47 protein-coding genes and 4 pseudogenes (1 of these 51 cut by a window edge) are annotated in these 56,854 nt (G+C 71.9%); 25 read left to right on the top strand and 26 right to left on the bottom strand.

Going from position 1 to position 56,854, the window contains the following annotated elements; translation table 11 throughout:
* A protein-coding gene (locus ACWD5Q_RS21980) for a Cof-type HAD-IIB family hydrolase (RefSeq protein ID WP_451428719.1) crosses the window boundary here: on the top strand, positions 1 to 756 show its 3' portion. 120 nt of this gene lie to the left of the window's left edge; the window shows 756 of its 876 coding nt (coding positions 121–876); its start codon lies beyond the left edge, outside the window; it ends in the stop codon at positions 754 to 756.
* A 99-nt stretch (positions 757 to 855) separates the two neighbouring features.
* Here ACWD5Q_RS21980 and ACWD5Q_RS21975 read toward each other — a convergent pair whose 3' ends face one another.
* Together ACWD5Q_RS21975 and ACWD5Q_RS21970 are read right to left on the bottom strand one after the other, a co-directional pair.
* Positions 856 to 2,070, bottom strand: a complete 1,215-nt coding sequence (locus ACWD5Q_RS21975) for a PP2C family protein-serine/threonine phosphatase (protein ID WP_451428718.1) — start codon at positions 2,068 to 2,070, stop codon at positions 856 to 858.
* Positions 2,071 to 2,153: 83 nt separating this feature from the next.
* The gene (locus ACWD5Q_RS21970) at positions 2,154 to 3,158 is read right to left on the bottom strand and encodes a zinc-binding alcohol dehydrogenase family protein (protein ID WP_451428717.1); all 1,005 of its coding nucleotides are present in this window, start codon (positions 3,156 to 3,158) and stop codon (positions 2,154 to 2,156) included.
* Between the two features lie 136 nt (positions 3,159 to 3,294).
* Here ACWD5Q_RS21970 and ACWD5Q_RS21965 point away from each other — a divergent pair.
* Positions 3,295 to 4,089 (top strand): annotated as a pseudogene (locus ACWD5Q_RS21965) (VOC family protein).
* 102 nt (positions 4,090 to 4,191) lie between these two features.
* Positions 4,192 to 4,881, top strand: a complete 690-nt coding sequence (locus ACWD5Q_RS21960) for a ribonuclease H family protein (protein WP_451428716.1) — start codon at positions 4,192 to 4,194, stop codon at positions 4,879 to 4,881.
* A 191-nt stretch (positions 4,882 to 5,072) separates the two neighbouring features.
* Here ACWD5Q_RS21960 and ACWD5Q_RS21955 read toward each other — a convergent pair whose 3' ends face one another.
* On the bottom strand, positions 5,073 to 5,699 hold the full coding sequence (locus tag ACWD5Q_RS21955) for an alpha-ketoglutarate-dependent dioxygenase AlkB (RefSeq protein WP_451428715.1): 627 nt from the start codon (positions 5,697 to 5,699) through the stop codon (positions 5,073 to 5,075).
* Between the two features lie 177 nt (positions 5,700 to 5,876).
* Here ACWD5Q_RS21955 and ACWD5Q_RS21950 point away from each other — a divergent pair, with 177 nt between their 5' ends.
* From ACWD5Q_RS21950 to ACWD5Q_RS21940, 3 genes are all read left to right on the top strand, one after another.
* The gene (locus ACWD5Q_RS21950) at positions 5,877 to 6,209 is read left to right on the top strand and encodes an ATP-binding protein (RefSeq protein WP_451428714.1); all 333 of its coding nucleotides are present in this window, start codon (positions 5,877 to 5,879) and stop codon (positions 6,207 to 6,209) included.
* Positions 6,209 to 7,543, top strand: a complete 1,335-nt coding sequence (locus ACWD5Q_RS21945) for a PP2C family protein-serine/threonine phosphatase (RefSeq protein ID WP_451428713.1) — start codon at positions 6,209 to 6,211, stop codon at positions 7,541 to 7,543. The genes ACWD5Q_RS21950 and ACWD5Q_RS21945 overlap by 1 nt, the downstream gene beginning before the upstream one ends.
* 186 nt (positions 7,544 to 7,729) lie before the next feature.
* On the top strand, positions 7,730 to 8,758 hold the full coding sequence (locus ACWD5Q_RS21940) for an MASE1 domain-containing protein (protein ID WP_451428712.1): 1,029 nt from the start codon (positions 7,730 to 7,732) through the stop codon (positions 8,756 to 8,758).
* 193 nt (positions 8,759 to 8,951) lie between these two features.
* Here ACWD5Q_RS21940 and ACWD5Q_RS21935 read toward each other — a convergent pair.
* Positions 8,952 to 9,622 (bottom strand): annotated as a pseudogene (locus tag ACWD5Q_RS21935) (AIM24 family protein).
* Positions 9,623 to 9,782: 160 nt separating this feature from the next.
* Between ACWD5Q_RS21935 and ACWD5Q_RS21930 the strand changes: the two are divergent.
* Positions 9,783 to 11,270 carry an FGGY-family carbohydrate kinase gene (locus tag ACWD5Q_RS21930; protein ID WP_451428711.1) on the top strand — a complete coding sequence of 496 codons (1,488 nt, stop codon included), beginning with the start codon at positions 9,783 to 9,785 and terminating at the stop codon, positions 11,268 to 11,270.
* Between the two features lie 70 nt (positions 11,271 to 11,340).
* Here the strand turns inward: ACWD5Q_RS21930 and ACWD5Q_RS21925 are convergent, their stop codons facing one another.
* A complete protein-coding gene (locus tag ACWD5Q_RS21925) occupies positions 11,341 to 12,540 on the bottom strand; it encodes an ABC transporter substrate-binding protein (RefSeq protein ID WP_451428710.1) in 1,200 nt (399 codons plus the stop codon).
* Positions 12,541 to 12,935: 395 nt separating this feature from the next.
* On the opposite strand from ACWD5Q_RS21925, the gene ACWD5Q_RS21920 reads away from it, so the two are divergent.
* From ACWD5Q_RS21920 to ACWD5Q_RS21910, 3 genes are all read left to right on the top strand, one after another.
* Positions 12,936 to 13,796 carry a cache domain-containing protein gene (locus ACWD5Q_RS21920; protein ID WP_451428709.1) on the top strand — a complete coding sequence of 287 codons (861 nt, stop codon included), beginning with the start codon at positions 12,936 to 12,938 and terminating at the stop codon, positions 13,794 to 13,796.
* 491 nt (positions 13,797 to 14,287) lie between these two features.
* Entirely contained in the window at positions 14,288 to 15,598 is a 1,311-nt protein-coding gene (locus tag ACWD5Q_RS21915; protein ID WP_451428736.1) for an MFS transporter, read from the top strand.
* 123 nt (positions 15,599 to 15,721) lie between these two features.
* Complete coding sequence (locus ACWD5Q_RS21910; protein ID WP_451428708.1) at positions 15,722 to 16,093, top strand: DUF6479 family protein; 372 nt, start codon at positions 15,722 to 15,724, stop codon at positions 16,091 to 16,093.
* Between the two features lie 63 nt (positions 16,094 to 16,156).
* On the opposite strand, the gene ACWD5Q_RS21905 is transcribed toward ACWD5Q_RS21910, so the two are convergent.
* Both ACWD5Q_RS21905 and ACWD5Q_RS21900 read right to left on the bottom strand, forming a co-directional pair.
* Positions 16,157 to 17,122 (bottom strand): ATP-dependent DNA ligase, encoded by a 966-nt coding sequence (locus tag ACWD5Q_RS21905; RefSeq protein ID WP_451428707.1) that lies wholly within the window; start codon positions 17,120 to 17,122, stop codon positions 16,157 to 16,159.
* Between the two features lie 72 nt (positions 17,123 to 17,194).
* A complete protein-coding gene (locus ACWD5Q_RS21900) occupies positions 17,195 to 18,088 on the bottom strand; it encodes a Gfo/Idh/MocA family protein (RefSeq protein ID WP_451428706.1) in 894 nt (297 codons plus the stop codon).
* Positions 18,089 to 18,251: 163 nt separating this feature from the next.
* Between ACWD5Q_RS21900 and ACWD5Q_RS21895 the strand changes: the two genes are divergently transcribed.
* Complete coding sequence (locus tag ACWD5Q_RS21895) at positions 18,252 to 19,676, top strand: M1 family metallopeptidase (protein ID WP_451428705.1); 1,425 nt, start codon at positions 18,252 to 18,254, stop codon at positions 19,674 to 19,676.
* A gap of 282 nt (positions 19,677 to 19,958) precedes the next feature.
* On the opposite strand, the gene ACWD5Q_RS21890 is transcribed toward ACWD5Q_RS21895, so the two are convergent.
* Positions 19,959 to 20,459, bottom strand: a complete 501-nt coding sequence (locus tag ACWD5Q_RS21890; protein WP_451428704.1) for a hypothetical protein — start codon at positions 20,457 to 20,459, stop codon at positions 19,959 to 19,961.
* Positions 20,460 to 20,701: 242 nt separating this feature from the next.
* Here ACWD5Q_RS21890 and ACWD5Q_RS21885 point away from each other — a divergent pair, with 242 nt between their 5' ends.
* Positions 20,702 to 21,232, top strand: a complete 531-nt coding sequence (locus ACWD5Q_RS21885; protein WP_451428703.1) for a hypothetical protein — start codon at positions 20,702 to 20,704, stop codon at positions 21,230 to 21,232.
* A gap of 224 nt (positions 21,233 to 21,456) precedes the next feature.
* Here the strand turns inward: ACWD5Q_RS21885 and ACWD5Q_RS21880 are convergent, their stop codons facing one another.
* Positions 21,457 to 22,713, bottom strand: a complete 1,257-nt coding sequence (locus ACWD5Q_RS21880) for a hypothetical protein (RefSeq protein WP_451428702.1) — start codon at positions 22,711 to 22,713, stop codon at positions 21,457 to 21,459.
* 283 nt (positions 22,714 to 22,996) lie between these two features.
* Here ACWD5Q_RS21880 and ACWD5Q_RS21875 point away from each other — a divergent pair, with 283 nt between their 5' ends.
* The 3 genes from ACWD5Q_RS21875 (at position 22,997) to ACWD5Q_RS21865 (ending at position 25,279) form a co-directional block, all read left to right on the top strand.
* A complete protein-coding gene (locus ACWD5Q_RS21875) occupies positions 22,997 to 24,346 on the top strand; it encodes a transaminase (protein ID WP_451428701.1) in 1,350 nt (449 codons plus the stop codon).
* 43 nt (positions 24,347 to 24,389) lie between these two features.
* Entirely contained in the window at positions 24,390 to 24,830 is a 441-nt protein-coding gene (locus ACWD5Q_RS21870) for an Lrp/AsnC family transcriptional regulator (RefSeq protein ID WP_451428700.1), read from the top strand.
* 89 nt (positions 24,831 to 24,919) lie between these two features.
* Positions 24,920 to 25,279 (top strand): DUF5133 domain-containing protein, encoded by a 360-nt coding sequence (locus ACWD5Q_RS21865; protein WP_451428699.1) that lies wholly within the window; start codon positions 24,920 to 24,922, stop codon positions 25,277 to 25,279.
* Positions 25,280 to 25,397: 118 nt separating this feature from the next.
* Here ACWD5Q_RS21865 and ACWD5Q_RS21860 read toward each other — a convergent pair whose 3' ends face one another.
* The 5 genes from ACWD5Q_RS21860 to ACWD5Q_RS21840 form a co-directional block, all read right to left on the bottom strand.
* Entirely contained in the window at positions 25,398 to 25,604 is a 207-nt protein-coding gene (locus ACWD5Q_RS21860; RefSeq protein WP_451428698.1) for a hypothetical protein, read from the bottom strand.
* A 233-nt stretch (positions 25,605 to 25,837) separates the two neighbouring features.
* Positions 25,838 to 27,292 (bottom strand): multicopper oxidase family protein, encoded by a 1,455-nt coding sequence (locus ACWD5Q_RS21855; protein ID WP_451428697.1) that lies wholly within the window; start codon positions 27,290 to 27,292, stop codon positions 25,838 to 25,840.
* A 509-nt stretch (positions 27,293 to 27,801) separates the two neighbouring features.
* Entirely contained in the window at positions 27,802 to 27,996 is a 195-nt protein-coding gene (locus ACWD5Q_RS21850) for a DUF2795 domain-containing protein (protein ID WP_451428696.1), read from the bottom strand.
* Between the two features lie 181 nt (positions 27,997 to 28,177).
* Positions 28,178 to 29,200, bottom strand: a complete 1,023-nt coding sequence (locus ACWD5Q_RS21845) for a cytochrome d ubiquinol oxidase subunit II (RefSeq protein WP_451428695.1) — start codon at positions 29,198 to 29,200, stop codon at positions 28,178 to 28,180.
* A gap of 75 nt (positions 29,201 to 29,275) precedes the next feature.
* Positions 29,276 to 30,682: a cytochrome ubiquinol oxidase subunit I gene (locus ACWD5Q_RS21840; protein WP_451428694.1), complete on the bottom strand. Its 1,407-nt coding sequence runs from the start codon at positions 30,680 to 30,682 to the stop codon at positions 29,276 to 29,278.
* Positions 30,683 to 31,207: 525 nt separating this feature from the next.
* On the opposite strand from ACWD5Q_RS21840, the gene ACWD5Q_RS21835 reads away from it, so the two are divergent.
* A complete protein-coding gene (locus ACWD5Q_RS21835) occupies positions 31,208 to 31,369 on the top strand; it encodes a hypothetical protein (protein WP_451428693.1) in 162 nt (53 codons plus the stop codon).
* Positions 31,370 to 31,522: 153 nt separating this feature from the next.
* On the opposite strand, the gene ACWD5Q_RS21830 is transcribed toward ACWD5Q_RS21835, so the two are convergent.
* From ACWD5Q_RS21830 to ppk2, 3 genes are all read right to left on the bottom strand, one after another.
* Positions 31,523 to 32,488 carry a glycosyltransferase gene (locus ACWD5Q_RS21830; protein WP_451428692.1) on the bottom strand — a complete coding sequence of 322 codons (966 nt, stop codon included), beginning with the start codon at positions 32,486 to 32,488 and terminating at the stop codon, positions 31,523 to 31,525.
* Between the two features lie 311 nt (positions 32,489 to 32,799).
* Entirely contained in the window at positions 32,800 to 33,696 is an 897-nt protein-coding gene (locus ACWD5Q_RS21825; RefSeq protein WP_451428691.1) for a DMT family transporter, read from the bottom strand.
* A gap of 165 nt (positions 33,697 to 33,861) precedes the next feature.
* On the bottom strand, positions 33,862 to 34,665 hold the full coding sequence (gene ppk2, locus ACWD5Q_RS21820; protein ID WP_451428690.1) for a polyphosphate kinase 2: 804 nt from the start codon (positions 34,663 to 34,665) through the stop codon (positions 33,862 to 33,864).
* Between the two features lie 244 nt (positions 34,666 to 34,909).
* On the opposite strand from ppk2, the gene ACWD5Q_RS21815 reads away from it, so the two are divergent.
* Positions 34,910 to 35,653, top strand: a complete 744-nt coding sequence (locus ACWD5Q_RS21815; protein WP_451428689.1) for an SOS response-associated peptidase — start codon at positions 34,910 to 34,912, stop codon at positions 35,651 to 35,653.
* Between the two features lie 9 nt (positions 35,654 to 35,662).
* On the opposite strand, the pseudogene ACWD5Q_RS21810 reads toward ACWD5Q_RS21815, so the two are convergent.
* Positions 35,663 to 35,833, bottom strand: a pseudogene (locus tag ACWD5Q_RS21810) (universal stress protein); the annotation flags it as partial.
* A gap of 117 nt (positions 35,834 to 35,950) precedes the next feature.
* Between ACWD5Q_RS21810 and ACWD5Q_RS21805 the strand changes: the two are divergent.
* Complete coding sequence (locus ACWD5Q_RS21805) at positions 35,951 to 38,734, top strand: SpoIIE family protein phosphatase (RefSeq protein ID WP_451428688.1); 2,784 nt, start codon at positions 35,951 to 35,953, stop codon at positions 38,732 to 38,734.
* Between the two features lie 14 nt (positions 38,735 to 38,748).
* Here ACWD5Q_RS21805 and ACWD5Q_RS21800 read toward each other — a convergent pair whose 3' ends face one another.
* Positions 38,749 to 41,172 (bottom strand): SpoIIE family protein phosphatase, encoded by a 2,424-nt coding sequence (locus ACWD5Q_RS21800; protein WP_451428687.1) that lies wholly within the window; start codon positions 41,170 to 41,172, stop codon positions 38,749 to 38,751.
* Positions 41,173 to 41,452: 280 nt separating this feature from the next.
* On the opposite strand from ACWD5Q_RS21800, the gene ACWD5Q_RS21795 reads away from it, so the two are divergent.
* Positions 41,453 to 41,833, top strand: coding sequence for a hypothetical protein (locus ACWD5Q_RS21795; RefSeq protein ID WP_451428686.1), 381 nt, complete (start codon positions 41,453 to 41,455; stop codon positions 41,831 to 41,833).
* A 215-nt stretch (positions 41,834 to 42,048) separates the two neighbouring features.
* Positions 42,049 to 42,135 (top strand): annotated as a pseudogene (locus tag ACWD5Q_RS21790) (metallophosphoesterase); the annotation flags it as partial.
* A 257-nt stretch (positions 42,136 to 42,392) separates the two neighbouring features.
* Here ACWD5Q_RS21790 and ACWD5Q_RS21785 read toward each other — a convergent pair.
* Both ACWD5Q_RS21785 and ACWD5Q_RS21780 read right to left on the bottom strand, forming a co-directional pair.
* Positions 42,393 to 43,169: an HAD family hydrolase gene (locus tag ACWD5Q_RS21785; RefSeq protein WP_451428685.1), complete on the bottom strand. Its 777-nt coding sequence runs from the start codon at positions 43,167 to 43,169 to the stop codon at positions 42,393 to 42,395.
* 268 nt (positions 43,170 to 43,437) lie between these two features.
* Positions 43,438 to 44,304, bottom strand: coding sequence for a ScbA/BarX family gamma-butyrolactone biosynthesis protein (locus ACWD5Q_RS21780; protein WP_451428684.1), 867 nt, complete (start codon positions 44,302 to 44,304; stop codon positions 43,438 to 43,440).
* 210 nt (positions 44,305 to 44,514) lie between these two features.
* On the opposite strand from ACWD5Q_RS21780, the gene ACWD5Q_RS21775 reads away from it, so the two are divergent.
* Complete coding sequence (locus ACWD5Q_RS21775) at positions 44,515 to 45,216, top strand: ScbR family autoregulator-binding transcription factor (protein WP_451428683.1); 702 nt, start codon at positions 44,515 to 44,517, stop codon at positions 45,214 to 45,216.
* A gap of 107 nt (positions 45,217 to 45,323) precedes the next feature.
* Positions 45,324 to 47,780, top strand: coding sequence for a SpoIIE family protein phosphatase (locus tag ACWD5Q_RS21770; RefSeq protein ID WP_451428735.1), 2,457 nt, complete (start codon positions 45,324 to 45,326; stop codon positions 47,778 to 47,780).
* A gap of 145 nt (positions 47,781 to 47,925) precedes the next feature.
* Here the strand turns inward: ACWD5Q_RS21770 and ACWD5Q_RS21765 are convergent, their stop codons facing one another.
* From ACWD5Q_RS21765 to ACWD5Q_RS21750, 4 genes are all read right to left on the bottom strand, one after another.
* Entirely contained in the window at positions 47,926 to 49,995 is a 2,070-nt protein-coding gene (locus tag ACWD5Q_RS21765) for a SpoIIE family protein phosphatase (protein WP_451428682.1), read from the bottom strand.
* A gap of 202 nt (positions 49,996 to 50,197) precedes the next feature.
* Entirely contained in the window at positions 50,198 to 50,350 is a 153-nt protein-coding gene (locus tag ACWD5Q_RS21760) for a hypothetical protein (RefSeq protein WP_451428681.1), read from the bottom strand.
* Between the two features lie 542 nt (positions 50,351 to 50,892).
* Complete coding sequence (locus ACWD5Q_RS21755; RefSeq protein WP_451428680.1) at positions 50,893 to 51,612, bottom strand: hypothetical protein; 720 nt, start codon at positions 51,610 to 51,612, stop codon at positions 50,893 to 50,895.
* Between the two features lie 275 nt (positions 51,613 to 51,887).
* Entirely contained in the window at positions 51,888 to 53,294 is a 1,407-nt protein-coding gene (locus ACWD5Q_RS21750) for a PP2C family protein-serine/threonine phosphatase (protein WP_451428679.1), read from the bottom strand.
* A gap of 83 nt (positions 53,295 to 53,377) precedes the next feature.
* On the opposite strand from ACWD5Q_RS21750, the gene ACWD5Q_RS21745 reads away from it, so the two are divergent.
* The gene (locus ACWD5Q_RS21745) at positions 53,378 to 54,190 is read left to right on the top strand and encodes an SAM-dependent methyltransferase (protein ID WP_451428678.1); all 813 of its coding nucleotides are present in this window, start codon (positions 53,378 to 53,380) and stop codon (positions 54,188 to 54,190) included.
* A 199-nt stretch (positions 54,191 to 54,389) separates the two neighbouring features.
* A complete protein-coding gene (locus tag ACWD5Q_RS21740) occupies positions 54,390 to 55,379 on the top strand; it encodes an aldo/keto reductase (RefSeq protein ID WP_451428677.1) in 990 nt (329 codons plus the stop codon).
* Between the two features lie 78 nt (positions 55,380 to 55,457).
* Here ACWD5Q_RS21740 and ACWD5Q_RS21735 read toward each other — a convergent pair whose 3' ends face one another.
* On the bottom strand, positions 55,458 to 55,631 hold the full coding sequence (locus tag ACWD5Q_RS21735) for a CsbD family protein (protein ID WP_451428676.1): 174 nt from the start codon (positions 55,629 to 55,631) through the stop codon (positions 55,458 to 55,460).
* Positions 55,632 to 55,806: 175 nt separating this feature from the next.
* Between ACWD5Q_RS21735 and ACWD5Q_RS21730 the strand changes: the two genes are divergently transcribed.
* Positions 55,807 to 56,709, top strand: a complete 903-nt coding sequence (locus ACWD5Q_RS21730; RefSeq protein ID WP_451428675.1) for an SCO6745 family protein — start codon at positions 55,807 to 55,809, stop codon at positions 56,707 to 56,709.
* The last annotated feature ends 145 nt before the right edge of the window (positions 56,710 to 56,854 follow it).

Below are 56,854 nucleotides of genomic sequence, written 5' to 3'. Positions count from 1 at the left end.
GGGCGGATACCCGAGGGCCTGTGGCCGCTCCTCGCCGAACTGCGCCGGCGCGGCGTGCTCTTCAGCCCTGCCAGCGGCCGCCAGTACGCGACACTCGCGGAGCAGTTCGCCGACGCGCGCGACGGAATGGTCTTCATCGCGGAGAACGGCACCTATGTGGTGCGCGACGGGGTCGAACTCGGCTCCGATCCGCTGGACGCGGCGGTGGCCCACCGCGTCGTCTCCACCACGCGCCGCCTCGCGGCCGACGGCGTGGACGTCGGGGCGGTGCTGTGCGGGAAGAGGTCGGCCTACGTGGAGCGGACCGACGACGCCTTCCTGGCCGAGGCCAAGCGGTACTACGCCCTGCTGGAGACGGTGGAGGACCTCACCGCCGTCGAGGACGAGTTCCTCAAGGTGGCCCTCTTCGACTTCGGATCCGTGGAGCGGACCACCGCCCCCGTCCTGGAGCCCTTCACCTCGACGCACCAGGTGGTCGTCTCGGGCCTGCACTGGGTCGACATCATGAACGCCACCGCCAACAAGGGCGCCGCCCTACGCCGGCTCCAGCACGAACTGGGCATCACGCCCGCGCAGACGATGGTGTTCGGCGACTACCTCAACGACCTCGAAATGCTCGACGTGGCCGAGTGGTCCTTCGCCATGGCCAACGCCCACCCGGACGTGATCCGACGGGCCCGTCACCTGGCGCCCCCCAACACGGAGAACGGCGTCCTGCGCACGATCACCCGCCTGTTGCACCTGCCCACCTCCTGAGAGCTCCGAACAAAAGGGGCGCCCGGCTCGCGGCGTCTGGCACGCACGCTCGCAAGGCACCAGCCGCCGCGAGCTGATCGGACTCCGCGGCAGCGGCCCTCACACGTCCGGACGGCGCAGGATACGGGCCGCCAGGACGGCCACGTCGTCCTCCGCGTGCCGGGCGTCCATGCGGTCCAGGACGTCCGAGAGCAGTTCCTCCACGCCGGCTCCGGGCCGCACCCGCAGCCCGGCCAGCCGGGCCAGCGACACATCGATGTCCTCCTTGCGGCGCTCCACCAGACCGTCCGTGAACAGCAACAACGTGTCCTGGAGCGTGAGCGCGCGCACGGTCGGCTCATAGCCGCCGATCCCCGTCCCCAGCGGCGGCCCGGTCGGCACGTCCAGCAACTCGCCGGTGCCGTCGCCCGCGAACAGGGCCGGCGGAAGATGCCCCGCGCTGGTCAGCGATGCCGTGCCGCGCGCCGGGTCCATCTGGACCAGCAGGCAGGTGGCCGGCCGACGGGTCCCCTCCTCGCTGACGGCGGAGTCCAGCCGGCGCAGCACCCGGTGCGGCGGCAGATCCGTGGAGGCCATGTAACGCAGCATCGAGCGGTAGGCGTTCATGTCGACCGCCGCGTCCAGTCCGTGCCCCATCACATCCCCCATCACCAGCAGGGTCCGCCCGAAGTGCAGCCGCACCGTCTCGAACCAGTCCCCGCCCACCAGGGTCCCGCCGCCCGCGGGCAGATAGCGCGTGGCCAGGTCCAGATTGGGATGCGGCCGCCCTGGCTCGGCCAGCAGCGCCCGCTGGAGGCGGAACACGGTTCCGCGCACCGCCGAGTGCTGCCGCGCGTGCCCGAGGTGCACAGCCGCCAGCCGGGCCGCGAAGCGCGCGACGGCGATGTCCCGGTCCGAGAACGGCGGGCCCTGCCGCACCGCCAGCAGCACCCCGTACGACCGGTCGCGCCCCAGCAGTGGCACGGTCAGCACCTGCCGTGGCACATCCGCCGAACCGCACGGCGACGCGGTGACCGGATGTCCCTCGTCCAGCGCACGCGCCGACAGCGGGCGGGCGTCGTGCGTGTTCCACCCCGCGAGCAGATCGGTGCGCCCTGCCGTGGCGATCCGCTCCAGGTCGGGCGGGGGCTCGGCGGCGGGCGGTGCGGGCACGGCGTCCTCGGGCAGCAGATCCACGGCGGCGGCGTCGCCCACCCGGTCGCACACATAGGCGGCCAGCTCCTCGCACGTGGTCCGCTCGTCGAGCGTCGTACCGATCGACTCGACAGCGTCCTCCATGCCGTGCGGCGGGTCTGCAGCGTCCTCAACGCCCACAGCGCCACCTCCGCGAAACACTCCTCCCGAGTCCATCCACGTACGGGGTGGCCGGGCCCGCATCCGCGCCACCCTCGACCCCCTCAGAGGTCGTTCACCAGGACGGCCGCCCCGTCGAAACGCCCTGCCTTCAGGTCACCGAGGGCCCGCTGCGCCTGCGACAGCGGGTACGGATGCGTCGTCGCGCGGACGCCGTACCGCGCGGCGAGGTCCAGGAACTCCCGGCCGTTGTCCCGTGTGTTCGAGGTGACGCTGCGCACCTCCTTCTCGTAGAACAGCTCACTCTCGTAGCGCAGCACCGGGATGTCGCTCAGATGGATGCCCGCGATCGCCAGCACGCCACCCCGGTCCAGCGCCCGCAGCGCCACCGGGACCAGCTCCCCGGCGGGCGCGAACAGGATCGCCCCGTCCAGCGGCTCCGGCGGCTGGTCGTAGGCACCGCCCGCCGACGCGCACCCGAGGTCGAGCGCGAGCCGCCGCGACGCCTCGTCCCTGGTCAGGACGTGCACGGTCGCCCCCTGTGCCAGCGCGACCTGGGCGCACAGATGGGCGCTGCCGCCGAACCCGTACAGCCCCAGCCGCCCGCCCGGCGGCAGCGATGTCCGCAGCAGCGCCCGATAGCCGATGATGCCCGCGCACAGCAGCGGCGCCAGCGCCACGTCGTCCACGTCCGCCGGCAGCCGGTAGGCGAAGGCGGCGGGCACCGTCGTGTACTCGGCGTATCCGCCGTCGGCGTCCCAGCCGGTGTACTCGGAGCCGGGACACAGGTTCTCAGCTCCCCGCACGCAGTACCGGCAGGTGCCGTCCGTACGGCGCAGCCAGGCGACCCCGACCCGGTCGCCGACGGCCCATGGGCCCGCCGCCGCTCCCACCGCGGCCACCACGCCCGCCACCTCGTGCCCGGGCGTCACCCCCGGCCGGTGTACCGGCAGGTCGCCCTCGGCGACGTGCAGATCCGTACGGCACACGCCGCACGCCCGCACCTGCACCAGCAACTCGCCGGTCCCCGGCACCGGGACCGGCCGCTCCACGAACCGCAGCGGCTCCCCTTCGATCGGGCCCGGCCGGTCCACAACCCAAGCGCGCATCGTCCGATCCCCGTCCCTCGACGACTGCCTCCGTTCCAGTGTCGGGCAGGTGCGCACGCCGGCGCGCGGCACGCCCCGCACCTGACTACCGTGGGGTACGGAACCGGAGCCGTCGAACCGGGAAGGGGCGGACGCGATGGCGGTACCACCCGAGGGAACGCCCTGCTGGGCGGATGCGATGTTCAGCGACATCGAGGGCGCCAAGCACTTCTACGGCGACGTCCTCGGCTGGACGTTCGGCGAGTCGGCCGCCGAGTACGGCCACTACACGTAGGCGTACGCCGACGGTAAGGCGGTCGCCGCGGTCGTACCGCCCATGCCGGGGCAGGAAGGCCAGTCCGCGTGGTGCCTGTACCTCGCGGCGGCGGACGCCGCGGCGACGGCACGGAAGGTCCGGGAGGAGGGCGGCGACGTACTGATGGAGCCGATGCGGGTCGGCGACTTCGGCACCATGGCCCTGGCCCGCGACCCGAGCGGCGCCGTCTTCGGCCTCTGGCAGGCGGGCACCCACGAGGGCTTCGAGGCCACGGGTGTGCCCGGCGCGTACTGCTGGGCCGAGGTCTTCACCCGCGAACCGGAGAAGACCGACGCGTTCTTCCCCGCGGTCTTCCCCTACCGGGCCAAGCAGATCCAGGACGAGGCGATCGACTTCCGCGTCTTCGAACTGGACGGCGCTCCCGTGCTCGGCCGCATGAGGATGACCGACGACTTCCCGCCGGAGGTCCCGCCCTACGTCAACGTGTACTTCACCGTCGGCGACTGCGATGCCGCGGTCCAGCGGGCGGTGGGGCACGGCGGGATCCTGCGGTTCGGCCCGATGGACAGCCCCTTCGGCCGGTTCGCGGCGCTGAGCGATCCCCAGGGCGCCAACTTCTCCGTCATCGACGTCACCGCCGCCCAGGGCGAGATGCCGCCCATGACCGCGGTGTAGGCGGCGGGCGAGCCCCGGGAGGCGACTGCGGTGACTCGGCCGGGGTGCGGGTGACGGGCTCTCGGCCCGACCCGGGCCCCGGTGCGGTCACCGGACCGTGGCATGATCGGAGGCATGCCTGAACGAGTTGTGGCCGCGTGTGACGGGGCTTCGAAGGGAAACCCCGGACCTGCCGGATGGGCCTGGGTCGTCGCCGCCGACGACGAGATCCCCGGCCGCTGGGAAGCCGGCCCGCTGGGCAGGGCGACCAACAACGTCGCCGAACTGACCGCGCTGGAACGCCTGTTGACCGCCGTCGACCGGGCCGTCCCGCTGGAGATCCGGATGGACTCCCAGTACGCGATGAAGGCCGTCACGACCTGGCTGCCCGGCTGGAAGCGCAACGGCTGGAAGACCTCCGCCGGCAAGCCCGTCGCCAACCAGGACCTGGTCGTGCGGATCGACGCGCTGCTCGACGGCCGTGAGGTCGAGTTCCGCTACGTCCCCGCGCACCAGGTGGGCGGGGACCGCCTCAACGACTTCGCGGACCGCGCCGCGAGCCAGGCGGCCACCGTCCAGCAGCCGGCGGGCAGCGAGCACGGCTCCCCGGAGCCGCCGCCCTCGCCCGCTCCGGCGGCAGCCGCCCCGGCCCGGCGCGGCGCGCCCGCGAGGAAGCGCAGCTCCGGCCGCACGCTCAACGCCAAGTTCTCCGGCCGCTGCGTCTGTGGTCGCCCGTACGCGGCCGGCGACCCCATCGCCAAGAACGCCCAGGGCTGGGGCCACCCGGAGTGCCGCACGACCGGCGACGGTTAGGGTCGCATCGGCGGGTCGGCCCTTGGACGGCGTCGCCCTCGCCGTCGTCGCCGTCCTGAGCCGCGGCCGTACCCTGGCCGCCCTCGGACCGAGCCCTGTCCGGTGCGGTGGCCTCTGCGCGCCGTGGACGTCGAGGTGATCGTCGAGCGGTACGCCCCTGTCGTCCAGGCACAACTGAACCCTGAGCGAGCTCAGTTCACTCCTCGCGGCCGGAACTGGATGCTGATCCGGGGACCGGTCGCCCGGGTGCTCTTCGGTACCGCGTGCTCCCATGTCCGCTGGCAGCTTCCGCCCATGACGACCAGATCGCCGTGCCCGAGCGGATGTCTCAGGGCCTCCCTGCCGCCGTGCGGCCTGAGGGCCAGGTCGCGGGGAGCGCCCACGGAGAGGATGGCGACCATGGTGTCCTCGCGTGCGCCGCGGCCGATCCGGTCCCCGTGCCAGGCCACGCTGTCGCGGCCGTCCCGGTAGTAGCAGAGCCCGGCCGTGACGAAGGGTTCCCTCAGCTCGTCCGCGTAGTGCGTGGACAGGGCGTCGCGCGCCTCCTCCAGCACGGGGACCGGCAAGGGCTCGCCCGGGTGGTAGAAGGCGAGGAGGCGTGGCACGTCCACCGTGTGGTCGTACATCCGCCGTCGCTCGGCCCGCCAGGGCACCTCGGCGGCCAGCCGTTCGAACAATGCGTCGGCCCCGCTGAGCCACCCCGGGAGCAGGTCGATCCAGGCACCGGCGCCGAGCGGGGTCCGCCGCAGCCCGTCGAGCGGGGCGAGCCGGAGGTCGTCGGTCTGGTCGAACAGCGAGCCCTGGAGATGCGTGGCCATGGGGGCAGCGTACCCCTCGATTCGAAAATGTGTTCTGTTTGCGGCCAGAGTGTCCAATATGTCGCTTTAGCTTAGTTTGTTCTAGTATGGCATGTCGCGTTCAGAGTAATGGGTGGTGTGGGCTGTCTTGCCATGTCGTGCTGTCTTGTTTGATCATGGTCGTGTCAGGAGGCCGGGGTGTACCGCTCGCGTGAGTGGCTGTATGAGCGGAGCCGTCGTGACCGCCGGGCGGACCCGGCGGTGTCGGCGCAGGCGTCGGCCCAGCGATACCGGGTGAGCCGGAACACCGTGGCCGAGGCGTTGGCGTCTCCGGTGCCGTGGAAGCGAAAGGCCACCGCGGTGGCCTCCGACGCCCCCTTCAGCGAGTGGGACAACACGTTCACCGACCCTGGGCTCTGCGCGGCGATCGCCGACCGGCTCACCTTCGACGGGACCCTGATCCAGACCGGCACCGACTCCTACCGACTGAAGGCCACCGAGAGCGACTACCGGTCCACCAGGGGATCGTGATGGCGGGCGGCAAGGAGGAGGGGGGAGGACCGAAGCGGCCGCACCCTCCCGACCTGCTGGAGCGTCTGGACGCAGCGCTGGACCGGATCGAGGGGCAGCTGCGCGCCCTTTCCATCGCCAAAGACCGGATTCAGGGCCTCCTGGACGCGGTGGTGGCCATCACCCGGGAGCTGGAGCTGCCCGCGGTGCTGTACCGCATCGTGACCACCGCCATGAACCTGACCGACGCCCGCTACGGGGCACTGGGAGTACTCGACGAGTCCGGCGAATACCTGGCGCAGTTCATCGTCGCCGGCCTGACCGAGGAGGAACGCGCCGACCTGGCCGAGGTGGGGTTCCCTCGCGGTCTGGGGCTGCTCGGGCACCTGATCCGTCACCCCGAAACCCTGCGGGTCGACGACATCTCCTCCCACCCCGCCTCGGCCGGCTTCCCGCCCGGCCACCCGCGCCTGCGCACCCTGCTCGGCGTCCCCATCAAAGTCCGCGGCGAAATCTATGGCGACCTCTACCTGTCCGAGCGACGCGACGGTGAGCTCTTCGACGGCCACGACGAGAACATCGTCATCGCCCTGGCCGGTGCCGCCGGCATCGCGATCGACAACGTCCGCCTGTTCGAGCAGGTCCGTGCCGGATCCGAGCAATTCCAGCGGCTTTCGCTGCCGACCCTGCCCGACCTGCGGCCGTTTGACGCCGCAGCCATCTACCGGCCCGCCGCCGAGCCCAGCCCGCTGGGCGGCGACTGGTACGACGCCATCTTGCTGCCCGACGGCGCGGTGGCGGTCGTCATCGGCGACGTGGTCGGCCACGACCTGCAAGCCGCGGCCGCCATGGCCTCCACCCGCAATATGCTGCGCGCTTTGCTGTTCGACCTGTGCACGCCGCCCAGCGCGGTCCTCGCCCACCTCGACCACGCCCTTGAGGCCATCACCGACAACCCCGTCACCACCACCAGCCTGGCCCGCATCGAACCCGCGGGAGCAGCCTGGAGGCTGCACTGGAGCTCCGCGGGCCACGTCCCCCCTCTGCTGATCACCCCGGACCAGCGAGCGGAATACCTGTTCGCGGAGCCCGGACTACCGCTGAACGTCGACAGTGGGCAGTACCGTCCCGACCACACCCACCCCCTTCCCCGGGGTGCCACCGTGGTCTTCTTCACCGACGGGCTCATCGAACACCCCGACCACCCCATCGACGAGAGCCTGAACGAGCTTGCCGCACTCGCCATCGCCCACGCGGCCCTGCCCCTGCAAGACCTCGTGCAGGCCCTGGCCGACCACCATCCCAGCGACGGGCACGACGACATGGCCATCCTCGCCCTGCGCACCCCGCGCTGAAGCGGCGGACAGCCGCAGCGGCCCGGCTGGGACGGGACCATCGGCACGCAACGCCATCCACAACAGTCACACGGCGGAATCGCGACAGAACACTGTGTGAAGGGCCATACAGATCAGCGGCGGCGTGGTGGACCTGACGCCATCGACGGACGATGGACTACGGGGCAAGGCCGAGGGAGAAATCCGATGACTGGCGGATGCCGTGACCGGCTCCGGCGCGGCGGCGCGGCGGCGCTCAAGATCTGCGCGGTCGCCGCGCTGTATTACGCCTCAGGCAAGCTGGGACTGCTCCAGCAACTCGTGCGCGGCCAGGTCACACCGCTGTGGCCCCCGACCGGCATCGCCCTGGCCGGCCTGCTCCTCCTCGGACCGCGCGTCTGGCCCGGGATCGCACTCGGCGCATTCCTGATCAACATCCGACTCGGGCCGTCGATCCCCGCCGTGCTCGCGATCACGACGGGCAACACACTCGCACCCCTGTGCTCCTACGCGCTGCTGCGCCATGCCGGATTCCACACCCGGATGAACCGCTTCCGGGACGCGCTCGCGCTGGTCTTCCTCGGCGCGTTCACCGGCATGCTCGTCAGCGCGACAGTGGGCAGCAGCACCCTGCTCCTCGTTCGCGCGCTGCCCGCCGGCGGGTTCTGGCCGACGTGGTGGGTCTGGTGGACCGGCGACGCGATGGGCGTCTTGCTGATCGCGCCAGTGGTGCTCGTCCTCCGCTCGGCGCGCTGGCCGAAGGACGTGCCGGCATCACGATGGGCGGAGGGAGCGCTGCTTGTGGCCACCACCATCGGCGTCGGTTTCCTCGAGACCCTTCCGGCACCGCTGCTCGTCCCCGCCTTCCCGCTGCTGACCTGGGCAGCCTTCCGCTTCCAGCGCGCCGGTGCCGCACCCTGCGCGCTGACCGTATGCACCTTTGCGATCGTCGCCGCCACCCGCGGATCGGGCTCGTTCGCCGGGCACACCCTGCTCACCAACATGATCGTCCTTCAGGTGTTCAACGGCGCCGCCGCACTGACCGCGCTGCTGCTCGCCGCAGCCATCACCGAGCGAGACCAGACCCGGGAGAAGATCGAGCAGACCTGCAGGCGGCTCTCCGAGATGGAGACGAGGATCGCATCGGACACCGCCGACCCACCGATGCTCCGCGACGACGGCCAGGACGACCAGGAGGACCAGGAGGACAACGGCGGACGGGCCCGACCGTCGTGATCGATCGACGGCACCATCGCAGGACCGACGCCCGCACCGCGACGCTGAAGGCCGCCGCCGACCTGTACGGCGCGAGCGGCGCCGAGTACAGGACGGTCGACGTGGCAGGGGCGGCCGTCCATGTGAGGGCCGCCCACGCCGTGTCCGCCGGTCGGGCCGGACACGGCCGCGCCGCCCGGCGGGGCCCCCGCGGTCAGTGCTCCTTCTGCGGGATCACCTCGCTGGGCCGTACGACCACGTAGCCCTCGCCGTCCAGCTTCACCTGGACGGCTTCCCCCGAACCCCCGCGCAGCATCGACCCGATGGACTGCGACCGGTGCAGCGAGGTGTGCAGCCGCGCCGTCCAGCCCACCACCGCGTCGGTGTCCACGTAGACGGGCTGCTGGGACGAGACGGGTATGACGAGCGGGTTGCCCTCGCAGACCAGCCCCAGTCGGCCGTGCCCGGTGAACACGCTGTTGAACAGCCCGCCGCCGGCGATGCCCGAACCCTTCACGGTCTGGATCCGGTACGACAGCGTCGCGTCGAAGCACAGCACATTGCGCCCGTTGACAGTGAACTCTTCGCCCTGCTCGACGTCCACGATGAAGCAGTTCTGCGCCTCGTGCGCGAACCACGCCTCGCCCTGGCCGCGTACGACCATCAGCGGCAGCCCCTCACCGGTGACGGCCCGCTTGAGCATCCCGCCCACGCCCTGGCCCTTGCGTTCGAACTGCAGATTGCCGCGTAGGCGACCATCGCGCCCTGCCGCGCGAGCATCTCGCCGCCCACCACGTACCGGATGGACTTGGCGTTCTGTACGGACATGCCCGGCCCGTCGGCCGGCTGCACCATGAGGTCGCTGGAAAAGAGATCACCCTTCATGAGCGCATGGTGTCCCGGAAGATCACGCTCCGCCAAGCTCGGCGATGTCCTGAAACGGCAACAGCCCTGGGGACGCGCCGGCTTCTGCGTTTCGGTCCGTGCCCGCCCCGCGGGAGGGGAACGATGTCCCGGAGGTCACGAGGCGAAGGACGGAAAGCACATGGCGGTGCTCGGAGTCGACATCGGTACGTCCAGCGGCAAAGGAGTGCTGGTCGGCGCGGACGGGAGGGTGCTCGGCACGGCGGTGCGACCGCACACGGTCAGCCGGCCGAGGCCGGGCCATGTCGAGATGGACACGGCTCTCTGGTGGGACGAGTTCGCCTCCCTCGCCCGCGAGCTGGCGCCGGCCGGTACCGCCGTCGAGGCGGTGGGTGTCAGCGGCATGGGCCCGTGTGTCGCCCTGGCCGACGAGAACGACACGCCGCTGCACCCGGCCATCCTGTACGGCGTCGACACCCGCGCCACCGCCCAGATCGCCCGTCTCGACGCCGAGCTAGGCTCCGACGCCGTCCTGCAGCGCTGCGGGTCCCTGCTGTCCACCCAGGCCGTGGGTCCCAAGATCGCCTGGCTCGCGGAGCACCGCCCCGCCGTCACCGCCCGCGCCCGGCGGCTGTACATGCCCAGCTCCTTGCTGGTGAACCGGCTCACCGGCGCCTATGTTCTCGACCACCACTCGGCGAGCCAGTCCGTGCCGCTGTACGACTCCATCGCCCAGGAGTGGTACCGCCCCTGGGCGCGCCGGATCGCGCCGGACCTCGAACTGCCGCCGCTGCGCTGGCCCGGTGAGATCGCCGGGCGGGTCACCGCCGACGCGGCAGCCGTCACCGGACTCCCTGTCGGCATCCCGGTCGTCACCGGCACCGTCGACGCCTGGTCGGAGGCGTTGAGTGTCGGTGCCCAGCACACCGGCGACCTGATGCTCATGTATGGCAGCACCATGTTCCTGATCAACACCGTGGCGGAGCGACTCCTGGTGCCGCAACTGTGGAGCACGGTCGGCGCGTTGCCCGGAACGCGTAGCCTCGCCGGCGGCATGGCCACCTCCGGGGCGATCACCGACTGGCTGCGGGAACTGTTCGGTGTGTCCGGGCACGGCGCGCTCCTCGCCGAGGCCGAGGCGTCCGGCGTCGGCGCGAGGGGCCTGCTGATGCTGCCTTACTTCGCGGGGGAGCGGACCCCGGTGGCCGACCCGGACGCCCGGGGCGTGATCGCCGGACTGACCGTGGAGCACACCCGCGGCGATCTGTACCGCGCCGCGCTGGAGGCCACCGCCTTCGGGGTGCGGCACAACGTGGAGGCGATGCGCGCGGCCGGTGCCGACATCCGCAGGGTTGTCGCGGTGGGCGGGGGCACCCGGGGCGGTCTGTGGACCCGTATCGTCTCCGATGTCACGGGACTGGAACAGGAGATCAGGACCGTGACGCTCGGTGCGAGCTACGGGGCGGCGTTCCTGGCCGCGAACGCGGTCGGCGACGCCGACATCGACCTCTGGAACCCGGTGCGCCAGCGGGTCCTGCCCGAGGCCCGCCGGCAGTCGCGCTACGACGGTCTCTACGACCTCTACCTGCGGCTGTACCCGGCGACCCGCGACATCGGCCACGCCCTCGCCCGCCATCAGCGCGCCATCGCCGACGCCCCACAGCGGTGAGGCCCGCCGTGAACGACCCGCGCGGGGATGGGGCCGCCGCGCGGCACGGCGCCCCCACCCGGGAAGCGGCTCAGCCCTTGAGCTCGGTCCAGGCCTGCACCCACCGGGAGTACGGCACGCACTTGACGTTCGTCCGGCCGTCGAGGCACTGCTCGATCGGCGTCGTCCAGAACGCGATGTCCCGCCAGTAGCTCTCGTCGGTGGCGTGGAAGGTGTCGCAGAACGCCGGATCGCTGGTCTGGTCGCAGGACTTGATGTTGGCGGGCGCCTCGCCGTAGTACTCGGCCACCTGCGCGTTGATCTTGGGAGATATGATCCAGTTCATCCACTTGTACGCGCAGTCAGGATGCTTCGCCTTGGCGGAGAGCATCCAGGTGTCGGACCATCCGGTGGCACCCTCCTGCGGAAGGACCGCCTTGACGTTGACGCCCTCGCTCTGCGTGAGGTTGGCGATGACCTGCCAGGTGGTGCCGATGACCGAGTCGCCGCTCTTGAAGGCGGAGACCTCCTTCAGATAGTCGCTCCAGTACTCGCCGACATTGGGCCGCTGCTTCTTCAGCAGGCCGACGGCCTCGTCGAACTGGTTCTGGTCGAGCGCGTACGGATTCTGGATGTGCAGCCCCGGCCGCGTCTCGCGCAGATACAGCGCCGCGTCCGCGATGTAGATCGGTGAGTCGTACGCCGTGAGGTGCCCCTTGTACCGGGAGGCGTCGTCGAACACCGCGGACCAGGACGAGGGGGCGGGGGAGACCTCGCGCGTGTTGTACATCAGCAGATTGGCGCCCCGGCCGTGCGGAATGCCGTAGGCCGTGCCGTCGAAGGAGTTCCAGCTCTGGTTCTTCAGGCCGAAGAAGACGTCCTTGTAGTTGGGCACCAAATCCGTGTTCACCGGCGCCGCCTCGCCCGAGGCGATGAGTCTGAGGGAGGCGTCACCCGACGCGGAGACGGCGTCGTAGGCCCCCGACTTCATCAGTTTGACCATCTCGTCCGAACTGGCCGCCACCTTGGCGTGGACCTGGCATCCGGTCTGCCTCTCGAAGGGAGTCACCCAGTCGGCCTTCGGGTCCGTGGAACCGTCCTCCACATATCCCGCCCATGTGACAAGGTTCAACTGGCCTTCCGTGGGCCCGAGTTTCGACAGCGCCTTGAGGTCCGGCGGGTTGAAGCCCGTCGACGAGGGCGCGGTCGACTCGGCGAACAGTCCGCAGCCGCCGACGAGCAGCAGCGAGCAGGCGGCGGCCGTCGCTTTGAGGGATCTCTTCAGACGCACGGAAATCTCCACGGTGTGGGGGAGCGGGGGAATTAGGGGAAGTTGTGTGACGGTGGGGGGCAGGGGATGCGCGGGGGTGCAACATGCGACCCGAACGAAGGGTGCGGCCATGCGGCCGCACACCACATCCGGACTGGGGGCGGCGGACATGGCGACGGGGCGGCTCCGAGCGCCGCGGGTCGCGACGGTGCGCTCGGACGACACTCCTGGCCTGGCGGGCGGACCGCGCGACCCGCCCAGGAGTCCGCCCGCAGGACTGGGTGACACCTGCGGGCGGAACGGCGTGGTCAACACCTTACGGAGCGTCGCCATTTTGATCAACTTCCCTGCGTGCAGGAGTAATTGACGGTGCGTCAAGATGCAATGAGGTGAACCGGGCGTATACCGTCGCGGTCATGTCCGACCTCCCGCAGCAGCCCGGCGCCGCGCCCTGCCTCGTCCCCCAGGCCGTCCCGACGGGCCCGAGTCCCACCGCGAGAGACGGCGGCCGCCGCACCGGCACGGCCACGGCGACGCTCGACGCGGTCACGGAAGCCGGCGTGGCGGCCCAGGTGCGCCGCACCCTGGAAACCGTCTTCGACACCGTCGCCCGGGTCCGGGCCGACACCACGTCCCTGCTGACCCGTGTCGCCGCCCAGGGCCGCTCCCCGCTGACCGCTGACCTCGCGGCGCTCCGCCCCGGCCTCCACGGTGACCTCGCCTGGCGGGAACTGGTCTCCGGCGTCGGCTTCGTGGCGGCCCCGGGACTGCTGGGCGACGTACCGGCCTGGCTGGAGTGGTGGCAGACCGGCCCCGACGGGTCGGTACGGCCGCTGCTGCTGGACCTCGACCCGCGGCAGTCCGCGTACTCCGACTACACGCACTGGGACTGGTTCGCGCTGCCCCGCGACACCGGCCGCCGCGCCGTCGCCGGACCGTATGTCGACTACCTCTGCTCCGACGAATACAGCCTCACCTTGTCCGCGCCGGTCCATGTGGCGGGCCGGTTCGCCGGGGTCGCCGCGGCCGACGTCTACCTGAGGCACTTCGAGGCGGCCGTGATGCCGCTGCTCAAGGAATTGCCGCAAGCGGCGCACCTGGTCAACGCCCGTGGCCGGGTGGCGGCTTCGGCCGACCCGGATCATCTGGTCGGCTCGCTCACCAAGGGGCCCGACTTCGGCTCAGTGCTCACCGGGGCGCGCCCCGGCCGCCACGAGGAACTGCGGCTCGTCCCGTGCGACGACATCCCGCTCGTTCTCGTCGTCGCGGACCGCTGAACCCGGCCCGCGTATCACCGCCCGACCCGGCCGGGCGCCGTCGCACGCGCGCGCATTCCGCCGCCCCGGTGCATTCCGGAATGCACCGACGCCGCGGTGGAATTCCCGTGCCGACCGCCGCACGCGAAGGAACCAGACCCGTCGACGGCCCGTCAGAAATACGCCGTGGTCCACTCAGCCGCGGGATGCGGTGCCGAGCGCGTCCCCGGCCGCCGTGACGACCGCATCAGCCACCGCCGCCCGCCAGTCTGTGCGGGTTCGCATCCCTCGGCTTCGGCGCCCGGCTGTTCGGCCGCCTCCTGTCCCGCCCCTCCGCCCGGCGCGTGCTGGACCCCCTGGTCGCGATGACGATGATCACGACGGGTGGCCTGCTGATCGCCGGAGCCCGAGCCGGAGCCCGGCCGCCGGGACGCCCCCGGCGGCCGGGCGCGTGGGCCGATCGGTGATAGTGATCCGGGAATCATCAGATGTACGAGGCAGCTAGGAAGTCCGTGGACACGAGCGAGAGCACGACCGACAACGGCACGTCGGCGGGGGACGACGAGCAGGACGAGACGGAGGCGAAAAGGCGGGGGTGGCGCCGCTGGGCGATGGACACCCGGCCGCTGCGCCGTCCCGCCTACCGCCGCCTGTGGACCTCGACGATCGTCACGAGTGTCGGCAGCCAGCTCACCGCCGTCGCGGTGCCCAAGCAGATCTACGACATCACGGGCTCCTCCGCGTGGGTGGGCTACGCGAGTCTGGCGGGTCTCCTGCCGCTCGTGCTGTTCGCCCTGTGGGGCGGCGCGATCGCCGACAGCATGGACCGCCGACGGCTCCTCCTACTCACCAACTTCGGTCTCGCGGTCACCTCCGTGCTCTTCTGGGTCCAGGCCGCCATCGGTCTGGACTCGGTGTTCGTGCTCATGGCGCTGCTCGCCCTCCAGCAGGCCTTCTTCGGCCTCAACGCCCCGGCCCGCAACGCCTCCATCGCCCGACTGGTCCCGGCGGAGGAGCTCCCCGCAGCGAACGCGCTCGGCTCCACCGTCATGCAGACGGGCCTGGTCGTGGGCCCACTCTTGGCGGGTGTGCTGATCCCCGTGATCGGACTGTCCATGCTGTACCTGATCGACGCCGTGGCGCTGTGCGTGACGGTGTGGGCCGTCGTACGGCTCCCCGCGCTGCCGCCCCTGACGGCGGCGGCGAAGAACAGCTCCGGCTGGCAGGCGATAGCCGACGGCTTCCGCTACATGTCGCTGCACAAGGTGCTGTTGCTGTCCTTCCTCGCCGACATCATCGCCATGGTGCTGGGCATGCCCCGGGCGCTGTTCCCGCAGCTCGCCTCCGACACCTTCGCGTCCTACGGGGAGGGGCTCGCGCTCGGGCTGCTGTTCGCGGCCATTCCGATCGGCTCGGTGCTGGGCGGCCTGATGTCCGGCACGTTCTCCCGTGCCCGCCGCCACGGCCTCATGGTCATCGTGTCGGTGATCGCCTGGGGTGTGGCCGTCACCGGACTCGGACTGACCACCAACCTCTGGGTGGCCGTGGTCTTCCTGGCCGCCGCCGGAGTGGCCGACATGGTCTCGATGGTCTTCCGCGGGGCCATCCTGCTGTCGGCCGCCACCGACGAGATGAGGGGCCGGATGCAGGGCGTGTTCACGGTCGTCGTCGCCGGCGGCCCACGTCTCGCGGACGTCCTGCACGGCACGCTCGGCTCGGCCCTGGGCGTGCGCGCGGCCATCGCGGGCGGCGGTCTCCTGGTCGTCCTGGCCACCCTCGTCCTCGCCTTCGCGACCCCGGCCCTGCGCGATTACCGGATCTGACCGGGCACCCCAGCGGGGAAATACGGCTGCGCACGCCCGATAATTCCCGGGCGTGCGCAGCCGTATTTCCGGGGGAATTCCCGGGGAAAGGCGATTCCCATACGGCGGGAGTATGGTCGGATCATGAATACGATGAACTTTGTGCTCCTGGCTGTGTCGCGGGAACAGGTCAACGTGTTCCTCGCCTTCATCGGCGGCATGGTCGTCTCCGGGGCACTGATCTGGGCCGTGCGGATCGGCATGACCGTACGAGACCGGGAACCGGAACCCCCCACCCCCGAGGAACAGCCCCACCTGCCCGACACCGGCCCGGTCTTCGAGGAGCGGGAGGTCCGGGAACCGGAAGAAGTACCGCGCGCCGCGCAGGAGAGCGAACGGCTCATGCCGTACGAGCTCCATCACGCGGCGAGCAAACGCTGCGACGATCAGCACCGCAAACGCTGGCTGCCCGGTTCCAGCGGTGCGTTCGGCAGCGGCGGCCCGGGCCACGTCTGAGCCACCCACGTCCGCCCCGGCACAGAGCGGCACGTCCGTCCGGCCGCCGGACCCCGGCACCCGTCACGGCAGCTCGGCCGCCGACTCCTCCGGCGTCAGATCCGGACGCATCCGCAGCCACGACGGCTGCCTGAGCAGACCGGACCGGGTGCGTGTGCTGTAGCGGACCTCGCCCACCAGTCTCGGCTGGACCCAGCGGGCCCCCGGCACCCGGGGATCCCGGTCGAAGGGGCACACCCGTGACGAAAGGGCCTTGAGCAACCGGGCCAGCTCCACCCGTTCCGCCTCGCTCCAGCCCGTCCCCACGCGGCCCACATAGCGCAGCCGCCCCGCCTCCCGCTGCCCCACCAGCACCGCTCCGGGCAGTCCCGACAGCCGGCCCTGGCCGGGCAGCCAGCCGCCGACGATCACGTCCACGGCGCGTACGTTGCGGATCTTGATCCAGGACCGGGACCGCACCCCCGGCTCGTACACCGAGTCCAGCCGCTTGCACACCAGCCCCTCCAGACCGCTCTCCCGGGTCGCCTCGAGGGCCTGGGCGCCATGGCCCACGATCGCGCCCGGCGTCGACCAGTACGGCCCCGCCAGCCCGAGCGTCTCCAGCTCCCGCCGTCGCCGTGCGTAGGGGAGCCGGGTGAGGTCGTGCCGCAGGAACATCACGTCGAACAGCACCAGGTGCACCGGCACCTGCGCCGCGCGGCGCGCCGCCAGCGCCGGTGAGTGGGCCAGTCCCATCCGGGACTGCAGCCGCTGGAAGTCCCCTCGCCCCCACTCGTCCGGCGCCACCACCTCCCCGTCCAGCACCGCGGGCGTCGCGCCCAGCGCGCTCCCCAGCGGGCGCAGCTCGGGATACGCCCCCGTGATGACCTCCCCCGACCGGGCGCGCAGTTCCAGGCTGCCGTCGCCGGGCAGATAGACCACCGCCCGCTGGCCGTCCTGCTTGGTCTCGTACGCCCACTGCGCGTCCTGCCGGGCGGGCGGCAGGACGCCTGGAGTGGCGAGCATGGGGGCGATCAGCGGAAGTCTCACGGGTCAGATGTGGACGCCGCCGGGCGCCGCCACGCGTCCCGGCCCGGCGTTTTCCCCTGAACGGCGCCCGGGCTATGCCGGTGCGGCCTGAGCGATCAGTTCCTGCAGCCGCAGCCCCCGCCGGGCGTCCAGCCCGTCGGACACCCCGGTGCGCACGGCCGTGGCGAACTCGCGGCGCAGCACCGGCCACGCCTCCTCGTAGTCGAGCCCGGTGGAGTCGTACACCAGGGGAGGCCGCGGTCCGAACAGCTCGACACGGGTGCCGCCCCCCGGGACGTGCACCGACCCGGACAGCGAGCACTGGCTGACCGCCCCCGTGGTGTGCTCGCACGTCAGCTCGATCCAGCGGCGGGGATCCCCGGTGCCGCGTACCCGGACGACGGGACCGACCGCCGCGTCCAGCAGATCGAGCAGATGCGGCCCCACATCGAGCAGCGCGCCGTGCTCCAGGCGCCACGGGGTCGCGAAGTCGCCGCCCAGAAAGGCGCCGCTCAGTCCGCTGGAGCGTGCGCCGCGGACCTCCGTCGCCCGCGCGGCGGCCAGGAACCGACGGGCCGCGGGGTGGTAGCGGTGGGTCAGGACGAGCTGGGAGACCACCCCCGCCTCCGCGACCGCGTCCGCGAGCCGCCGCGCCGAGGGCAGATCCTGTCCGAGCGGCTTCTCCAGCAGCAGGGCCCGGCCCGCCCGCGCGGCCCGCCGGGCCAGTTCGGCCTGCACCGCCGGAGGGACCGAGAAGGCCACCGCCTCGCAGGCGTCCAGGAGCTCCTCGAACCGGGCGGTGGCTCGCGCGCCGTACGGGGCCGCCATCTCGCGGGCCGCCTCCTCGCGGCGCGCCCACACCGCCGTCAAGCGGGTCTCCGGCCCGGCCGCGAGCACCCGTGCGTGCACGGCGCGCGCCCAGGGCCCCGCCCCGACGAGCCCGACCCGCACGGGCTCCCCGGTCCACGGCGGCAACAGGTCTGTCATGGCACGAACTCCATCATGTCTCCGAGGGGTTGAACAGATCCGCTCCCAGGACCGGACCAACCGGGCCCGAGAGCAGGGAACTTGACCGAACACAGATGATTCCGGAGCCAGGCCGCGCCCTAAGCTGACGGCCGTTGATCAGCGCCCCTCCCCAGGAGTCACCGTGACGCCACCCCGTCGGCACCCCCGCAGACGCAGCACCGTCCTTCCCCGGCAGGCCGTCGCGGGAACGGTCCCCGTCGCCCTCGCCGCCCTGATCGCCGCAGCGGGCCCCGCCGCGGCCGGCACCGTGGGCTCGGCCGGAGCGGGCGACCCGTACTTCCCGCGCGAGGGAAACGGAGGCTACGACGTGAGCCATTACGACCTGACCCTCGGCTACGCCCCGGGCACCGGCCACCTCGACGGCCGGGCCGTTCTGCGCGCCCGCACCACCCAGCGCCTCACCCGCTTCGACCTGGACCTCAAGGGTCTGAAGGTCACCGCGGTCACCGTCGACCACGTCAAGGCGTCCTTCCACCGCGACGGACAGGAACTCGTCGTCTCCCCGAGTCACGCGCTGCCCAAGGGCCAGGACTTCCGGGTCGCCGTCACCTACCAGGGCACGCCCAAGCCGGTCACCGACCCCGACGGTTCACTCGACGGCTGGATCCCGACCGACGACGGCGCGTTCGTGGCGGGCGAGCCGCAGGGCGCCATGACCTGGTTCCCCGTGAACGGCCATCCGAGGGACAAGGCGTCGTACGACATCACCATCACGGTCCCGCAGGGCCGTACCGCCGTCTCCAACGGTGTCCTCGTCGGCCGGGAGACCGCCCACGGGCACACCACGTTCCACTGGCGCCAGTCCGAGCCGATGGCCGCGTACCTGGCGACGGCGACCGTGGGGAAGTTCACCGTCGAGCAGTACACCACCCCAGGCGGCATCCAGGTCGTCAACGCGGTCGACCCGCGCGAGGCGCCCGCCGCCGCCCCCGTGCTCAAGAAGCTGCCCTCCGTGCTCGCCTGGGAGAGCAGGCTCTTCGGCCCCTATCCCTTCCGTGCGGCCGGAGCCATCGTCGACAAGGCCACGAACGTCGGCTACGCGCTGGAGACACAGACCCGGCCCGTCTACGACCGCGCACCCGACCTGAGCACCCTCGTGCACGAGAGCGCCCACCAGTGGTTCGGCGACTCGGTCAGCCTGACCCGCTGGCAGGACATATGGCTCAACGAGGGCTTCGCCACCTACGCCGAGTGGCTCTACAGCGAGCAGCACGGAGGCACGACGGCACAGCAGACCTTCGACGCGCTCTACGCCCGCCCGGCGAGCGACGAGCTGTGGGCCTTCCCGCCCGCCGATCCGGGCAGCGGGGCCCACATCTTCGACACGCCGGTCTACGCCCGGGGCGCCATGGCCCTGCACCGGCTGCGCACGACCGTCGGCGACCAGGTCTTCCTGCGCATCCTGCGCACCTGGACGGCCGAACACCGCGGCGGCCACGGGGCCACGGCCCAGTTCGTCCGTCTCTCGGAGCGCTTGTCGGGCAAGGATCTCGGCGCGCTGTTCCACACCTGGATCGGCACGGCGGGCAAACCGTCCGCGCCCTGACCCAGGGCCGCCGGAAGATCGTGATCGAGTGTCCGACTCGTCGAACGCGCCGCTGCCGCGGATCAGCCGCTCCAGGGCGCCTCGTGCCGTGGCGATCGACGAGTGGGACACGACGAGCAGCCCGCGCACCCGGTCCGGCGGCACCGTGAGCCCGCCGTGCGCATGTCGTCATGTCCTCTGCCACGTCGGCGCGGGTATGACCTCGTTCAACGGCGACGGGTCACGACCGGCTTCGCGTGCGAGCACCGGAAGGGGACAGGGGCAACGCGGTCGCCGGGCCGTTCAGGGCCGGGCGTACTCCAGCCGTACGGTGGAGGCGAGGAGGGCGAGGGCCTCCTCGGTCCGTGCGCGGTCGGCGTCGTCGAGCGCGGCGAGCGCGTCGGCCGCGGCCTCCCGCACCAGCCGGGGCACCTCGTCCAGCGCGGCCATCCGATAGGCGACCGTGCGCCGTGCGGCCCGCTCCTCGGGGGTGACCCCCGTCGGCCCCGTGCGCGGGAAGACCGCGGCCTCGTACACGGCGATGTGCAGGAGCACGCCGTGGGCTATCCCTTCGGCGTAGCCGCGTGTCCCGGCCTGCCGCCGGGCCACCGCGAAGTACGCCAGCGCCCGTCGGCGGAAGAAGAACGCGGCGAGTGCGGTCGCCGCGCCGGCGCCCGCCGCGGCGACGAGGGCGATCCGCGCCCCGCCGAGGAGCGCCCCGACGAGGGCGCCGCTCGCGGTGGTCAGACAGACCAGCCCGGTGAGAAGCAGACGCAGTGCGCGGGCGGGCGTGATCGGGGCCATGGCGTGCAGTGTGCCAGCCGCCCGGGCGGCCCCCCCCGCGACAGCCCCGGTTCCGGCCCGCTGAGGGCGTGATGTGCGACACGTGCGCGATCGCCCGAATCGACTCCTTCGGGGGATTCTTGCTGCCCATCGCTTGATCGGTGATCAAGGGGGGTAATTCCGCCGGCCGCACGGCGATCCGTGCATTTGACACCTTGTTGTGTGCGCGGATAGGAAGCAAGCCGGAAGCGGAGAGGTGGACTGTGCGCGAGCCCCATGTGATCGGCGACTGGCAGGAATGCTCGGAGGAGCATGCCGGTCTGCGTATTCGCGTGCATCGCCTGGAAAAGGCGGAGCCGCCGCGAGGGCGGGACGACGCCGCCGAGGGGCTGACGTATTTCAGCTTCCGGGTGACCGTCGAAAACCGCGGCGAGGACGTCGTCGGCATCCAGCTCGAAGACGGTCAGGTCGACGTCCGCGCCGGCTCCGAAGGGGAGAGCGCGTTCATCGACTGGCGCAACTCGCACTTCATCGAGGGCTTCGATCTGTATCCGCTGCGCCGCGCGACCGCGGTGCTGTATGCCGCCGTCCCGGAGTCCTGCCTGCAGCTCGTCGACATCCAGGTACAGGTGAAAGCCGGCGACGAATGGGCCGACCGGTATCTGTGGTGCGGCGATCTGAGCGCGCCGGACGGCATGCCCGGAACGGGTGCCCGTCCCGACGGTGTCTCGGAGACTCTGGCCGGACAGATCTGCACGTTCCTGCGCGAGCAGGCGGAACGCGGACAGGGCTGACCCCGGCGCGCCGGGGCTGTCCGCCACGGTGCCACACGGCGCCGGGCGACCGGTGAATGCCGTGACCGCGTACGTGTCCCGCGTGGAAGGCAGTCTCCTCGCTGACGCACCGCCACGGGGGCATCGGCCGTACCACGGCCGGTCGTTCGCGGATGACCGCCGGACGCCCGAGAGGTGAGGTGCGGCGCGGTCGTACGGGGCTGCCTGAGGGCCACCGGACCGGGCTACTCCCGTGCCCGGCCGTCGGACGGCTGTGCGGGGGACGGGCCCGCGGCCCCCTCGTCCTGCTCCCGGCCGCCGGGCGTGGAGGCGTCCCCCTCCCGGCCCGCGGCTGTCTCCTCCTCGGCCGGGTCCGCGGCGCGGGGCCCCTCGGCGCCCGGGGGGCGGAGCTGCTTGGCGCCGTCCCGGACGCGCTCCAGCGACTTCGTCAGGGTGCGCAGGGAGAAGCCTTCCCGCTTGCGCGCCTCATGCCGTGGCGCGGGCAGCGCGCCGGCCGAGTCCTGGTAGGCCGCCAGCGCCTCATGGGCCAGCTCGGCCGCCTCCCGGTACAGGTCGCGCGACTTCGTCATGGCGTCCAAGGCCTCGGCATAGGCGGCGAGTTGACTACGCGCGGCGGCCAGTTCCTCTTCCAGGGTCGTCAGGTGCCACTGTGTCCGCAGATCGGACAGGGCCTCCTCGGCGCCCTCGGGAAGCGGCCGGGGCTCCAGGGCGTAGCGGCACACCGTCTCGATGAGCTCCACCGGTTCGGACCCGTCCAGGAACACGGTGCGCACGGCGAAGCCGTCGTCACCGACACCGGGGGCGGTCGGCGCCGAGGGCAGCACCACGGCGCCCCCGCGGGGTACCCGCGCCCCCAGGTCGTACAGCCCCCAGTTGACCACCTGGAACTGCTCGGGCGCGGCCCGGTGCTCCACGATCCGGTGCCGCAAGCTGGGCGGCAGCAGCGGCGCGAGCGGACGCAGCCCGCGCTCGTCGGGTGTCATCGCCTCGTGGACGATCACATGGATGCTCCAGGAGTGGCGCGCGCAGTCCTTCAGCAGGCGCCGCAGCACCCGGTCCTCCGAGGGCAGCCGATTGATCTCCCGGAAGCGCAGGTCCCCGACCACGTCGTGGTCCCAGGGCGCGTCGGCGTCCTCGGGCCAGAACACGGTGGCGGGCGAGGGCCAGTCGAGGTCCCAGGCCCGGTCCGCCTCCGCGACCAGCAGCCACTCCTGCGTGCTGTCCCTCTCCTGAGGTGCCTCGATGTTCAGGCGGGCCCGCACGACGACGTCGCCGGCCACGAGCCAGCGGGCCTCGAAGGCACGATGGGGCACGCCGTCACGGGAGCCCTCGAATCCGAGGTGGTCCTGGATGGCCGTGCTGCTCTGCAGATCCCGCAGCCGGTGCCGGACGGAGTCCTCGGCGCTCGGGCCGAGGTGGCGCCCGCGCGCCAGCCAGACGGTGTCGGGAGCCGTGGCAGGGGCGGTGGAGGACTTTGCCATGGGGTCACTCTGTGAGGAATCGGGACGGGCGCGGTTTCCGGTGTGGTCGCGCCTGTCGCGGGGCCGGGGACGGGGGTGGAGCCGGGGTCATGATCGCTTGTTCCCACCGTATGCCCCCGTGGCGCACGGCGCCGCACTGCGTCGCCACATCGCTTCTCCCGGTGCCCGGGGAACATGCGAATCGATTGTTGGCACAGCGGATTCTGCGGTGATGCATTGATGAAACGCTTGTTTCAGTCGTACAGTCCTGGCCGTCATACGTTGCCGGACATAGGGGTACGCCATGGACCGCGCCCGTCTGCGTCAGCTCCTCGCCCGCGAGAGCGCCGAGGCCGAGCGGCACAACCCGCGTTCGCGGGCTGCCTACGAACGCGCCGACCATCTCTTCGGCCGGGTCCCGATGACCTGGATGAACAAGACCGCGGGCGCCTTCCCCCGCTATCTCGCCGCCGCACGCGGCGCCCGGGTCACGGACATCGACGGCCACGACTACATCGACTTCTGCCTCGGTGACACCGGGGCGATGGCCGGTCACTCCCCGGACGCGGTCACGGCGGCCGTGCACCGGCGGTTCGCCGAACTGGGCGGTGCCACGGCGATGCTGCCCACGGAGGACGCCGAGTGGGTCGGCGCGGAACTCACCCGGCGTTTCGGGCTCACCCGGTGGAGCTTCTCGCTGACCGCGACCGACGCCAACCGGTGGGCGATCCGGCTCGCGCGGGCCGTCACGGACCGCCCGAAGATCCTCGTGAACAGCTACAGCTATCACGGCAGCGTCGACGAGTCGCTGATCGTGGTGGGACCGGACGGGCGCGGCATGGCCCGGCCCGGCAACGTCGGCGCGCCCTGCGACGTCACCCTGACCAGCCGGGTCGCCGAGTTCAACGACCTCGACCAGCTCGAACGCGAACTCGCGCACGGTGACGTGGCCGCGGTCCTCATGGAGCCCGCCCTCACCAACATCGGCATCGTGCTGCCCGAGCCCGGCTACCTCGCGGGCGTGCGGGAGCTGACCCGGCGGACCGGCACCCTGCTGATCAACGACGAGACGCACACCTTCTCCGCGGGCCCCGGCGGCTGTACCGCCGCCTGGGGCCTGGCGCCCGATCTGCTCACCATCGGCAAGGCGATCGGCGGCGGCATCCCGGCGGGTGCCTACGGGCTGTCCGCCGAACTGGCGGAACGGCTGCTGGGCCGGGAGGACCTGGACCTCGTCGACATGGGCGGGGTCGGCGGCACCCTCGCGGGCAACGCGCTCTCGACGGCCGCCACCCGGGCGACCCTCGAACACGTCCTCACGGACGAGGCGTTCGCCGGGATGGCGAAACTGTCCCAGCGGTTCGAGGACGGCGTGCGGTCGTGCATCGAACGGCGGGAGCTGCCGTGGTCGGTCAGCCGGCTCGGCGCCCGTACCGAGTACCGCTTCGCGAACCCCGCGCCGCGCACCGGTACCGAGTCGTCGGCCGCCTCCGACGCCGAGCTGGAGGACTACCTGCATCTCTTTCTGGCCAACCGGGGCGTGTTGCTCACCCCGTTCCACAACATGGCGCTCATGTGCCCCGCGACCACCGAGGAGGACGTCGACACCCACACCGAGCTGTTCGACGCCGCCCTGGCCGAGCTGGTCGGCTGACCGGCGTCGGTAGGCTGGGCGGCGACCGCCTGGAAGGAAGAGCGTGGACGAGATCGACCGGGCCATTCTGCGTGAGCTGCAAACCGACGGCCGTATCGCGTACGCCGACCTCGGCCCCCGGGTCGGTCTCTCCCCCTCGGCGGCGCGCCAGCGCCTGCAACGGCTCCTGGACACCAAGGTCGTGCAGGTCGTCGGGGTCACCGACCCGATGCGGATGGGCGGCCAGGCGATGGCGCTGCTCGGCGTCGCGGTGGACGGCGATCCGCGCGCCGTCGCCGACGAGCTGGCCGCCCACCCGGAGGTGGTCTACTCGGTTCTGACGTCGGGCGGCTTCGACCTGTTCGTGGAGGTCGTCTGCGCCGGGCCACGTGAACTGCTCGACTTCGTGGGCGACGTGGTCCGGGTGACGGAGGGCGTCGAACGCGTTCAGGCCTTCCCGTACTTCGGCATCCACACCCATCGCTTCCTCTGGAACGTGGGATAGCGGTCCCCTCCCGGCCCTCGCCCGGCCCCCTCCCCTCCCGGCCCTCTCTCGGTCACCTCCTGGTCCCCTCCCGGCCCGCACTCGATCGCGTGCGTCGAGAACGTGCCAAAAAGTGCCCACGTGAGGGGAGTTGTGCATGGTTTGCACGTGACGGGGCATCCGAATCGAAACCATTGAGTAGAGAGGGCCTCGCTGTGCTTGTTCCGGATCCGAAGACGGTCAGAGGACTACTGACCCGGTATGCCTCCCTGCGGATCGCGCTTGCCGAGAGAAACACACCCGAGAGGGCGCGAGAACTGGAGGACGTCAGCTACACGCTGTGCGTCATGACGGGGACCCGCACGGTGTCCGAGGCCGTTCAGGCCGCGGACGCGCTGCTCGTCGCGGGCACCGGGAGGGACACCGCGCGCCGGACGGACGGTGAGAGCGGTCTGCCGATGGCAGTCTGACCCGCCTCGTCGGGTGTGCCGCGCCCGGGCCCGGGCCTCGCCTCGGGGCCGTGGCCGGTCCGCGGTCACCGCACCGGAACGCCCACGGCTCCGGTACGGTGACCGCGGACCGGGATCACTAGGGCAGTAGCTTGTCGAACGCGGCCTGCCCCTCGGACGCGAGTTTCCGCTCCGCCCACGCGAGCGTGCTCGGGGTGATGTCCCTGCCCGAGGCGAGGACCAGATCCTCCGCCGAGGTCTCCGCCGGAACGGAGTGCAGCAGCTCGTCCGGCGTGGCCCGGTCATCGGAGAGGCGACGTGACGCATCAGGCTGTGACGTCGGCATGGTGTCTCCTATGCGAGTCGATCCGCAGTGGTGGCACCCGCGGTCGTCCCGAGGGCAGGACACCACCTCTTCCCTCACTTTTCATCGAGATGACGCGGCGCGCATCCCGAGAGGCACACGTCAAGCGGTGACGTATCTCCACACCCGGCCGACCGATACGGAGAGTTGTGAGATTTATACGTGAAGTGACGGAAGCGCTGCTGTCCTGACGTACCGGCGCTCGCCCGCGGCGGTCATCGGACGCCGGGCGCGGGGCTTTTGGCGCGAGGCCGGACGATGTCGAGCACGGACATCATGCCCTCATCCTCATGGTTGAGGATGTGGCAGTGCAGAACGGTCCTGCCGGTGAAGTCGGTGAAGTGGACGCGCAGGACGGCGACCTCGCGCGCGGGCACGTTCACCGTGTCGTACCAGCCGCGGGAGGGCGGCTGGGCCTTCCCGTTGATGCTCATCAGCTGGAAGTCGTTGGTGTGGAGATGGAAGCTGTGGGCCTCGTCCGAGTCGTTGCGGACCGTCCACTCCTCGACCGTGCCCAGGGTGGAGGTGAAGTCGGTCCGGCGGGGATCGAACGCCCGGCCGTTGATGAAGAACTTCGTGCCCGCCTTGTTCTCGGTGTAGACGATGGTCTTGCGGGCCGCGATCTTGGAGCGGGTCAGGTCCTCGTGCGGGGCGAAGCCGGTCGGGATGGCGGCCCGCGTCATGGGTGTGCCGCTGGTGACGACGGTCGCGAGGTCGGCCTGGGGGAACTTGTTCCCGGCCGGCCCGCTGTCGTAGGGGAGGGTCTCCAGCCGGGCCGTGCCGGAGCTGCCGCCCTGGACGAGGACGTCGAAGCGGGCGCCCGCCGGGATGAGCAGGGTGTCCTGGGCGTAGATCTTGCGCACGGGAATGCCGTCCTGGGCGATCACATGGAAGCGGGTGCCCGGGAGACGGAGCCGGTAGTAGATGTTGGCGCCGATGTTGGCCAGTCGCCAGAGCTGTGTCTCGCCCGGCCGCATGGTGATGACCGGATTCTGCTGGCCGTTGACGGTGCGTTGGGTGGGCGCGCCGATGCTCAGCGGGCGCGTCCTGATCGAGTCGCCCTGGACCTGGAAGTCCTTGAGCGCGATGGTGTGTTCGGTGATGCCGCGCAGCGACGCCGGCAGGTACCGCTGGAAGCTGTCGACGATGAGGATGCCCGACTCGCCACCGGCGACCTGCGGGGCGGAGAACATGTCGGCATGCGAGTGGTACCAGTAGGTGCCGATCGGCTGGTTGCGCGGGAGCTGGTAGCTGTAGTGGTAGCTCTGCTTGTACTTGATGGCGATGAAGATGTCGTCCGAGGGGGAGCGCGGCGAGACGTGAAGGCCGTGCGTGTGCAGATTGGTGTCCTCGTCGATGTTGTTGGTCATGGTGAGGTCGATGCGGTCGCCGGGCCGTACGCGTAGCGTGGGCGGCATGTACGCGCCGTTGTAGGTGGTGGCGTACAGCCGGCGATCGCCGACCTGGGCCTTGCGCCGTTCCACGACGAGGTTGACCTTCAGGAGGCCGTCGTGGCTGACCAGCTCCGGAGGGTCCTGCAGTCGTGGGCCCAGGCCCGCGGCCGCGGGGCCGTCCTGCGCCGCAGGCTCGTGCGGTCCGTCGGTCTGTCCCGTCACGGACGCGCCCACGCAGCCGGCCAGCCAGGCCGAGGCGAGAGCCAGGCCGGCCATCGACCGGATCAGCGGAGAACGAGTAATGGGCCCGAACACATCTCTCCCCGGAAAGAGCCGTGCGGCCGGGCGGGTGACGCCCGGCCCGAGGTGGTGACGGAGCGTTGACGGTCCGTCAGCGGGAGCGTAGGCAGGACAGTGTCCTCGTCCGCACCGACGACGCGCGGACGGTGGCGGCATCCACTCAAACAGCACTACGCGGTGGCCCGGGCGGTGCCGCCGCAGGGCACGGGTCACCGCACCCCGGGGTGCCGATCGCATCCCGGGACCGCGGTCGTACGCCGCCGGGACCCCCCCGTGCCGCATCGCCGGGCCCCGTGGCACAGCGGTCCCGGACCGCTGCCGTACACCCTCGTCCCGGTGGACCGGGCTGCGGCGCCCCCGTCCGGGCGGGGCCGCTGACGCGCCCCGGCGCGGTGGGTCTTGGGCGGGCCGGGGGCATGACCGACGGCGCGGCGGCCGGGGAAACGGTCCCCGGCCGCCGCGTCACACGTCGGTGCCGCTTCGGGTCACTCGTTCTCGAAGACGGCCTTGCTCACCTCGGCCGGATTCTGGAACTTCTTCTTGCCGAGGTGGGAGATGCGCTCGGTGATCTCCTTGGGCGCATGGTTGTTCTGGGCGATCTTCGTGAGCTGCCGGGTGTCGGCCGGGTACTCAGCGCCCGACAGTGCTTTCTGCAGGTCGGTGGGGCTGACAGCCGCCATGGCTCCTCCAGGGCGATGAAATGGTTTCTGTGTTCCGGTTCGTCGGCGCCGACAACAGCGCCAGAGCGGCGAGTACCCGTGCCCTGTCGGGACAATGCGGAAGGAATCCGGACTTTCCGATCGCGGCCGGTGAGCGCGTCACGGATCCGGTCACGAGTCCGCCCTCGTGTCGTACGCCGTCTCAGGAGCCTCGCCGGTCTTGCGCACGCCCGGCCGCGGGACGGCGCTGGAACAGGGCGTACAGCCACAGCAGCGACGGTACGAGCAGCACCGCGCCGACCGCCAGGGCGGCGAGAGACGTGCCGAGCACGGAGGACGTGGAGGCGCTGGCACCGATGGTGACCGACGGGGGCAGCATGACCGGGTACTGGGCGAGTCCCCAGCTCCACAGGATGGCGGCGACGGCGGAGGCCGCCGTGACCCGCACCAAGGTCGTCTCGGCGCGCAGCAGCAGCACCAGACTCGACGCACCCAGCACGGCGGACACCAGGACCAGGGGGAGCGCCCGGTGCGTGAGACCGTGGAACAGCTGCGGGGCGTCCTCGTGCAGGATCGCGACGCCTGCCAGTGCCACGACCCCGGTCAGCACTCCCGTGGCCAGCGCCCGGTGCCGGAAGTAGGCCGTCAGGTCCGCGTCGCCGGCCCGGGCGGCGTCCCCGCTCAGATAGACCGCCGCCAGATAGGCGCAGACGAGGACGGCCAGTACGCCGCCGAGCGCCGACGTCGGATTGAGCCAGCTGGTGATCACATCTCCCTTCGCCACGCCCGGCGGGACCCGGCCGGAGGCCACGGCCCCGGCGACCGAGCCGAGGAAGTAGGGCGTGACGACGGAGGAGAGCGCGAAACAGCCGCCGAACAGCCGCTGCTGCCACACCTCCGTGCTGGCCTTGCGGAAGGCGAACGCGGCGCCGCGCGCGATGATCCCGAGGGCGGTGAGGGTCAGCGGGATGTACAGCGTGGACATCACGGCGGCGAACACCGGGGAGAACCCCGTCCACAGCAGGACCACGACGAAGATCAGCCACACGTGGTTGGCCTCCCAGACCGGGCCGATGCTGTGCTCGATGAGCCGCCGGGGCCCTCGGCCGCGCTCGCTGGTGCCGGCGAGGAGATCCCACAGTCCCGCGCCGAAGTCGGCGCCGCCGAAGAGGGCGTAGCAGGTCAGACCGACCCACATGACGGCCAGTGCCGTGTCGGCGAGCATCAGCGTCCCCCTGTCTCGGCGGTGCGGGCGGGTCCGGTGCCGCCGAGAGACCCGGCGGGTGAGCGGTCAGACACCTCAGACAACGCGGTACTCCTCCACGTCGCTCTCCTGGGGCGCGACGGGGACGGGCCGGTCGCGGGTCAGAAGGCGCAGGACGTACACCGTGGCGATGGTCAGCAGCACATACACGGCGACCACCAGCCACAACCCGGTTCTCAGCCCCGGAGCGACGTTCACGGCTTCATGGACGCGCATCAGGCCCACCACCACCCACGGCTGACGTCCCTCCTCGGTCACCGTCCAGCCGCACTCGAGGGCCACGACCGCCGCCGGACCGGCGAGGGCCCCCAGCGCGAGGAAGAGCCGCAACGGGCGGCCCGTCCCCTCCAGCCAGGGCCCGGGACGGCGGCGGTGGCGCAGCGCGAGCACGAGCAGCCAGACACCGATCGCGATCAGGAACATGCCGCAGCCGACCATCAGGTCGAAGGCGAGGTGAACCCCCGTGACCGGGGGCCGGTCGCCGGGCGGTACCTGTTCGAGCCCCTTGATCACGGTGTGCGGGCTGAAGCCCACCAGCAGGGACAGCCCGTTGGGAATCTCCAGCCCGTACCGCAGGCCGCCCTGGCCGGCGATGCCGCCCAGGGTCAGCGGAACATGGCTTCCGGTGTGGTAGACCCCTTCCATCGCGGCGAGTTTCACCGGCTGGTAGTGGGCGACGAAGCGGGCGGCCCAGTCCCCGACGACGAGCTGGAACGGGGCGACGATCGCGCCCAGGGCCAGCGGAACGGTGAAGCCGAGGCGGTGGTAGCCGTCCCGGCGCCCGCGCAGCAGCGCCACCGCGTACACGCTGGCGGTGAGGAAGGACGCCACCATCAGGGCCGCGAGGATCATGTGCGTGGTCTGCGGCGGTGTCGCCGGATTGAGCATGGCCGCCCACGGGTCGACGTGGACGACCTTGCCGTCGCGCAGGGTGAAGCCGCGGGGCTGGTTCATCCAGGCGTTGGCGCACACGACGAAGAAGGCCGAGGCCACTCCGGCGACGACGATGGGCACGCCCGTGAGCAGATGGAGGCGGGGCGGCAGCCGGTCCCACGCGTACAGATAGATACCGAGGAAGATCGCCTCGATGAAGAAGGCGATGCCCTCCAAGGCGAACGGCAGCCCGATGACCTGGCCGTAGGTCCCCATCAGCCCCGGCCACAGCAGACCCAGTTCAAAGCTGAGGATCGTGCCGGAGACCGCGCCGACGGCGAAGAGCACCCCCATGGCCCGGGCCCACCGGCGTGCCAGCAGTCGGTACGAGGGGTTCTGGGTGCGCCAGCCCCACCACTCCACGATCAGGGTCAGCAGAGGCAGTCCGACACCGAGGCAGGCCAGCACGATGTGCCAGGCCAGGGAGAAGCCCATCTGGGCCCGGGCGGCGTCCAGGTCCTCCGGTCTGGCGGCGGCGAGTGCTCGCGGCAGCGCGGTGACCGGTTCCATCGGACCTTCCTCTCTCCCACGCGGCGCCACCGACCGACGGCAGCCCCCGAACCACCGTTGCCCCTCCCGTCAGTCGAAGCGCGTGCGCCGCGCGTGACCTGTCGGTTTTCCCCGCAAACGGAGCATCACCGGCGGTGGCCGGGACCGGCGTGCCCCCGTGGCGGACGGCTGACGGAAGCGGCCCCGGGGAGGGTGGGACGCAGCGGACGCGGGTACTCGAAGGGCGCCGGTGTCCCCCCCCGTGGACACGGCGCCGGGAGACGGGTGAGGCGCGATGAGCGACGTACGGAGCGCCGGGGCGGACCGCCGCGCGCCGGGCCGGCCGGATCCCATCGGACCCGCTCGGGCATCGACCTCCACGAGCCTGAGGCGGGCTCGACGGTCGGGATCCGTCCGTCGTGCGGCGCACCCGCGTCTGCGACAGTCGCAGAAAACTCCCGGCCGGCCGACTCGTGACACGTACCGGCTGCCTGACACCTTCAGGCACCCGACACTCGCCGGCCACACGTACCGGAGGAGGCACGAATGAGCGAGAGCACACCTTCGCAGGCGGAGGGCGAGCGGTTCCCGGACGAGATGGGCCCGGCCGACCAGCCGCCGCGCACCACTCCCTCGCAGGCCGAGGGCGAGGACTTCGAGGCCGAGGAGGAGGACGCCGGTCCTGCGGCGGACGACGCCGCGGACTGACTGACGGGTCCGCCGGGACCGGGCGCCCGGCGGCCCCGGCGGGCGGGGGCTTTCCGGACCGCCCCCGTGACGGCGGTACGGAAAGCGAGCCGGGACCCTCCGAAGTGCCCTCCGGAGTGAAAGCGCCGGTGTCGGGGAAGTGGTGGGGCGGGGTCATGAGCGGGCCTCCGCCATCACGCGCTCCCAGTCGGCGAGGAAACGCTTGAGTCCGTACCGTCCGAGGGCCGCCTGGCGGGCGCGGGCGCCGTCGGCCGCCGCGGCCTCCGGTTCGTGCAGATAGTGCCGGGCGGTGCGGGCCAGGACGTCGGGGCGGGTGGAGAGTGTGCCGGCGCCGTGCGGGACCGCCTCGACCACCTCCGTGGTGGCGAGCCCCACCACCGGCATGCCGAGGTGCATGGCCTCCAGGAGCGCCAGCCCGAGGGACGTCCACCGCATCGGATGCAGATAGAACCGGCGCTGCGCCATGGCCCGGTGCAGCTCGGCCTGGGGCAGGCAGGCGCTGCGGCACTGCTCCTCGGGCAGGCCGAGGCAGGCGGCCAGGCCCTGGGTGTCCCTGCCGAAGACGTCGAGCGGGGTGGCCTCGGCGAGGGCGGGCAGCAGGTCCGTGCCCAGGTGACGGCCGCGCCGCATCGGCTCGTCGACGACGACGGCCGCGCGGGCCAGGCGGCCGGTGTACTCGTGACCGGGGTCGACGACGCCGTGTTCGATCACCTCGGTGCGGGTGCTGCCGGAGTCCCAGAACAGCCGGTTGAAATGGGTGACGTGCACCAGGGTCAGGTCCGAGCGGTCGGCGAAGGGGTGCCGGGTGCGGGGGACGTCTCCGTCCGGCGCGTTGTGCTCGACGTAGACGGCGGGCAGGTCACGGCCGGGACGACGGCCGCCGAGCCGGCGCTCGGCCAGCTCCGGCTCGTGCGGCCGTTGCAGCAGGACCAGATCCACATCCGTGTCCCGCAGTTCCTCCGGTGTCACCTCCCGCACCGAGGCCGGCCAGGAGCTCGGACGGGCCCGCCCGGGCCCGTCCGGATCGCGGCCCGGTGTCACGGGAACGAGGTAGGTGTGGGGGCCCTGGACGAACGCCGTCGTCCAGGAACTGTGCACACGCCACAGAAGGATGTTCATACGGTCGCTCCTCGTCCCGTTTCCGACCCGCCGCGGGCCGGTGCGCGGCCACGTCGGCGACCCGCCCCGGGCTTGCTCACGCCGTCGAGACACGGATGACCCGGTACGGGCCGGATCGCCGGTGTCGCGAGACGGTCGGGTACCCCGATCAGCGTCGGTCGCCGGGGCGCCGGAGGCGCGGTGGTGTACGGCATCCGGGTGATGCGCGCAGAGCGAGGACCCACCGGCCGTGCGAGGCTGCCTCGTCCCGGCCCGTCGCGTCGCGGGAAACAGGGAAGGCGACGGGCAAGGCGATGGCACCGCTGGCGCACTCAGGACGTGACGGGCGGCGTACTCAGCCGGTCGCCGGCGTCCTGCGGCCCTTCCCGGATGCTCGGCACCACCTGGCTCAACCGCACCACACCCCACACGATGAGCCCGACCCCGACGGCTTCCGGCAGGAACCACCAGCCGGTGCGGATCCGCTCGTCGAACAGCGTGATGCCGAGCAGCAGACTCACCGTGGCGTCCCCGATGGTGAGGGCCGGCTGGGAGGCCGCGAGCCAGCCCGCCTGGAGCGCGTTCTCCAGCAGCAGGATGGCGCAGACGCCGGTCACCGCGAAGCCGTAGGTCTGCCAGGCGGTGAGGAACGCGGGCAGGCCGGCCGCCGCGAACGTTCCCGTCGCGGACTTGAGCAACGCGGCGGTCAGAGCGTTGCCGACGGCCGAGGCCGCGCCCAGTACGGCGGCCCGGAACAGCGGCGGGCGGCCGGGGCGGGCCAGGGCGACCGCCGCCGCCATGCTGCCCAGGCTGAGCACCAGAGCCGGGACCCAGCGGACCATGCCCGCCTGGTCCCGGACGCCGGAGGGGGCGGCGGCGCCGAGGACCAGCGCGAGACCGGTCACCACGCAGCCGATCGCCCACCAGCCCGCGTTCGGCAGCCGCCGGTGCATGAGGCGGGCGGCGATCAACAGGGCGAACGGCAGTTCCAGGACGAACAGGGGCTGCACCAGTGCCATCGGGCCGTTCACCAGGGCGAGCGCCTGGAACAGCGCGGCGCCGACGACCCCGGCGATGCCGATCAGCCAGGCGGGCCGATGGACGAGCGCGCGCATCAGCCGCAGGCCGCCGCCACGAGCGACCGTGGACGCCGCCTTGCGCTGGAAGGCGGTGCCCATCGCGTTGCTGGCTGCGCCGGTGACCGCGAACAGCGCTGCGAGGACGATCACCTCTCCAGCATGCCCTGGCGAGCCGGGCCCGGCCTCTGGGCTACGGCGCCCCGGCACCGCCGGACCGCCACGCGGCTCGGAGGACCGACGGCGCGTGCACGGAGATGCCCGGACGCCCCGCGGGCGAGGCGCAGGGGTCCGGGCCCGGCCGGGAAGCCGCACCCGTCACAGACTCGCCGCGTGGTCGGGCACATAGGTCTGCAGATCGCGCGGCGGGCGCTCGTAGCCGGTCGACGGCGGCCGCTCCGGCAGCTCGAGCACCGGCGGCGGCACCTCGTGGTACGGCAGGGAGGACAGCAGATGGGCGATCATGTTGAGCCGCGCCCGGCGCTTGTCGTCGCTCTCGACGACGTACCACGGGGCCTCCGAGATGTCCGTGTGGACCATCATCTCGTCCTTGGCCCGGGAGTACGCCTCCCAGTGGGTGATCGACTCCAGGTCCATCGGCGAGAGCTTCCAGCGCCGTATGGGATCCTCCAGACGGCGGCGGAAGCGCTCCTGCTGGACCGCGTCGCTCACCGAGAACCAGTACTTGCGCAGCAGGACCCCGTCCTCCACCAGCATCCGCTCGAAGATCGGGCACTGGCGGAGGAAGAGCTGGTGCTCCTCCTTCGTACAGAAACCCATGACGTGCTCGACACCGGCCCGGTTGTACCAGCTGCGGTCGAACAGCACGATCTCCCCGGCCGCCGGCAGATGCTCGACATAGCGCTGGAAGTACCACTGGGTGCGCTCGCGCTCGGTCGGCTTGGGCAGCGCCGCGATCCGCGCCACCCGGGGGTTGAGGTGTTCCGTGACCCGCTTGATGGTGCCGCCCTTGCCCGCCGCGTCGCGTCCCTCGAAGATCACGACCAGCCGGGCGCCCGCGGCCCGCACCCATTCCTGGAGCTTCACCAGCTCCGTCTGCAGCCGCAGCAGTTCCTGTTCGTAGGTCCTGCGCGGCAGCGTCGCCGTCTGGTTGCCGGCCATGCCGCCTCCCGAGGTCGATGACGTGCGTCCCTCCCCGCCCGGTCGAGGTCCGAGCCGGGCGTGTCGCACATCAGGACGCCACCGTACTGATCGCCCCCGCGGCTCGCATGCCTGCCCCCGCGGCCCGCATGTCCGCCCCGGTGGTCCGCCCGCCGTCCCGGCGGGGCACACGGACTCGTGCGCAAGCGTGTGCACAGGGCGGCGATTCGGCCGGCGCCCCACGGCACCGTGGCACAGTGGCGGTATGTGCGGCCGTTATGTCTCCAGCCGCGGCCCCGGGGATCTGGCCCGGCTCTTCCACGTCACCGACTGGCGCCCCGAGGAGGCCGTGGCACCGAGCTGGAACGTCGCCCCGACCGACGAGGTGTGGGCCGTCCTGGAGCGCGCCCCGCGCACCGCGGACGACGCGGCGCCGGTGCGACGGCAGCTACGGCCGCTGCGCTGGGGCCTGGTGCCCTCCTGGGCGAAGGACGTGAGGATCGGCGCGCGGATGATCAACGCACGGATGGAGACAGTGCACGAGAGGCCCGCCTTCCGCCGCGCCTTCGTCCTGCACCGCTGTCTGCTCCCGGCCGACGGCTTCTACGAGTGGCAGCGGACGCGAGCCCGGGACACGGGCAGGACCCGCAAGCAGCCGTACTACGTCCACCCCGAGGACGGCAGGGTCATGGCGCTCGCCGGGCTCTACGCCTATTGGCGCGACCCGGCCGTGGAGCACGACGACGACCCCGCCGCATGGCTGACGACCTGCACCATCATCACCACCGATGCAACGGACGCGGCCGGCCGGATCCACCCCCGGATGCCGCTCGCCATCGCCCCGGACCACTACGACGCCTGGCTCGACCCCCACCACCAGGACCCCGACGGCCTGCGCGCGCTGCTCACCCGGCCCGCGGACGGCCGCCTCGACGCCCGCCCGGTGTCCACAGCCGTCAACGACGTACACAATGACGGCCCCCGCCTCCTGGACGAGGCCGCGCTCTGACCGCCGGGGCTACGACGCCTGGGGACGAACGATGACGACGGGACACGGCGCGTGCTGGGCGACCTGCTGGCCGACGGAGCCCAGCAGGGCGCGGGCGAAGCCGCCGTGCCCCCGGCTGCCCACCACCAGGGCCTCCGCTCCGTGGGCGGCCTCGATGAGGACGTCGGTGGGATTGCCGCGCGCCAGCACCGCCCGCCCAGGGGTGTGACCCGTCGGCTCCCGGATCGGGCCGTGCTGGAGGGACCCTTCGAGGTTGCGGCCATGGCCACCCGGGATCACCAGTGCTACAAAGGGTCCATGGCGGACCGTTTCGCCCGGTTTCGACATGTGTCGCCGCGGTCACTGATAGGCAAGAGCCCGCGAAGCGTCGCCGGGCAGGTCTTCGTGCTGCAGGTGGCGCTGGTCGTGCTGCTCGTGGCCTGCGCCGTGTTCGCCCTCGTGCTGCAGTCGGAGCGGGACACCAGCTCCGAGGCCAAGCGTCGTTCCGTGGCCGTCGCCCAGGCCTTCGCGCATTCCCCGGGCCTGATCGCGGCCCTGCAGACACCCGATCCGTCGAAGGTGCTCCAGCCGATGACCGAGGCCGCGCGCAAGGCCGCCGGCGTCGACTTCATCGTGGTCATGAACACCCAGGGCATCCGCTACACCCACCCCCTGCCGAGCAGGATCGGAAAGCGGTTCGTGGGCACGATCGAGCCGTCCCTGCACGGCAAGGTCTACACCGAGAGCGTGCAGGGCCCCCTCGGGCACGAGGTCCAGGCCGTCGTTCCCGTGGAGAACACCGACGGGAAGGTGGTGGCCCTGGTCGCCGCGGGCCTCAAGGTCAAGAACGTGGTCAGCGAGGTGGACCGCCAACTGCCGATCATCTTCGGCGCCGGGGCCGGGGCGCTCGCCCTGGCCACCGGCGGGACGGCACTGATGGGCAGGCGGCTGCAACGGCAGACCCACAGCCTCGCCCCGCACGAGATGACCCGGATGTACGAGCACCATGACGCGGTACTGCACTCCGTACGCGAAGGGGTCCTCATCATTGACGACGACGGGCGGCTGCTGCTGGCGAACGACGAGGCCCGGCGGCTGCTGGAGCTGCCCCCGGACGTCGAGGGACGGCACGTTTCGGAGCTGTCGGGCCTCGACCCGGAGACGGTGGCGCTGCTCGCCTCCGGCCGGGAGGCCACCGATGAGGTCCACTTCGCCGGGGAGCGGCTGCTGGCGGTCAACCAGCGGCCCACGGACCGCGGCGGAGGCCCCAAGGGGACCGTGGTCACGCTGCGCGACACGACCGAGCTGCAGGCGCTGTCCGGCAGGGCGCAGGTCGCACGTGAGCGGCTGAAGCTGCTGTACGACGCGGGGCTGTCCGTCGGCACCACCCTCGACGTGGCCCGCACCGCCGACGAGCTGGCCCGGGTCGCCGTCCCCCGTTTCGCGGACTTCGCCACCGTGGATCTCGCCGACGCCGTACTGCACGGCGAGGAGCCGGCCGGCACGGCGACGGACATGCGGCGCGTCGCCGTGGTCGGCGTACGCGAGGACCATCCGCTCTACGAGAAGGGCCGGCTCTTCGACTTCCATCCCGCCACGCCCCAGGCACGGGGCTATGGCACCGGCCGCTCGGTGCTGGTGACGGATCTGTCCACCGCCACGGGCTGGCACGCGCAGGACCCCCAACGGACCAAGGCCATCGTGGACTACGGCATTCACTCCCTCATCGCCGCCCCGATCACCGCCCGGGGCGTCGTGCTCGGCATGGCCAACTTCTGGCGCTCCAAGCAGCACGACGCGTTCGACGACGAGGAGCTGTCGCTGGCGGAGGAGCTGGTGGCCCGCGCCGCCGTCAGCATCGACAACGCCCGCCGGTACACCCGCGAGCACGCCCTCGCGGTCACGCTGCAGCGCAGCCTGCTGCCACGGGCCCTGCCCGAGCAGTCCGCCCTCGATGTCGGCTACCGCTACCTTCCCGCCCAGTCCGGCGTGAGCGGCGACTGGTTCGACGTGATCCCCCTGTCGGGGAGCCGGGTGGCACTGGCCGTGGGGGACGTGGTCGGCCATGGCCTGCACGCCGCCGCCACGATGGGCCGGCTGCGCACCGCGGTGCACAACTTCTCCACCCTCGACCTGCCGCCGGACGAACTGCTCAGCCATCTGGACGATCTGGTCGGGCGCATCGACCAGGACGAGGCGGGGACGGAGAGCGCCGCGGGCGTGGTGGGGGCCACCTGCCTGTACGCGATCTACGATCCCGTGACGCGCCGCTGCGCCATGGCGCGCGCGGGTCATCTGGCGCCCGTGCTCGTGCACCCCGACGGCAGTGTCACCTTCGCCGACGTGCCGGCCGGGCCGCCGCTCGGCCTCGGCGGCATGCCGTTCCAGACCGCCGAGCTGGACGTGGCGGAGGGCACCCAGCTCGTCCTCTACACGGACGGCCTCATCGAGGACCGCGCCCGCGACCTGGACGTGGGAATGGAGCTGCTGCGCGACGCACTGGCGGGCCACCCCGGACGCTCGCCGGAGGAAAGCTGCCGGGCCGTCCTGGACGAGCTGCTGCCCGACCGGCCCAAGGACGACGTGGCGCTGCTCATCGCCCGCACCCAGCCGCTGACGCCCGACCGGATCGCCGACTGGGACGTGCCGCTGGACCCGGCCGCCGTCGCGCGGATGCGCGAGGCCGTGTCCGAGAAGCTCGACGAGTGGGGCCTGTCCGAGCTCAGTTTCGTCATGGAACTCGTCCTGAGCGAGCTGATCACCAACGCGATCCGGCACGGCTCCGAGCCGATCCACGTACGCCTGATCCGGGACCGCACGCTGATCTGCGAGGTGGCCGACGGCAGCAGCACCTCCCCGCATCTGCGATACGCCGCGACGACCGACGAGGGCGGCCGGGGCCTGTTCCTGGTCTCGCAGATGACCGAGCGCTGGGGTACCCGGTACACGCCGCAGGGCAAGGTGATCTGGGCCGAGCAGGCACTGCCGTCCGCCGACGGGCACGGCGCGCTCCACGCGGCCTTCGCCGACGTGGCACTCGACGACGAGGCCTTCGGCGACGAGGACACGGCCCGGACGCCGGGCTCCCGGGGCGGGGCGTAGGCACACCCCCGGGGTCAGGGGGCCGAGGCGGAGGGCGGCTCGTCGTCCGGTTCGGAGCCCAGCGTCTGCTCGGCCCAGATGGTCTTGCCCCGGTCGGTGCGGCGGGTGCCCCAGCGGTGTGCGAGCTGGGCGACGAGCAGGAGTCCACGACCGCCCTCGTCGGTGGCGCGCGCGTGCCGCAGATGCGGTGCGGCGCTGCTGCCGTCGGTGACCTCGCAGATCAGCGTGCGGTCCCGGATCAGCCGTACCTGGATGGTGCCCCGCGCATACCGGATGGCGTTGGTGACCAGCTCGCTGATCACCAGCTCGGTCGTGAACGAGAGGGCGCCCAGCCCCCAGGACGCGAGCTGGCGGTCGACCAGGGTGCGGGCGGTGGCCACGATCGCGGGGTCACTGGGGAAGGTCCAGGAGGCGATCCGGTCCTCGCTCAGGACGCGTGTGCGCGCGAGGACCAGCACGACGTCCCTGCCGGGCCGGCCGGACAGCTCGGAGTAGATCACCGCGTCACATGCCTCCTGCACGCTCGCGTGCGGCTGGCCGAGGATGCTCTGCAACCGCGAGACGCCGTCGGACGCCGGCCGGCCGACGAGCCCCTCGCTGTAGAGCGCGATCAAAGTCCCTTCGGCCACCTCCGACTCCCAGGTGGGGAACGGAGGACCGCCGTCGCCCAGCGGAGGCCCGGGGGCCGCGTCGACGGGTTGCCCGTGTCCGTCGGGATGGACGAGGACCGGAGGCGGATGCCCGGCGCAGGCCACGTCGACCCGGCGGCTCGCGGGGTCGTAGATCACGCAGGCGCAGCCGGCGGTGGCGGACTGCACGTCCACGGGATCGTCGGCAGCCTGCGGCCGGCTCTCGTCGGCCAGGCGGACCATCAGATCATCAAGGTGGGCGAGTATCTCATCGGGCGTCAGGTCCAGGGCCGCCAGGCTGTGGGTCGCGGCGCGCAGCCGGCCCATGGTGGCGACGGTGCGCAGACCCTCGCCCCCCACGTTCCCGACCACCAGTGCCACCCGCGCACCGGACAGCGGGATGACGTCGTACCAGGTTCCCCCGGCGTGTCCCGGCAGATAGCTGAACCCCACGTCGACGGCGCTCTGGGTGGGCAACTGCCTGGGGAGCAGGCTGCTCTGGAGGGTGAGGGCCGCGTTGCGCTCGCGCGCGTAGCGGCGGGCGTTGTCCACACACAGGGCCGTCTGCGCGGCGAGTTCGGCGGCGACGGTCAGGTCGTCCTGGTCGAAGGGGGCGGCCGTCACGGACCGGTAGAGGCTTGCCACGCCCAGCACGATCCCGCGCGCGGCCAGCGGTACCACCATCAGCGACCGCACCCGGCCGGAGCGGATGCGGTCCCTCCTGACCGGATCGTGCGCGAGCCACTCGCCGTCCTCGTCGATGCGCGGTATCAGGCGGGGGCGAAGATCGGCCAGGGCCTGCGTGAGCGGTGTGGGGAAGCCGTACGAGGCCGTCTCGCCGACCGCGTAGGCGGGTTGCAGGGAGGCCGCCTCGGTCGACCGGAACGCCACACGCCGGAACGTGATCTCCCCTGCGACCGGGCCCGCGTCGGGCGCATCGCCCCGGCAGACGCAGTCGAACACGTCCACGGAGACGGCGTCGGCCACCCGGCCGACCGCGACCTCGGCCAGCTCGTCCGCGGTACGGCCGATGTCCAGGGTGGTGCCGATGCGCGTGCTGGCGTCGTGGAGCAGTTCGAGGCGCGCTCGGTTCTGGTGGCGTTCTGTGACGTCGAAGACGAGGGCGGCCACACCGAGGGCCTTTCCGGCGCGGTCGCGCAGCCGGAAGGCCGACAGGGAGAACACGTGCTCGCGAGAGAGGTCGGCCGCGGGATGCCCAGGCTGGACGAAGTCGATGACCGGCTGTCCGGTGTGCAGTACCCGCCACAGCGCGTCCTCGACGGCGTCGGTCATCACGCGGGGTGCGACGTCGGTGCCGCGCCGCCCGATGACCTCCCCGGCGCGGAGGCCGCTCAGGCCGGGCGACGCGGTGTTGACCCGGACCACTCTCAAGTCGGTGTCGAGCAGGTGCAGTCCGATCGGTGACTCGGTCAGCAGCGCGTCGAGCACGGCCCGGTCGAAGTCGCCACAGTTCGTCCCCTCCGGCGGCGTGAGAAGGACCGTCCAGGCCACCGGTCCTTCGGCGGTGTGCAGCGGGCGCATGCGCCACTTGGTCTCGACCGGGCGGCCGGACCGGTCGCGCAGGAGCACCGGGCGGTCGTCGTCGGCCGACGCGTTCGCGTCGGCCGGATCGGGCCGGACGAGGAGCGACCACAGGGGTTGGCCCACCATCTCCTCGGGGCCGTAGCCCAGCAGGGCCTCGGCCTCCTCGCTCCACTCGGTGATCACACCGTCGGTGTCCAGGACGATCCTCGCCCGCGGTGTCGCCGGCACGTCACCGCTGCCCGGCACCTTGTCTGGAGCGGTCATCGCAACCCTCCGTTCGCCCGGTGGTCCGTGTAGTCCGCCCGTTGCTCGCGTCGGCCGACGCATGCCGGACGACCGGTATGTCTCTCAGACTGGCAGGCGCCCGCGTCACCCGCTCGGCGGCCCATGATCGGTGCCCGGCGGAGCCTGGCGGGTGACACGCCTCACTCCAATAGTTCATTGTTCAACTACAAAGGGCGGCGTAGCGTGACATGCGCCGGGACACCGGCAGACGCCGACGTTCGCAGTCGTGAAACGCCGGGTGGTGCAAGGAGGAATGACCATGAACAAGCTCGCGCGGCGTATCGCCACCGCGGCCGTCTCCGCCGCGTTCGCCGGCGGCGCTCTCTTCGTCGCCGGCGGCCCCGCCGCGGCGGCCGCTCCGGCCGGGCAGCACTCCGCCCGGGTCACCGTCGCCCAGGGCGGCCACGGTGACGCCGCCGAGCACGTGACGGTGAACGGCTCCGTCGCCCCGTGGATCGCGGACCAGCTGGCGAGGTACGAGCACGTGACGGTGAACGACCGCACCGACCCGTGGATCGCGGACCAACTGGCGACGTACGACCAGTCGGTCGCGGACCGGACCGCGACGTACGACCCCTGGATCATGGACCAGCTCGCCCGGTTCGCCGCGCCCGCCGCCGCGCAGGCCTCCCTTCGCTGACCTTCGGGTGACCTTGGGGCCCCGACGCCGTACCGACCTCTGGATGGTGGTGGGGCCACAGCGGTGGTGAGATCATGACGTGTGGCCTTTGGACGACTACTGGACCTGCGAGGCGCCTTCGCCCGCGCCGGGCTGACCCCCTTCGGTCCCGTCCCGGGCACGCCGACGCGCTGGTGCCGGCCGGAAGTTTCACCCGCCACGGCACGCCGGAGGAGGCCCGGGCGGAACACGGCATGACCAGGGGTGGTGTCAAGGTGCGCAACGTGGCCCGGCCGGTCATCGGGCGGGCCGTCCGCGTCTGACACCTGCGCGTGCACGAGCCGCTGACCGCCCACGTGTGCGCTCCGGCGCCGGACTGAGCAGGACCGACCGCTGACGCGGCGCGCCCGGCGCTGGACGGACCGACCGCCGGCCGGAGCCGCGTACTGTCAGGGCCGTACACCGGCCGGCATGTGCGGCAGCCCTGCGCTCCAGACCGTTCCCGGGGCCGGGCGCCGGAGCGTCGCCCAGGCCGGCCGGGTGCTGTCTGCCCGGAGGGCCGGTGGCGGGCCCGGTGCGCTCAGTGCACGGTCCTGGTCTCGGAGTGGGCCGGGCCGCCCTGCGGGGGAACCTTCGGCCGTACCGGGCCGGTCTGCGGGTCGCCGGGCTCCTCCGAATGGGCCGGGGACCGGCTCTTCGCCCAGGCCGCCAGCTTCGGGTCCGCGAGCGTGTCCACCCACAGATCCGCCAGGCCGAGGGCCTCGGGACCGGGATCGCGGCCGACTCCGATCACTCGCAGACCCGCACCGGCGGCCGCCCTCAGGCCGTTGAGCGAGTCCTCGACCGCCAGGGCGCCCTCGCGCTCCACGCCCAGGCGCCGTACGGCCTCGGCATAGGTGTCGGGAGACGGCTTGGGCACAACTCCGGGCCCCGGCACGACGATGTGCCGGAAGTGCTGTCTCAAGCCCACGGACTGGAGGCTGAACTCCACGACATCGGCTGGGCAGTTGCTGGCTACCGCCAGGGGCGCGATCCGGCTCAGGCTCGTCACCAGCGCCGGTGCTCCGCGCATGGCCACGGGGCACTGCGCCACCAGGGCGCGGAACGCGGCCAGGAGTTGCCGGGCCATCTCCTCGCCGCTGTCCGGTGTGCCGGCGAGGCGTGCCATGAGAGCGCCGCACTCGGTGTAGTGCAGGCCCTTGCTGCGTTCCGTGAACTCCTGGTCGGGCACGGCGCCGTTCTCGCGGAGAACGATGTCGCGGGCTTGTTGCCAGTGGCTTTCGGAGTCCACCAGGGTGCCGTCGCAGTCGAAGACCACGGCTTGGGGTGTCCAGTCGAAGATGCGATGGGTCGTCATGTGCGTGCTTGCCGTTCTGGTGCAGGACGGAACTGCCGAAGGGCGGCGCGATCCGCCGGTGGGGGGTTCCGGTGCGCCTGTGGGTGTCGATTCACCGCGGAGAAGAGTGAAGTGCAGTGCGGCGGTGGTCCGTTCACTCATGCGGTGGTCGCACACCACACACGGCCGCGATCCCGGCGCCTCCGGAACCAGAAACATAATGAACGCTACGCTCTGTTGGACACGTTGGGGAGAATGGCCGACGCAATACGCACGTGTGGGGGACATTTCAGCTATAGCGCAGCATTCCTGCGGCTGTCTGTTCGGCGCCCTGACGGCAATGGAAGAGGACCGAACGGCCGTACTCGGAGCAGTGAATGACGGCGGGCGGGCTGTGCTCGGTGAACCGCAGCGCGGTCATACGGCCGGAGACCGGTCGGACCAGCCGCCCTCCGCTGCGCAGCGCGACGGCCTGCCGCGCCGCCTCCAGCACGGCCATCCCGGGCACATGGTCCGTACCGTGGTCGAAGAGGAAGGGGTGGTGGGGATCGGCGGGTTCCAGGAACACGTCGTCGCCCTCCAGGAAGACGACGACGTCCGACGCCGACTCCAGCCCCAGCAGGGCCGGTTCGGGCCGAATTCGCGGGCCCGCGTCCTCGGCCGTGACGGCACCGGACCGCCCGGCCGCACCGGACCGCAGGGCCGCGTACCGTCCGGCGTCGAGGAACCGCGCCCCGCCCGCCGCGTGCGCGAACGTCCGGTCCCCGGCGAGGAAGGCGACCCGCATCCGCAGGCCGGTCACCGTCGTCCCGCTCCGGTCGGTGCGCACGTCGCCGACGGATGCCAGGCAGGTGATCTCGCTGGCGCCGTGGGGTGCCCGGGGCTCCGCCGCGGGGTCGAGTTCGTAGGCCACGTCGTGGATCAGGAAGCGGGCCGTGGGCGGCACTTCGAAGTGGCGCAGCGGAAGGTAGATGCCGAGTTGGCGCAGTGTCTCCACGATCATCCACGGGCTGTGCCGGTCCTCGCGCCCACGGGGGAACGTGGGATGCGAGCGCGTCCAGGCGGCCGCCGCGCAGAAACGGAGCGGTCCACAGCGGCGGACGTCCGTGAGCAGGACCTCGGCCACCGAGATCCGGTGCACGAAGGCGCGATCCACGGTCCTGGACCAGCTCAGCGGGGGACAACAGGCCCCGGAGGCCTGTCGGGTGCACCCGTTGACCGATTCCTGCGTGCTCCGCGTCCAGTGCCGAGAGTCCATGTAACACAGCTAATAAGACAATTACGGGTTCCGCATGCGCGGCCTCGTGTCCGGGCGGTCGGAGGGCTACATTCCTCTCGCGCTCCACCGACAGACAAGGGACCACACGTGCAGGACCGGGCAGAAGAAACCCGCAGAGCCGTATTGCAGGCGGCGGCTCACCTGTTCTTCGAACGGGGATACGCGGCGACCAGCATCAATGACATCAGTGAACGGTCCGGCCGCACCAGCGGGGCGATCTATTTCCACTACACCAACAAGGAACAGCTCGCCCTGGCCGTGGTGGAAGCACACTTCGCCGCCTGGCCCGCCCTGGTGGCGCACCATGAGGCCGCCCCCGAACCCGCCCTCCGCAAGCTGGTCCGCCTGAGCTTCGCGGTCGCCCGCGCCTTCCGTGACGACGTTCTCGTCCGCGCGGGGGCCCGGCTCTGGGCCGAGCGCAGATCCATCGCCGTCGACATGCCCCCGCCCTTCGTGGACTGGATCGCCACGGTCGAGGGCATGCTGGCCCGGGCCCGGGCGGAAGGGGAGCTCGCCCCTGGCGCGGAGCCCGGCCGCGACGCCCCCACCCTGGTGGCCGCGTTCTTCGGACTGCACACCCTCTCCGACGCCCTCGACGACCGGGTGCTGATCGAGGACCGCCTGACCAACCTCTGGCTGCTGCTTCTGCCCGGCCTCCAGGCCGACCCGGCATCACAGGCCCTGCTCGCCGAGGTGAGCGGCCGTGCCACGGGCCCGGGGGCGTCCACCACCGCCGCACGGCCCACCGCCGGACCGGGCCGCACGGCCCTGTGTCCCGCCCCGGAGTGATCAGCGGTTGAGAAAGGCCCACCACGGGAGCAGCCTGGACGCAGTGCTGCGGATGGGCCCATCGACGACTTCCGGTGGTGCCCGGACGACAGAACGAGGGCGACGACATGGCGAAGGGCTCCGCAATACCGGACAGGCACCGTTCCACGCGGCGGGAGCCCGCGTCGGACGCTGGGGTCATGATGGATCCGCGGGGCATCGTGACCGCGCTCAGCCCGGGTGTCTGCCGTCTTCTCGGCTACGAGCCGGAGGATCTGGTCGGCCGGGCCGCCACGGATCTGCTCGTCGAACCCCCGCCGGCGGCCGTACGGCGCAGCCACGTCCGGCGCCAGCCCTGGAGCGGCCGCGTCACCCTCCGGCACAACGACGGCCACCCGCTGTCGTGGACACTCCGGGCTCAGCCGCTGCGGGACGCGGCCGGGGACACGTACTGGTTCCTCACCGCCGAGGGCGTCGAGCCGTCCGGACTCCCACCCGGGAGCGGCGGCGAACCGGACACCGCCCTCCTCAAGCAGTGGGCGCTGGACCAGCTACCGCTGCCCATGGCCCTCTACGACCGCAGAGGAGTGCGGCTGGAGGTCAACACCGCCATGCGGCGCGAGTCGGGCAGGCAGGAGAACGAACCGTTCGGCTGGCCCATCGGGGAATCCCGGAGCGGCACCACACTGCTGGGCCTGCAGGGCATCGGCGAGGCCATGACGGAGGTCCTGCGCACAGGGCACACGGTGACCTGCGAGGCGTACTCGCCCGGCTGCGACGTCACCGGGCCGCGGGTCTGGCTGCTGTCCCTGTACCCCGTGCGTGAGCCGGGCGGCGAGGTCTGCGGTATGTCGGCGGCGGCCGTGGACACCACCGAGCAGTGCCGCGCCCGCAGGCGGCTGGCCGTCCTCAACGAGGCCGCGCTGCGGATCGGCACCACCCTCGACCTCAGCCGCACCACCGACGAACTGGCGGCGGTCGGCACGGACCACTTCGCCGACCTCGTGCTGGTGGACCTGCTCGACAGCGTCCTCACCGGCGAGGAGAGGGCCACCGGACAGCACGGCCTCCTGGTGTTCCGCAGAACCGCCCAGCGCTCGGTCCTCCCGGGGTGCCCTGAATCGGTGGTCCCGATCGGCGGCATCTACACCTATCCGGAGGACTCCCCGGCCGGACGCGCGCTCGTCGCCGGCCCGGGCGTCCTGCACAGTGCCGAGGAGATCACACGGTGGTGGGCCGAGAGCGCGCCCGAGCGGGCTCGCAACGTTCGCGGCTACGGGATCCATTCCTTCATGGCCGTACCGCTGCGGGCCCGCGGGACCGCGCTCGGGCTGGCCCTGTTCTTCCGCCACCGCACCCCCGTCCCCTTCGCGGAGGACGATCTGCGGCTCGCCGAAGAGCTGAGCGCCCGTGCGGCGGTCCACGTCGACAACGCCCGCCGCTACGGTCAGGAACGCGCCACCGCGCTCGCCCTGCAGCAGACCATCCTTCCGCATCCCGCGCTGCACCACCCCGCCGTCGAGACCGCCTCCCGGTATCTGCCCGCCCACGCCGGCGCCGGCATCGGCGGCGACTGGTTCGACGTCATCCCCCTGTCCAGTGCCCGTGTGGCCCTCGTGGTGGGGGACGTGGTCGGCCACGGCATCACCGCCTCGGCGACCATGGGCCGGCTGTGCACGGCGGTCCGCACCCTGGCCGATGTGGACCTGGCTCCGGACGAACTGCTCACCCACCTCGACGACCTCGTGCTGCTCACGGACCGCGACGAGGCCGCCGACCATTCCGCCCAGAGCTCGGGCGAGGTCGGCGCCTCCTGCCTGTACGCGGTGTACGACCCCGTCTCCCGGCGCTGCTGCATGGCCAGAGCCGGCCATCCGCTGCCCGTCCTGGCCACCCCGGACGGCGCCGTCCGCTTCGTGGACCTGCCGGCCGGGCCGCTCCTCGGCCTCGGCGGCCTGCCGTTCGAAGCCGTGGAGTTCCCCGTCCCGGAAGGCAGCGTCCTCGGCTTCTACACCGACGGGCTGATCGAGTCCCCGGCACGCGACGTGGACGAGGCCTGCGACCTGTTGCGGGCGGCCCTGACCGACCCCTGTTGTCCGCTGGAGGACACATGCGACCGGGTGCTCGGCAGTCTGCTGGCCGAGTCCCGCACCGACGACGTGGTGCTCCTGCTGACCCGGACCAGGGCCCTGAGCGCCGACCGCGTGGCCACCTGGGAACTGCCGTCCGAGCCCTCCGTCGTCGCCCTGGCCCGCGAACTCGCCTGTGAGCGGCTGGCCGCCTGGCATCTCGAGCATGTGGCCTTCGTCGCCGAACTCGTGGTCAGCGAGCTGGTCACCAACGCGATCCGCTACGGCTCATCACCGGTGTACCTACGGCTCATCCGCGACTCGTCTCTGATCTGCGAGGTCGGCGACGCCAGCAGCACCGCGCCCCATCTGCGGCGTGCCCGCCTCTCCGACGAGGGTGGCCGCGGCCTGCTCATCGTCGCGCAGCTCTCCCGGCGCTGGGGCAGCCGCCACCACCGCGCCGGCAAGACCATCTGGGCCGAACTCCCGCTCATGCCCGCACCGCAGGCCGCGTGAACGGTCCGCGCCCGGCTCGGGTTCCCGGGGAACGGCGGGCGCGGCGGGAACGAGGCCGTGGCGGTGTCCGGACGCCCGGCACGGTGGCCCCGCGGTGCACGCGACCGTCGTACGAGCATCCGGGATCCTCGTACGAGGACGGGGTCTACCCGGCGCGGACCGCGAGCAGGGCCACGTCGTCGTGGTCGTCGGCGTGGCGCAGCCCGTGCAACAGGAGGTCGCAGGTCTCCTCCAGGGGCCGGTCCGGCTTGTCGAGGAGGGCCAGGAGCGCGTTGAGCCGGTCGTCGATGGCGTGGTGCCGGGTCTCCACGAGACCGTCCGTGTAGAGGATCAACAGGTCACCCGGGAGCAGTTCGACGGTCGTGGTGCCGAACGGCACGCCGCCCACGCCGAGCGGTGCGCCGGGGGGCAGGTCGAGCAGCGCGGGTTCCCGGCCCGGGCGGGCCAGCGCGGGCGGCATATGGCCAGCGTTGGCCAGGCGGCACTGCCCCCGATGGGGGTCGTACACCGCGTAGATACAGGTGACGATGTAGTGCTCCAGATCGCAGGTGATCTTGTCGAGGTGCTGGAGCACGGTGTCGGGGGCCAGGTCGAGGTCCGCGTAGGCACAGGTGGCGGTGCGCAGCCGGCCCATGGTGGCGGCGGCGTCGATGCCGTTGCCCATCACGTCGCCGACGACGAGCGCGGTCTTGTCGTCGTCGAGGGGGATGACGTCGTACCAGTCGCCGCCGACTTCGCTGGTGGCCTGGGCGGGCTGGTAGCGGTAGGCGAGTTCCAGGCCGGGGTGGTGCGGAGGGTGGTCGGGCAGCAGGCTGCGCTGGAGGGTGAGCGCGGTGTTGCGCACGCTCTGGAACCAGCGGGCGTTGTCCATGGCCACGGCCGCGCGACCGGCCAGCTCACACGCGAGGACGACATCGTCCTGGTCGAAGGCGAGCGGATTGCGGGTGCGTTTGAGATCGAGGGCGCCGAGCACCTCGCCGCGGGCGATCAGGGGCACCGCCAGATAGGAGTGGACGCCGGCGCGGGCGAGGAGCGAGGTGGCCTCGGGATCGCGGGCGATGCGCCGCAGGTCCTGGTCGGCGACCTGGCGCACCAGGGCGGGCCGGCCGGTGTGCACGCACAGGGTGACCAGTCGGTCGCCGTCGTAGGCGGCGAGGTCACCGGGCGGGTCGGCCGCGCGGAGGGCCAAGGTGGGATGGGACGCCTTGAGGGCCAGGGCTCGGAAGAGTTCGGGACCGCTTTCCGGCCGGCCCGTGCGGCGACAGGCCAGGGCGGAGTCCAGGACGTCCACGGCGACCACGTCGGCGAGATCGGGTGTCGCGACCTCGGCCAGTTCGCGGGCGGTCTGCTCCACCTCCAAGGTGGTGCCGACGTGGGCGGAGGCGTCCGCGATGAGCGCCAGGCGCCGCCGGGCACGGTCGGCCTCGGTGGCGGCGTGGTGCCGCTCGGTGACGTCGACGACCGAGATGGCCGCGCCGAGGACCCGGCCGCCGGGATCTTCGAGCCGGTAGAAGGAGAGGGACCAGGCGTGGTCGTTTCCCGGGTCGGCCGGGGTGCGGCCGACGGCGTACTGGTCGAGGAGCGGGGTGCCGGTGGCCAGCACCTGATGCAGGGCGGACTCGATGGTGTCGATGTCGGGGAACGGCAGATCGGTCTCGCGCAGAGGGCGGCCGATGTGCTCCGCGGCGGGGATGCCGTCGATGCGCTCCAGTGCCCGGTTGACCAGGAGATAGCGCAGTTGGGGGTCCATCAGGGCCAGTCCGATGGGGGACTGGTCGATCAGCCGCTCGCACAGGGCCAGGTCGGTCTCGACGCGCACCAGTGTGCCGTGGTCGGCCGCGATGCCCAGCGCGTAGACCTCGCCGGCATCGTTGAGGAGACGCATGGTGCGGAACTCCATCAGGCGCGAGCTGCCGTCCCTGTGCCGGATGGGGAAGGCGCCGGACCAGCTGTGGCCCGTCTCCATCACCTCGGCGAACAGACCGACAACGGTCTGCAGATGCTCCGGGCGGACCAACAGCCGCCCCGCGAACTCACCGAGGGCCTCCTGCGCCGAGTAGCCGAAGAGGTCTTGGGCCTCGGGACTCCAGAACACGATGCGGCCGCCGGAGTCCAGCACCACCGCTGCGACGCTGAGGACGTCCAGCAGGCTGACGGGCCGGGGCCGGTCCGGGCCGGGGCGGTCGCCGTCGGCCTGGAAGGATTCGGCTTTCATCCCACATCTCCCTCCGCCTGCCGGCGCGCCCGCCCGCCACGCGCGGATGTCGCTCCACGCCCAGGTCCACGTTCCCGTCCTTCCATGCTGCCCCCGGGCGTGGGTACTGCCCAGCCCGGAAGACAGCGGGTGGGCGGGCCCCTACGGATCGTGGCCGGCGGACGGACGCCTCAGCGGTCGCCGGCCGGCGACCGAACGGGAGTCAGCAGACGCCGGCCACGGCCTGGCCCAGGCCCATGTCCTCGACCAGGCCGCAGACGGCGAACGGGTCGGCGCCCTGGTGCGCCGGGACGACGAGCCCATGTGCGAGGGCGGGACGGGCGGAGGCGTCGTGAGCCGGTGCGCTCCGGGACACCGGGCGCGGTGTCGGTGGAGCGGCGGGCCGCCGCCCGGCCCGCACGTGAGACGGTCGCCGGTGCTGCGGCGCGCCGAGCGCGGGACCGGCCGGGCGCACTGCGGGGACGGGTCGGCGCGTCTGGGAGGCGGAGCGCAGCCCGGCGGGCGAGGGGTGCCCGGACCACTGACGAGACACGGAGCCGGTCCGTACGAGCCCCGACACGCCACGCGGAGGCCGCGGCGCCGAGGCACGCGGAGCGACCGGCGCGGGAGCGTGGGCATCGGCGGCCGAGACCTGCCGGCCGCCGGCATCGGGCCGAACGGTCACGCACCCGGCGGCAAGCAGCGCGACGACGACGGAGAGAAGCGTGCGGCGCATCCGCCCACGATCGCGCACCGAAGGCACGGGGAAGCGACGACGCGCGGGCGATGCACCGGGACGGGTGAGGGGCCCTCACCCGGCCGGTCTCGGCGTGCTTGCCGGGATGGTCCGCGCGGGCCCGTGGAGCGCTCCGCACGGAACCTCTCCGCACGGCACAACACCGCCCGTGCCGCGGTGGCCTACTCGGCCTGCTCAGCCCCCGTGCTGTCCTCGGCCGACGCGGTCTTCTCCCCGGCCTTCTCCGCCGTCTTCTTCTCGGCAGTCTTCTTCTCCGCCGTCTTCTTCTCGGCCGTGTCGGGGGCGGTGTAGAAGACCGACGTCCCCTGCTTGGAGCGCTGTGCCTGGTTCCTGGCCACGAGTCCTTCGAGCGTCGTGCGGATCACGGTGGTCTTGATGCCGCGCTCGGGATGGACCTGACCGAGGGCCGTGGTGATCTCCGCGGCGGAGCGGGGTTCGCTCTGTTCGGTGAGGTGGCGGCGGACGAGTTCGACCAGTGTGGGCTCGGCCTGCTGCGCCGTGGTGGGCTGGGCCGCGGGCTGCTTGGCAGGCTGCTTGGCGGCGGGCTTCCCGGCCGTGGTGCGGCTGCGCGCAGGGGCGCTCTTCTTCGGCTTCGCCTGCTTGTCCGTACCGGACTTGGCGGCGGGCTTCCTGCGGGGAGCGGGCACGGTGGCCCGGTCGGACGTGGCGGCGGGTCCGGCGGGAGGCGGCGTCAGACCGAGTGCCTGCTGCATGTTCACCAGCACGACGTGGTCGTGCTGCAGCGCGGCCAGTTGCTGCTGCAGCGTGGCGATCTCCGCGCTGACGCGGTCCTGTTCCTTCACATTGCGTTCGAGGTCGTCGGTCACCTGGGAGGCGTACTGCGATGTCAGATCGGTGGTGGCAGTGGTGGTCTCGGACATGAGGTCGACCTTTCTTCTGGTTTTCGTGGTGTGGCGCACAGAAGGCCACAAGTACGTGTTCTCGGGCCGGCGTCCGTGTGACGGCGGCGATAACCACGCGAATACCCCGGTGTAGTGATGGTACGGATGAGTGGAGCCTGTTGGTTCTCTGGAGTCATGTCTTTTTCTCGAGCTGACCTTGAGGGTTCAGGCGGTGCACTGCCGTGCGGTCGTTGTGCCCCAGCCGTGCCGGAGGGCCGGGACGGGGCGTCCACCCCTCTCGTACGTGGGCGCCCTCACTCCGTCGCGGGCATGAGTGCGGCCAGCAACACGGTCCGGTCGTCCGTGCCGTCGGTGACCGATGTGTGGTGCAGAAGCCGCTCGCACCACATGTGCAGGGTGTCCGGGGCCGTGATGTCTTCGGATGCGTCAACGGCTTGGGTGAAGAGGCCCGCGAGGCGGGTGATGCCCTGGTCGATGTCGGATTGACGTGACTCGACCATGCCGTCGCTGTAGAGCAGGAGCAGCGCCGGTTCGGGAACTTCGAGCACGGTGGGTTCGTAGGTGCCCGAGCCGAGTCCCAGCGGCAGGCCCGCGCTGGTGAGCGTGAGGGGTGCGGCCCGTCCGTCCGGGCCTTGGATCAGCGGAGGAGGGTGACCGGCCCCGACGAGGGTGCAGGTGTGGCGTCGCGCGTCCCACTCGGCGTACATGCAGGTCGCGAAGGAGGCACCGGGGGTGTCGCAGGCAAGCGTGTCGAGCCGGCGCAGCAACTCGGCCGGGGTGATGTCGAAGCCCGCCAGGGTGCGTGCGGCCGTGCGCAGTTGAATCATCGCGACCGCCGACTCCGGACCGTGCCCCATCGCGTCGCCGACGACCAGACCGATACGGCCGCCCGGCCGCGGCAGCACATCGGACCAGTCGCCGCCGATGATCGTGTCGTAGCCGGCGGGCACAGAGCCGTGGGTGATACGGCAGCCGTCGAACGTGTGGGCGGTGGCGGGCAGCAGGCTCTGCCGGATGGCCAGCGCGGTCCGGCGCTCCCGTTCGTACCGGCGCGCGTTGTCCAGGGCCACACAGGCCCGCGCGGCCAGTGCCTCCACGGCCGCGGCGTCGTCCGGCAGGAAGCGGGCCCGGTCCGGGCCGCGACCGCAGACGACGAAACCGACGGCGGCGCCCCGCAGATGCAGGGGCACGACCAGGAAGGAGGCCGTCCGGAGCAGATGGCCGATCCGGATGTCGTCGCCGCCGGAGGCGCGCAGCCGTTCGGATGTGTGGGCGTCGACCGTGTCCAGGAGCTGCGGACGCCTGGTGGCCAGGGAGCGCGCGTACGGCGTCTCGCGCGGGAAGACGATCACCTCACCGACCGGCAGTATGCCCTCCCATCGCGCGGCGGCCTCCGCTCCCACGCGCAGCGCCAGCCGGCGGGCCTCGATCTGGGGCGGGTCCCCGGCCGGGTGCGCGTTCTCCTCGACGAGCCAGCGCTCCAGCAGGTAGACCGACGCCGCGTCGCAGATGCCGGGAGTCAGCGCCTGCACGATATGACGGCCGGTCAGATGGAGGTCGAGCTCCGACCCGATGACATCGGCCGCGGGGGAGAAGGCGGTCCGGCGGCCCGAGCGTGCGGCGGCCGGTGATGCGTCGAGAGGGCGGCGCGCTTGGTTCCGCAGGGTCGTGCCTTTCCGGGTGGGGCCGGTCGCGACCACGCGGCAGCGGCATCGCCTCGCCGCGGGTCAGACGGCAACTATATGATGGAACATCAAGATCGTTGTCTGAGGGGAGAGTTGCTGTGACGGGTGACGAGTTACGCCCGAAGGACGTCGATCCCCGCAAGGCCAGTGTCGCCCGGATGTACGACGCCATGCTGGGCGGCGAGCACAACTTCGCCATCGACCGGGAGGCAGTCGCGGCCTTCACCGCCATCGACCCTCAGGTGCGTACCCTGGCGCGAGCCAATCGCGCCTTCCTCCAGCGGGCGGTGCGCTTTCTGATCGGCGCCGGAGTGCGGCAGTTCATAGACCTCGGGTCGGGCATCCCCACGCAGGGCAATGTCCACGAGGTGGCGCAGGCCGCCGCCCCGGGGGCGCGCGTGGCCTACGTGGACAACGACCCGGTCGCCGTGGCGCACAGCGCCTCTCTGCTCGCCGGCAACCCGGACGCGGTCATCGTCGACGCCGACATCCGCCGGCCGGCCGAGATCCTGTCCTCCCCGCACGTGCGGGGGTTCATCGACTTCGACGAGCCCGTCGCCGTACTGATGGTCACCATCCTGCACTTCATCACATCCGAGGAGAATCCCGCCGGCATCGTGGCCGCCTTCCGGGACCTCCTCCCCGACGACGGCTGGCTGGCGCTGACGCACGCCACGAACCAGGACCGCCCGGACACCGCCGCCGCGGTGGGGCAGTTGTACCGCTCCAGGGCCACATCGCCGGTCACCGCGCGTTCCCGCGCCGAGATCCTCGCCCTGTTCGACGGCTTCGACCTGGTGGAGCCCGGCCTGGTCCATGTGCCCCTGTGGCGCCCGGATCCAGGGGACCCGATCCCGGACAACCCGTCGGAGTACTGGGTGTACGCGGGCGTCGGCCGCAAGCGTCCATGAGGGGAGCGGGGCATGCGCCGGCAGGTCGGCGAGCGCATCCTTGACTTCGAGCGCACTCCACGTCGTAGCGTCCGCTGCATGGCCCCACCGGGCTCCGTGCCACCGGGGTGCCGGTCCGCGGGATCCGCGGCTCCGGCGAGCCGGGGGAGGGCGGTGAGGCCGGGAAGAGCACGACCGCAAGGAAAGTCTGGAGACGATCATGAAGCAGCGCAGGCTCCGGGACCTGGAGGTCTCCGCTATCGGTCTCGGTTGCATGGGGATGTCCGCCTTCTACGGTTCCGCCGACGAGGAAGAGGGCATCAAGACCATCCACCGCGCCCTTGAGCTGGGCATCGACTTCCTCGACACCGCGCAGATGTACGGCCCGCTCACGAACGAGTCACTGGTCGGCCGTGCGATCAAGGGGCGCCGCGACGCCTATGTGATCGCTACGAAATTCAACTACCGCATGGACAACGCCGTCCCGGGCGACATGAGCACGGTCGGACCGCAGGACGGTTCGGCGGAGCACGTACGCAGCTCGATCCACGGTTCGCTCAAACGGCTTGGGACCGACTACATCGACCTCTACTACCAGCACCGGGTCGACCCCAAGGTGCCCATCGAGGAGACGGTGGGCGCGCTGGCGGAGCTGGTCGCGGAGGGCAAGGTGCGGTACATCGGTCTGAGCGAGGCGGCCCCGGAGACGATCCGCCGCGCGAACGCCGTCCACCCGATCACGGCCGTGCAGACCGAGTACTCGCTGTGGACGCGTGACCCGGAGGCCGAGGTGCTGCCCACCTGCCGTGAACTGGGCATCGGGTTCGTGCCCTACTCGCCGTTGGGACGCGGCTTCCTCGCCGGCCGGTTCGCCTCTCCCGACGACCTGGAGGAGGGCGACTTCCGGCGCAGCGGCCCGCGCTTCACGGGGGAGAACCTCAAGGCGAACCTCAGGCTCGCCGAGAAGGTGAAGGAGATCGCGGCGGAGAAGGACGTCACCCCGGCGCAGCTCGCGATCGCCTGGGTGCTGACCCAGGGCGAGGACCTGGTCCCGATCCCGGGCACCAAGCGCCGCACCTACCTCGAGCAGAACGCGGTCGCGGCGGACGTCGAGCTGACGAAGGACGACCTCGCGCGCGTCGACGCCGAACTTCCCGAGGTCGCGGGGGAGCGCTACGACGAGGCCGGCATGGCGTCCGTGAACCGTTAGCCGCGTCGACGAGGCCGGCCGACCGGGGCGGCGGGGCGGAGGCCGCCCGCTCCCCGGCCGGTGCGGGCGTCCGGCGTGTCAGCGCCGGAAGGCGTCCTTGGTCTTCTCCTTCGCTTGGCGAGCGGCGCCCTTGACCTTCTCGGCGCGGCCCTCGGCCGTCATCCTCTCGTTCCCGAGCACGCGGCCGACCGCCTCCTTGGCCTTGCCCATGGCCTGTTCCATCATTCCCTTGACCTTCTGCTCTCCAGCCACCTCTGCTCACTCCACGTCACCTTGACTACGAGGGCACTCCACCGAGTGGCCCTGGGCGCGGTCCTCAAACCCGGACGTCCGGCCACCACGTTCCTATGACAGCGGTCATGGAGGTGTGCTACGACAGCTGTCATGATCTATGGGGTGCGGGGTAATCGCGGGCAGGGGGAGCACAGTGGGTGAGGGCGCGTCCCGGCTCATGTGGGAGTTGACCGAGCCGGTGCACGACCTCGTGTACTTCGCGCCGGAGGCACGGCAAGCGGCCGACGAGGTGGGTATGCGCGGCTTCTGGATGGGGTATTTCGCGCTGCGCGCCGCGCCCCTGGGACCGGTCCAGCCGGCAGTGGTGACCAGCAGCTTCTATGTCTTCCACCCCAGCCGGGTGATGCGCGCGCTGCCGGACGCGTGGCGGTACGCGTCGGTGGCCGACGTCCTCGCCGCGCGACAGCGGGCGGTCGCTCTCGCCATGCGGCGGCTGTACGGGGAGGACGCCCTGCGCGGTTCCCGGATGGCGGAGGCGGCGGACCTGGCCTGGGCCGCGGCCCAGGCGGCCGACACGGCGGGCCGGGTGCTCGGCGCCGCCAACCAGGCCCTGGAGCGCCCGGCCGAGCCGCATGTGCGGCTGTGGCAGGCCGCGACCACACTTCGTGAGCATCGTGGTGACGGGCATGTCGCCGTCCTGGTGAGCCGTGGCATCGGACCGGTCGAGGCGCTGGCGCTCAAGGCCGCCGCGGGGGAGTCGGACGGCGCGTTGCTGCGCGAGGGCCGGAAGTGGGACGACGCGACCTGGCGCGCCACCGAGGCCGCGTTGCGGGACCGGGGATGGGTCGACGACAACGGGCGGCTGACCGCCCGGGGAGCGGCCGAACGCCGCGCGATCGAGGACGCGACCGACGCAGCCGCCGAGGGACCATGGCGGGCGCTGGGCCACGACGCCACCGTACGGCTGGCGGAGCTACTGGCTCCGTGGGCCCGGAAGGTGGTGGCATCCGGAGTCATCCCCTCGGGCAACCCGGTGGGGCTGACGGGTGCTCTGCTGAGTGACGTTGGCGACGCCCGCCCCGGAACCACGACCTGACGGACGCGGGGCTCTCGGGAGAGCCCGCCCGCACGCGGTCCACGGGCGGGCGGAGGTGCGGCCGGCCGCGGGCGGCGGGCATCGGGCCGTACCGACACGACCACACACTGTTCGTTCTCATCGATCCGGACGCCCTCGACCACGG

The sequence above is a fragment of the Streptomyces sp. NPDC002513 genome (assembly GCF_053595355.1).
This window is presented reverse-complemented; position numbering and strand designations above follow the sequence as displayed.

What these genes read in the sequence shown, in the direction of transcription:
- ACWD5Q_RS21900 (WP_451428706.1), bottom strand. Translation starts at nt 18,088, where the DNA reads ATGACAGACCTGTTGCCGCCGTGGACCGGGGAGCCCGTGCGGGTCGGG.
- ACWD5Q_RS21875 (WP_451428701.1), top strand. Translation starts at nt 22,997, where the DNA reads ATGGACCGCGCCCGTCTGCGTCAGCTCCTCGCCCGCGAGAGCGCCGAG.
- ACWD5Q_RS21815 (WP_451428689.1), top strand. Translation starts at nt 34,910, where the DNA reads ATGTGCGGCCGTTATGTCTCCAGCCGCGGCCCCGGGGATCTGGCCCGG.
- ACWD5Q_RS21840 (WP_451428694.1), bottom strand. Translation starts at nt 30,682, where the DNA reads ATGGAACCGGTCACCGCGCTGCCGCGAGCACTCGCCGCCGCCAGACCG.
- ACWD5Q_RS21835 (WP_451428693.1), top strand. Translation starts at nt 31,208, where the DNA reads ATGAGCGAGAGCACACCTTCGCAGGCGGAGGGCGAGCGGTTCCCGGAC.
- ACWD5Q_RS21945 (WP_451428713.1), top strand. Translation starts at nt 6,209, where the DNA reads ATGGCGGGCGGCAAGGAGGAGGGGGGAGGACCGAAGCGGCCGCACCCT.
- ACWD5Q_RS21940 (WP_451428712.1), top strand. Translation starts at nt 7,730, where the DNA reads ATGACTGGCGGATGCCGTGACCGGCTCCGGCGCGGCGGCGCGGCGGCG.
- ACWD5Q_RS21855 (WP_451428697.1), bottom strand. Translation starts at nt 27,292, where the DNA reads ATGGCCGGCCTGGCTCTCGCCTCGGCCTGGCTGGCCGGCTGCGTGGGC.
- ACWD5Q_RS21770 (WP_451428735.1), top strand. Translation starts at nt 45,324, where the DNA reads ATGGCGAAGGGCTCCGCAATACCGGACAGGCACCGTTCCACGCGGCGG.
- ACWD5Q_RS21960 (WP_451428716.1), top strand. Translation starts at nt 4,192, where the DNA reads ATGATCGGAGGCATGCCTGAACGAGTTGTGGCCGCGTGTGACGGGGCT.
- ACWD5Q_RS21860 (WP_451428698.1), bottom strand. Translation starts at nt 25,604, where the DNA reads ATGCCGACGTCACAGCCTGATGCGTCACGTCGCCTCTCCGATGACCGG.
- ACWD5Q_RS21970 (WP_451428717.1), bottom strand. Translation starts at nt 3,158, where the DNA reads ATGCGCGCTTGGGTTGTGGACCGGCCGGGCCCGATCGAAGGGGAGCCG.
- ACWD5Q_RS21785 (WP_451428685.1), bottom strand. Translation starts at nt 43,169, where the DNA reads ATGACGACCCATCGCATCTTCGACTGGACACCCCAAGCCGTGGTCTTC.
- ACWD5Q_RS21805 (WP_451428688.1), top strand. Translation starts at nt 35,951, where the DNA reads ATGGCGGACCGTTTCGCCCGGTTTCGACATGTGTCGCCGCGGTCACTG.
- ACWD5Q_RS21890 (WP_451428704.1), bottom strand. Translation starts at nt 20,459, where the DNA reads ATGGCCCCGATCACGCCCGCCCGCGCACTGCGTCTGCTTCTCACCGGG.
- ACWD5Q_RS21830 (WP_451428692.1), bottom strand. Translation starts at nt 32,488, where the DNA reads ATGAACATCCTTCTGTGGCGTGTGCACAGTTCCTGGACGACGGCGTTC.
- ACWD5Q_RS21755 (WP_451428680.1), bottom strand. Translation starts at nt 51,612, where the DNA reads ATGTCCGAGACCACCACTGCCACCACCGATCTGACATCGCAGTACGCC.
- ACWD5Q_RS21910 (WP_451428708.1), top strand. Translation starts at nt 15,722, where the DNA reads ATGAATACGATGAACTTTGTGCTCCTGGCTGTGTCGCGGGAACAGGTC.
- ACWD5Q_RS21850 (WP_451428696.1), bottom strand. Translation starts at nt 27,996, where the DNA reads ATGGCGGCTGTCAGCCCCACCGACCTGCAGAAAGCACTGTCGGGCGCT.
- ppk2 (WP_451428690.1), bottom strand. Translation starts at nt 34,665, where the DNA reads ATGGCCGGCAACCAGACGGCGACGCTGCCGCGCAGGACCTACGAACAG.
- ACWD5Q_RS21740 (WP_451428677.1), top strand. Translation starts at nt 54,390, where the DNA reads ATGAAGCAGCGCAGGCTCCGGGACCTGGAGGTCTCCGCTATCGGTCTC.
- ACWD5Q_RS21880 (WP_451428702.1), bottom strand. Translation starts at nt 22,713, where the DNA reads ATGGCAAAGTCCTCCACCGCCCCTGCCACGGCTCCCGACACCGTCTGG.
- ACWD5Q_RS21955 (WP_451428715.1), bottom strand. Translation starts at nt 5,699, where the DNA reads ATGGCCACGCATCTCCAGGGCTCGCTGTTCGACCAGACCGACGACCTC.
- ACWD5Q_RS21930 (WP_451428711.1), top strand. Translation starts at nt 9,783, where the DNA reads ATGGCGGTGCTCGGAGTCGACATCGGTACGTCCAGCGGCAAAGGAGTG.
- ACWD5Q_RS21800 (WP_451428687.1), bottom strand. Translation starts at nt 41,172, where the DNA reads ATGACCGCTCCAGACAAGGTGCCGGGCAGCGGTGACGTGCCGGCGACA.
- ACWD5Q_RS21845 (WP_451428695.1), bottom strand. Translation starts at nt 29,200, where the DNA reads ATGCTCGCCGACACGGCACTGGCCGTCATGTGGGTCGGTCTGACCTGC.
- ACWD5Q_RS21765 (WP_451428682.1), bottom strand. Translation starts at nt 49,995, where the DNA reads ATGAAAGCCGAATCCTTCCAGGCCGACGGCGACCGCCCCGGCCCGGAC.
- ACWD5Q_RS21795 (WP_451428686.1), top strand. Translation starts at nt 41,453, where the DNA reads ATGAACAAGCTCGCGCGGCGTATCGCCACCGCGGCCGTCTCCGCCGCG.
- ACWD5Q_RS21920 (WP_451428709.1), top strand. Translation starts at nt 12,936, where the DNA reads ATGTCCGACCTCCCGCAGCAGCCCGGCGCCGCGCCCTGCCTCGTCCCC.